At 55.5% G+C, this 57,671-nt stretch carries 46 protein-coding genes (1 of these 46 running past the window's edge); 23 read left to right on the top strand and 23 right to left on the bottom strand.

The window, feature by feature from the left end:
* Window positions 1-327: hypothetical protein (locus VFO10_RS26020; protein ID WP_325144932.1), on the top strand; the 327-nt coding region annotated here is incomplete at its 5' end.
* 69 nt (window positions 328-396) lie between these two features.
* Here VFO10_RS26020 and VFO10_RS26025 read toward each other — a convergent pair.
* A complete protein-coding gene (locus VFO10_RS26025) occupies window positions 397-525 on the bottom strand; it encodes a hypothetical protein (protein ID WP_325144933.1) in 129 nt (42 codons plus the stop codon).
* Window positions 526-666: 141 nt separating this feature from the next.
* On the opposite strand from VFO10_RS26025, the gene VFO10_RS26030 reads away from it, so the two are divergent.
* On the top strand, window positions 667-1,221 hold the full coding sequence (locus VFO10_RS26030; RefSeq protein WP_325144934.1) for a cytochrome c: 555 nt from the start codon (window positions 667-669) through the stop codon (window positions 1,219-1,221).
* A 30-nt stretch (window positions 1,222-1,251) separates the two neighbouring features.
* Here the strand turns inward: VFO10_RS26030 and VFO10_RS26035 are convergent, their stop codons facing one another.
* A complete protein-coding gene (locus tag VFO10_RS26035; RefSeq protein ID WP_325144935.1) occupies window positions 1,252-2,061 on the bottom strand; it encodes a sugar transferase in 810 nt (269 codons plus the stop codon).
* A 185-nt stretch (window positions 2,062-2,246) separates the two neighbouring features.
* On the bottom strand, window positions 2,247-7,244 hold the full coding sequence (locus tag VFO10_RS26040) for a diguanylate cyclase (protein WP_325144936.1): 4,998 nt from the start codon (window positions 7,242-7,244) through the stop codon (window positions 2,247-2,249).
* 213 nt (window positions 7,245-7,457) lie between these two features.
* On the opposite strand from VFO10_RS26040, the gene VFO10_RS26045 reads away from it, so the two are divergent.
* The 4 genes from VFO10_RS26045 to apaG all read left to right on the top strand — a co-directional run bounded on the left by VFO10_RS26045 (window position 7,458) and on the right by apaG (window position 11,406).
* Window positions 7,458-8,843 (top strand): 3-oxoacyl-ACP reductase, encoded by a 1,386-nt coding sequence (locus VFO10_RS26045; protein ID WP_325144937.1) that lies wholly within the window; start codon window positions 7,458-7,460, stop codon window positions 8,841-8,843.
* 133 nt (window positions 8,844-8,976) lie between these two features.
* On the top strand, window positions 8,977-9,813 hold the full coding sequence (locus VFO10_RS26050) for a hypothetical protein (RefSeq protein WP_325144938.1): 837 nt from the start codon (window positions 8,977-8,979) through the stop codon (window positions 9,811-9,813).
* Window positions 9,814-9,978: 165 nt separating this feature from the next.
* Window positions 9,979-10,875, top strand: coding sequence for a hypothetical protein (locus VFO10_RS26055; RefSeq protein ID WP_325144939.1), 897 nt, complete (start codon window positions 9,979-9,981; stop codon window positions 10,873-10,875).
* 120 nt (window positions 10,876-10,995) lie between these two features.
* Entirely contained in the window at window positions 10,996-11,406 is a 411-nt protein-coding gene (gene apaG / locus VFO10_RS26060) for a Co2+/Mg2+ efflux protein ApaG (protein ID WP_325144940.1), read from the top strand.
* A gap of 60 nt (window positions 11,407-11,466) precedes the next feature.
* On the opposite strand, the gene VFO10_RS26065 is transcribed toward apaG, so the two are convergent.
* Complete coding sequence (locus tag VFO10_RS26065) at window positions 11,467-12,123, bottom strand: hypothetical protein (protein WP_325144941.1); 657 nt, start codon at window positions 12,121-12,123, stop codon at window positions 11,467-11,469.
* Between the two features lie 141 nt (window positions 12,124-12,264).
* Between VFO10_RS26065 and VFO10_RS26070 the strand changes: the two genes are divergently transcribed.
* From VFO10_RS26070 to VFO10_RS26085, 4 genes are all read left to right on the top strand, one after another.
* Window positions 12,265-12,957: a DUF2760 domain-containing protein gene (locus VFO10_RS26070; protein ID WP_325144942.1), complete on the top strand. Its 693-nt coding sequence runs from the start codon at window positions 12,265-12,267 to the stop codon at window positions 12,955-12,957.
* Window positions 12,954-14,771: an Hsp70 family protein gene (locus tag VFO10_RS26075; protein WP_325144943.1), complete on the top strand. Its 1,818-nt coding sequence runs from the start codon at window positions 12,954-12,956 to the stop codon at window positions 14,769-14,771. The genes VFO10_RS26070 and VFO10_RS26075 overlap by 4 nt, the downstream gene beginning before the upstream one ends.
* Window positions 14,764-17,457 carry a hsp70 family protein gene (locus VFO10_RS26080; RefSeq protein WP_325144944.1) on the top strand — a complete coding sequence of 898 codons (2,694 nt, stop codon included), beginning with the start codon at window positions 14,764-14,766 and terminating at the stop codon, window positions 17,455-17,457. Before VFO10_RS26075 ends, VFO10_RS26080 begins: the two co-directional genes overlap by 8 nt.
* A 253-nt stretch (window positions 17,458-17,710) precedes the next feature.
* Complete coding sequence (locus VFO10_RS26085; RefSeq protein ID WP_325144945.1) at window positions 17,711-18,319, top strand: hypothetical protein; 609 nt, start codon at window positions 17,711-17,713, stop codon at window positions 18,317-18,319.
* A gap of 19 nt (window positions 18,320-18,338) precedes the next feature.
* Here VFO10_RS26085 and VFO10_RS26090 read toward each other — a convergent pair whose 3' ends face one another.
* The 4 genes from VFO10_RS26090 to VFO10_RS26105 all read right to left on the bottom strand — a co-directional run bounded on the left by VFO10_RS26090 (window position 18,339) and on the right by VFO10_RS26105 (window position 24,286).
* Window positions 18,339-18,830 (bottom strand): tetratricopeptide repeat protein, encoded by a 492-nt coding sequence (locus VFO10_RS26090; protein ID WP_325144946.1) that lies wholly within the window; start codon window positions 18,828-18,830, stop codon window positions 18,339-18,341.
* Window positions 18,831-18,844: 14 nt separating this feature from the next.
* Window positions 18,845-21,166 carry a penicillin-binding protein 1B gene (gene mrcB, locus VFO10_RS26095; RefSeq protein WP_325144947.1) on the bottom strand — a complete coding sequence of 774 codons (2,322 nt, stop codon included), beginning with the start codon at window positions 21,164-21,166 and terminating at the stop codon, window positions 18,845-18,847.
* Between the two features lie 166 nt (window positions 21,167-21,332).
* Window positions 21,333-22,166: a DUF4360 domain-containing protein gene (locus VFO10_RS26100; protein WP_325144948.1), complete on the bottom strand. Its 834-nt coding sequence runs from the start codon at window positions 22,164-22,166 to the stop codon at window positions 21,333-21,335.
* A gap of 200 nt (window positions 22,167-22,366) precedes the next feature.
* On the bottom strand, window positions 22,367-24,286 hold the full coding sequence (locus tag VFO10_RS26105) for a 7TM-DISM domain-containing protein (protein ID WP_325144949.1): 1,920 nt from the start codon (window positions 24,284-24,286) through the stop codon (window positions 22,367-22,369).
* Between the two features lie 130 nt (window positions 24,287-24,416).
* Between VFO10_RS26105 and VFO10_RS26110 the strand changes: the two genes are divergently transcribed.
* Together VFO10_RS26110 and VFO10_RS26115 are read left to right on the top strand one after the other, a co-directional pair.
* The gene (locus tag VFO10_RS26110; RefSeq protein WP_325144950.1) at window positions 24,417-26,375 is read left to right on the top strand and encodes a 7TM diverse intracellular signaling domain-containing protein; all 1,959 of its coding nucleotides are present in this window, start codon (window positions 24,417-24,419) and stop codon (window positions 26,373-26,375) included.
* 11 nt (window positions 26,376-26,386) lie between these two features.
* Window positions 26,387-27,715 (top strand): hypothetical protein, encoded by a 1,329-nt coding sequence (locus VFO10_RS26115; protein WP_325144951.1) that lies wholly within the window; start codon window positions 26,387-26,389, stop codon window positions 27,713-27,715.
* Window positions 27,716-27,749: 34 nt separating this feature from the next.
* On the opposite strand, the gene VFO10_RS26120 is transcribed toward VFO10_RS26115, so the two are convergent.
* The 7 genes from VFO10_RS26120 to VFO10_RS26150 form a co-directional block, all read right to left on the bottom strand.
* Window positions 27,750-29,387, bottom strand: coding sequence for a hypothetical protein (locus tag VFO10_RS26120; RefSeq protein ID WP_325144952.1), 1,638 nt, complete (start codon window positions 29,385-29,387; stop codon window positions 27,750-27,752).
* 468 nt (window positions 29,388-29,855) lie between these two features.
* Complete coding sequence (locus tag VFO10_RS26125) at window positions 29,856-30,575, bottom strand: ABC transporter ATP-binding protein (protein ID WP_325144953.1); 720 nt, start codon at window positions 30,573-30,575, stop codon at window positions 29,856-29,858.
* On the bottom strand, window positions 30,572-31,435 hold the full coding sequence (locus VFO10_RS26130; RefSeq protein ID WP_325144954.1) for an ABC transporter ATP-binding protein: 864 nt from the start codon (window positions 31,433-31,435) through the stop codon (window positions 30,572-30,574). The genes VFO10_RS26125 and VFO10_RS26130 overlap by 4 nt, the downstream gene beginning before the upstream one ends.
* Before the next feature lies 1 nt (window position 31,436).
* Window positions 31,437-32,675, bottom strand: a complete 1,239-nt coding sequence (gene livM, locus VFO10_RS26135) for a high-affinity branched-chain amino acid ABC transporter permease LivM (protein WP_325144955.1) — start codon at window positions 32,673-32,675, stop codon at window positions 31,437-31,439.
* A 2-nt stretch (window positions 32,676-32,677) separates the two neighbouring features.
* Window positions 32,678-33,595 (bottom strand): ABC transporter permease subunit, encoded by a 918-nt coding sequence (locus VFO10_RS26140; protein WP_325144956.1) that lies wholly within the window; start codon window positions 33,593-33,595, stop codon window positions 32,678-32,680.
* A gap of 117 nt (window positions 33,596-33,712) precedes the next feature.
* Window positions 33,713-34,924, bottom strand: coding sequence for a branched-chain amino acid ABC transporter substrate-binding protein (locus VFO10_RS26145; protein ID WP_325144957.1), 1,212 nt, complete (start codon window positions 34,922-34,924; stop codon window positions 33,713-33,715).
* Window positions 34,925-35,452: 528 nt separating this feature from the next.
* On the bottom strand, window positions 35,453-36,874 hold the full coding sequence (locus VFO10_RS26150) for an OmpA family protein (protein ID WP_325144958.1): 1,422 nt from the start codon (window positions 36,872-36,874) through the stop codon (window positions 35,453-35,455).
* 309 nt (window positions 36,875-37,183) lie between these two features.
* Between VFO10_RS26150 and VFO10_RS26155 the strand changes: the two genes are divergently transcribed.
* From VFO10_RS26155 to VFO10_RS26170, 4 genes are all read left to right on the top strand, one after another.
* The gene (locus tag VFO10_RS26155) at window positions 37,184-38,557 is read left to right on the top strand and encodes a hypothetical protein (protein WP_325144959.1); all 1,374 of its coding nucleotides are present in this window, start codon (window positions 37,184-37,186) and stop codon (window positions 38,555-38,557) included.
* Between the two features lie 129 nt (window positions 38,558-38,686).
* Window positions 38,687-39,565, top strand: a complete 879-nt coding sequence (locus VFO10_RS26160; protein ID WP_325144960.1) for a TIGR02147 family protein — start codon at window positions 38,687-38,689, stop codon at window positions 39,563-39,565.
* Window positions 39,562-40,572: a hypothetical protein gene (locus VFO10_RS26165; protein ID WP_325144961.1), complete on the top strand. Its 1,011-nt coding sequence runs from the start codon at window positions 39,562-39,564 to the stop codon at window positions 40,570-40,572. The genes VFO10_RS26160 and VFO10_RS26165 overlap by 4 nt, the downstream gene beginning before the upstream one ends.
* Window positions 40,573-40,951: 379 nt before the next feature.
* Window positions 40,952-41,737, top strand: coding sequence for a S1 family peptidase (locus VFO10_RS26170; RefSeq protein WP_325144962.1), 786 nt, complete (start codon window positions 40,952-40,954; stop codon window positions 41,735-41,737).
* 166 nt (window positions 41,738-41,903) lie between these two features.
* Here the strand turns inward: VFO10_RS26170 and VFO10_RS26175 are convergent, their stop codons facing one another.
* Window positions 41,904-42,674, bottom strand: coding sequence for a DUF2271 domain-containing protein (locus tag VFO10_RS26175; protein ID WP_325144963.1), 771 nt, complete (start codon window positions 42,672-42,674; stop codon window positions 41,904-41,906).
* A gap of 153 nt (window positions 42,675-42,827) precedes the next feature.
* Between VFO10_RS26175 and VFO10_RS26180 the strand changes: the two genes are divergently transcribed.
* A complete protein-coding gene (locus VFO10_RS26180; RefSeq protein WP_325144964.1) occupies window positions 42,828-43,373 on the top strand; it encodes a helix-turn-helix transcriptional regulator in 546 nt (181 codons plus the stop codon).
* Window positions 43,374-43,427: 54 nt separating this feature from the next.
* Here the strand turns inward: VFO10_RS26180 and VFO10_RS26185 are convergent, their stop codons facing one another.
* Together VFO10_RS26185 and VFO10_RS26190 are read right to left on the bottom strand one after the other, a co-directional pair.
* Window positions 43,428-44,399, bottom strand: a complete 972-nt coding sequence (locus VFO10_RS26185; RefSeq protein ID WP_325144965.1) for a hypothetical protein — start codon at window positions 44,397-44,399, stop codon at window positions 43,428-43,430.
* 340 nt (window positions 44,400-44,739) lie between these two features.
* On the bottom strand, window positions 44,740-45,585 hold the full coding sequence (locus VFO10_RS26190) for a hypothetical protein (RefSeq protein WP_325144966.1): 846 nt from the start codon (window positions 45,583-45,585) through the stop codon (window positions 44,740-44,742).
* Between the two features lie 148 nt (window positions 45,586-45,733).
* On the opposite strand from VFO10_RS26190, the gene VFO10_RS26195 reads away from it, so the two are divergent.
* The 4 genes from VFO10_RS26195 (at window position 45,734) to VFO10_RS26210 (ending at window position 52,284) form a co-directional block, all read left to right on the top strand.
* Window positions 45,734-47,566: a long-chain fatty acid--CoA ligase gene (locus VFO10_RS26195; protein ID WP_325144967.1), complete on the top strand. Its 1,833-nt coding sequence runs from the start codon at window positions 45,734-45,736 to the stop codon at window positions 47,564-47,566.
* Between the two features lie 8 nt (window positions 47,567-47,574).
* Complete coding sequence (locus tag VFO10_RS26200; RefSeq protein WP_325144968.1) at window positions 47,575-49,665, top strand: carbohydrate binding family 9 domain-containing protein; 2,091 nt, start codon at window positions 47,575-47,577, stop codon at window positions 49,663-49,665.
* A gap of 129 nt (window positions 49,666-49,794) precedes the next feature.
* Window positions 49,795-50,550: a hypothetical protein gene (locus tag VFO10_RS26205; protein WP_325144969.1), complete on the top strand. Its 756-nt coding sequence runs from the start codon at window positions 49,795-49,797 to the stop codon at window positions 50,548-50,550.
* 21 nt (window positions 50,551-50,571) lie between these two features.
* The gene (locus VFO10_RS26210; RefSeq protein ID WP_325144970.1) at window positions 50,572-52,284 is read left to right on the top strand and encodes a hypothetical protein; all 1,713 of its coding nucleotides are present in this window, start codon (window positions 50,572-50,574) and stop codon (window positions 52,282-52,284) included.
* On the opposite strand, the gene VFO10_RS26215 is transcribed toward VFO10_RS26210, so the two are convergent.
* On the bottom strand, window positions 52,285-52,839 hold the full coding sequence (locus VFO10_RS26215; protein WP_325144971.1) for a hypothetical protein: 555 nt from the start codon (window positions 52,837-52,839) through the stop codon (window positions 52,285-52,287).
* A gap of 271 nt (window positions 52,840-53,110) precedes the next feature.
* Window positions 53,111-54,124 (bottom strand): ferrochelatase, encoded by a 1,014-nt coding sequence (hemH, locus tag VFO10_RS26220; protein WP_325144972.1) that lies wholly within the window; start codon window positions 54,122-54,124, stop codon window positions 53,111-53,113.
* Window positions 54,125-54,315: 191 nt separating this feature from the next.
* Here hemH and VFO10_RS26225 point away from each other — a divergent pair, with 191 nt between their 5' ends.
* Window positions 54,316-55,260, top strand: a complete 945-nt coding sequence (locus tag VFO10_RS26225) for an AEC family transporter (RefSeq protein WP_325144973.1) — start codon at window positions 54,316-54,318, stop codon at window positions 55,258-55,260.
* Here the strand turns inward: VFO10_RS26225 and VFO10_RS26230 are convergent.
* On the bottom strand, window positions 55,223-56,014 hold the full coding sequence (locus tag VFO10_RS26230; RefSeq protein ID WP_325144974.1) for a YoaK family protein: 792 nt from the start codon (window positions 56,012-56,014) through the stop codon (window positions 55,223-55,225). The genes VFO10_RS26225 and VFO10_RS26230 overlap by 38 nt on opposite strands.
* A 2-nt stretch (window positions 56,015-56,016) precedes the next feature.
* Window positions 56,017-56,412 (bottom strand): response regulator, encoded by a 396-nt coding sequence (locus VFO10_RS26235; RefSeq protein WP_325144975.1) that lies wholly within the window; start codon window positions 56,410-56,412, stop codon window positions 56,017-56,019.
* 138 nt (window positions 56,413-56,550) lie between these two features.
* On the opposite strand from VFO10_RS26235, the gene VFO10_RS26240 reads away from it, so the two are divergent.
* Window positions 56,551-56,994, top strand: a complete 444-nt coding sequence (locus tag VFO10_RS26240) for a hypothetical protein (RefSeq protein WP_325144976.1) — start codon at window positions 56,551-56,553, stop codon at window positions 56,992-56,994.
* Between the two features lie 142 nt (window positions 56,995-57,136).
* Here the strand turns inward: VFO10_RS26240 and VFO10_RS26245 are convergent, their stop codons facing one another.
* Window positions 57,137-57,671 carry the 3' portion of a tetratricopeptide repeat protein gene (locus VFO10_RS26245; RefSeq protein WP_325144977.1) on the bottom strand. The gene runs 872 nt beyond the window's last position, so the window shows 535 of its 1,407 coding nt (coding positions 873-1,407); the start codon falls outside the window, past its right edge; its stop codon occupies window positions 57,137-57,139.

The following is a 57,671-nucleotide window of genomic DNA, read 5'->3' on the forward strand; positions in this document are numbered from 1 at the left end:
CCAGTCGATCACTATGTATCCATGACTCTTAGCGAAACCTATGGCCGGCGCGATATTCTGGCGAGCGAATGCATTGATATCTGGGACAGCACCCACGGTGGGTCGATAGACGTTGATAGTCCCTGGCTCAGCAGCGATCTGCGCGTGGACTGGCGAAACGCTGCCGGTCAGATTGATCTTGAAATCAGTGATGCCTGGGGTCCGCTGAGCAGTCATAGCTTTGATGAAGAGTATTTTCGCAAGGGAGGCAGTACGGAACTGGCGATCGTTACGGATGGACAGGATTATCTTCTTCAGCTCTCTGGACCTTATTGCACGTCCCGCTAAAAACGTGAGGCCCTGGGCCCGTCCTGGCAGGTGGGGGATACGTGGCCATGGCCCATCCCCCTCCACCGATCAGCTGTTGTAGAACCACTTGAAGTAATCGCGGGGTTCACGCGGCATGAAGACATTGGCCAGCAGCCGATCTTCCAGACTCTTCTCACTTTCCTTGAATCCAAACAGGCGACGCAATTTTTTAAACAATGGAAATCCCTCCGTGATGCAACTATCGTCCCCATCTTAAAAAAACAGCGCGCGAAGCTCAACTGATAAAAAGAACCTTTGAGCGCTTGCAGGAATTGACATCAAGGCCTTAAAATTTTTCTTACATAAGGAGAATTCAATATGCGTCTTGCCTGGATGATTCCTGTCTGTCTTTGCTTACAGCTCATGTCCTGCACGAAGAAGAAGCCAGCAGAGACGGCATCCGCTCCTGCCGAAGCCTCGCCAGCCGTGGCAGTGCCGCAGGATGCGACCCATGCCAACTTTCCTTTAACCGCGCAGCCGTCGGGCGAAATCCGCAACGAATGGATTCCCTCACCGCACGAAAAAGCCCAGTTGGAAGTCCTGGCCACGGAAGCGAAGCAGTTCGCTGAATTGAAGAACAAGCCCGAGAAAGCTCTCGCGCTCTTCAAACAGCACTGCGCGACCTGCCATGGGCCTGAAGGACGAGGCAACGGCCCGGGCGGCGACAGCTTGCCCGTGATTCCGACGAATTTTCATGAATGGCCGATCAAGTATGGTCGCGCCCCGCATGAAGTGGCGCTGACGATCACCAGCGGACGCAATGAGGGGGTGATGCCACCTTTTGGTGCTGTCTTGAAGAAAGAGGAACTCTGGTCGCTCGCATGGTTGGTGAGCTCCTGGATCGAAGCCCGGCCGGATAGCAAAAAGCCTTAAGGGTCACGAGGCCAAGGTCGCGGCATGGCCTCAGTAGGCGCCGCGGCCGGTCAGCATCACCCAGATGGTAAGGAAAATGAGTTTGATGTCGAGCCACAGTGACCAATTGTAAACGTATTCCATGTCCATGCGCATCCATTCCTTGAAGGACACGTTGCTGCGCCCGCTGACCTGCCAGATGCAGGTGCAGCCCTGCTCGACGACGAGGCGGCGGCATTGCCACTTTTCCCAATGAATCACTTCGGAGGGCAAGGCTGGGCGCGGACCGACCAGGCTCATATCACCAATCAGCACGTTCCAAAGCTGTGGCAATTCATCCAGACTGGTTTTGCGCAGAAAACGGCCCACCCGGGTCACGCGCGGATCGTTGCGGATTTTAAAGACCGGACCATCGCTTTCATTCTTTTCCAGCAGAGTCTGCTTCAGAGCCTCAGCATTCGTCACCATGGTGCGGAATTTATGCAGGCGGAATAAGCGGCCGCCGCGACCGACCCGGGTCTGGGAAAAGTAAATCGGTCCTTTGCTATCGAGTTTAATGGCGAAGATCACAAAGCCCACGATAGGCGCGAGCAAAATCAGGGCGGCACCAGCCAGAAGTATATCCATGAATCGCTTTAAAAAACGCTGCACAGGACGATTCACCGCCTCGCGCGTGAGCATGCGGCTCAATTCGGGGCTGAAACGCAAGGCCGTGCGACCGAGGTCCTCGTTTTGCCAAAAGACATGAGGTGTCGGCCGCAGCGTTTCAGGCTTGGGCGCTTGAATTCGAATTCCATCCAAGGTTTTGGACTGAGGCCTTATCTTTTTAATTTCCGGCAGCTGGTTCTGATCCGTTTCCATGACAACTTCCCTCTTGGCCAGAACGCGCAACGCGTCCTGAGCCTAAAAGAGCAAGTTCGGATCCAAGCTTACTTTGCGGAAATTATTGGATTATTACCGGTTGGAAAGAGCTTAGAATCAAGACTCCTGTCAAGGTTTTTGACAGGCAAGGACGGCATCGACCCGGGCGGGATCGATGCCTTCCTTCAGGCGACAGTCACGCGGTTGCGGCCTTCGCGCTTGGACGTGTAGAGGGCCTCGTCGGCTTTTTCGACGAGGATCGTCTTATCCTTCACATCCTCGGCGAGGTAGCTGACACCAAGGGATATCGTAACTTTGAGATGCGTATCCCCATGAGGGATCGCCATGGTTTCGACCGCCTTGCGAATACGTTCCGCAACCAGCGTCGCCATGTCGGGACTGGTTTCCGGGAGGATCACGGCCATCTCTTCCCCACCATATCGCGCGACCACATCGGACTTTCTGCAGGTGTCACGAATCGCCGCCGCCACCCGCTTCAGCACAAGGTCACCGATCTGGTGGCCCCACTTGTCGTTGAAGCCTTTGAAGTGATCTATATCGATCAGGATCAGGGAAAGATTCCTGAGGTTCCGCTGCGACTGCAGCATCTCCTGTTCGAGCATGCTCTGGAAATAATCGTGGTTATAAAGCCCCGTGAGCCCATCGGTGGCCGCCTTGACGGAAAGCTCCAGGCGACCGGCAGCAGCGAGGCAGATGATTTCCAGCGTTTCAATGCGTTCGGCCGTGAAGGTGCTGTTGGCCCTGTTGTTCTCCAGGTACAAAAGCCCGACGATGTCCGATTCCGCGCCGATGCCAACGGTGATCGGAATGCAGAGGATCGACCAGACCTTGTTCTTTTGAATGTAAGGCTCGCGGTGAAGGCCCGGCAGCACATCCTGGGCGATGCTGGCGTTATCGATCACGATGCCTTTCTTCGCCCGCCGCACATAGTTGATGACCATGCGGGACAGGTTATGGCTGTGATCGACGGCCACCGACTGCAGAATCTTCGGCGCTTCCTGATCGACCGAGCTTTCCGCTTCGATGAAGAACTCGCCTTCTTTTCTAAGGAGCAAGGCGCCTTTTTGAGCGCCGGCGAATTCAATGGCACTGGAGATGATTTTTTCGAGCATCCGGCTATGGACGTTCTCTTCCGCGATGGCAAGAAGCGCCCGCTTCAGGGTGGTAATGTCGATCGTGGACGAGGACATGGTCGCCAGTGAACCGGTCAGCGCGCGTTCACCCATGTGACCGCTGAGCATCTGCGGGTATTTCTCTTCCAAAAGCCGCGCCTTGGCCATGGCGCCCCAGCGTTCATAGTTATAGCGTGCGCGTTTCATATAGGCGTAAGCCGCCGTGTGGCGACCCTGGGTCAGATGGAACTTCGCGGCCAGTTCGTTGGCCAGCGCTTCATCCTGAAGATACTGATTGGCTTTTGCCAGCGAGATGGCTTCATCGAAAGCCAGCTGCGCATCGTAGGCCTTGCCGCGCAGCGCCAGCCACTCGGCACGCAGGAGCGCATGCTTATGCTGGAAATTCATAGGCGCCATGCGGCTCCATTTTTTATAGCGGGCGAAGGTCTGCTTAATGATGGCATTGGCTTCCTTGCGTTCAGCGGCCGCGAGCATGGGCCAGCGGCGGATCAGGGCGAGGCTGTAGTAGTAGAAGAACACGGCGCCGGTCACTGTTCCCATGACGACCTTGAACAAAGGAGCAGCCTTGCGGGCCGCAGCCACGGCTTCTTCCGAGTTGTCGAACGTATAGGCGAGGACGCACTTGAGGAAGTAGGTATTGAAAAGTCCGCTGGCGTCCTGATTGTGTTCGTAGATGGGAAGCATACGCTCCTCATCGAAGGTATCGCCCTTCAGGATATGCGGCGCGGGGCTCTTCGTCTCCATCAGATTCTGCACGGCCTCGTGATACATCCGCAGCTGCTCTTCATCGGCTCTTTGACCCAGCTGCTCGGTGACCACTGCGAATTTGGTCATTTCCTCGGCCAAAGGCCTGAGTTCGCTGCCGACCAAAAAGCTGCGGAGGCAGTAGCCCGCCACGCCGTGGGCTGCGAATTCGAAGTCACCGGCGTCCAAACCCGCCTGATGCGCATGCAAAAGGGGTTTGAGCGTGGCGCGGATATGATCCTTCCAGGGCCGGATGAACATGTTGAAGCAGACGAGCGTGGCCGATTCGATATCCTTGGCATTCAGCTTTTCATAGAGCTTGATGCCGAGTTCGCCGAACTTATAGCCCGTCTTCACGTCCCCCAGCATGGCCGCCATCAGCATACCATAGGTGGTATAGGCCAGGGCGGACGTCGAGGTATTCCCATAACGCAGGGACGTTCGGATCAGGGTGCCCGAGATCAAAGGCACCTGCCGCGGGAAGAAATAGAAGATGGCCTGGGCCATGGAATAAAGAAAGTGCATCTGCGCCAGGTGAAGGGGATCCTTCATCTCCGGCAGATTCAAAAATTCATCCTGAGTCTTCTTCCGCACCAGCCAATGGGTGTAAAGGAAGGATGTCACGATCCTGAACCAGCTGGGATTCTGCGGGATATGCACGCCCAATTCCGCCAGGATTTTCTTGCCCAGCGCTATGGCTTCCTGCATATCGTTGCGTGCGACCGCAGCATGCACCTTGGTCTCATACGCGGGAATCTTTTCAATCAGCGTCCGACCCCGGGCCAGGACCACATCAATGGCGTCATGCATCGTTTCATAGGCTTTCGCCAGGAATGCCAGCTCGGCCATTTCCTTATAGAGGTCGAGCATGAGGGCATGATAGTTCGTCCAGTCATCGACCTTTTCCTGGCTGGCCGCAGCCTGCAGATATTCCAGGGCGGTCTGGTACGCGGCGGAAACCTTGGCCTTCTTCGCGGCATAAAGGTTGAGCTGGATCAATTCGATCCGCTCGGCATCGTTTTTGATCAGCTCCAAACTGCCGTTCAGATGGTTGACGATCGCGAAGACATAATCATCGCGCCGCGCGCCTTTATGAAGATCCAAAAGGCTTCGTCCCACTTTATAGCGAACGAGCTTGCGGGAACCTTCGTCGATCAGGTCATAGGCGGCCTGCTGAATGCGATCGTGCGTGAATTTATATTCGATGCGCAGATCCTGATTTTCGATCGGGATTTCCAGCTCGACAAGGCGATAGCCGTCCCCGATCGGGACGATCAGGCCCTGCGACATGGTTTCGCGCAGAAGGCTCGCGGTATTCTGCATGCTCTGGGCCGCGACCTGGGCGAGCGTGACAAGGTCAAAGGTCTGACCAATGCAGGACGCCAGCTGCACCAGCTCACGCGTGGGCTGGCTGAGCTTTTGAATGCGGGTGCTCATCAGATCCACGACGTTATCGGTCATGTTCGCTGAGCGGATCTTTTCCAGATCCCATTCCCAGGTGCCTTTTTCCGGATTGAAATAGAGCAGCTGGTCGGTATAGAGCGAACGCAGGAATTCATCGGTGAAGAAGGGATTGCCGCCGGTTTTTTCCTGGACCAGCGACGCCAGCGGCTGAACGCGTTCCACGGTGGTATAAAGAGCGTCCGCAATCAGCTGGTTGACCTCGCGGCCGGCCAGCGAATGCAGCTGAAGATGGCCGAAGGGGAAGTCATTGGCCTCCAGCTCCTGCATATACATCGCAAGGGGATGGGTGCTGCTGACTTCATTGTCGCGATAGGAGCCGACGAAGTAGAAATGCTGCAGGCGACGATCCTGCATCATCAGGTCGATGAGTTTCAAAGAGCCGCTGTCGATCCACTGAAGGTCATCCAGATGCAGGACCATAGGATGCTCGTGCTCACAGAAGACCTTGACGAAATTTTTGAAGACGAGCTTGAAGCGGTTATCGGCCTCGTTGGGACCGAGCAGCTGCACGGGCGCCTGGGGACCGATGACGAGCTCCACTTCCGGCAGCACATCAATGATGATCTGACCGTTGGGGCCCAGAGCCTTCATGATCTTCTGCCGCCATTCAATCAGACTCGATTCGGGTTCGCCCAGGAGCTGGCGCACGAGTTCGCGGAAGGCATCGACGAAGGCCGAATAGGGCGTGCTGCGGCGGAACTGATCAAACTTGCCGGAAATGAAGTGACCGTTGTGCTGCGACACGGGTTTCTGCAGCTCGCGGATCAGCGAGGATTTTCCCACACCGGAATAACCGGCCACGAAGAAGACTTCACGGCCGCCTTCGGCAACCTTCTCAAAGCCCTGGATCAGCTGCTCCAGTTCCTTCTGCCGACCATAGAGGATCTCGGGAATATGGAAGCGATCCGGCACATCCTGAAGACCGAGCGGGAATTTATCGACGGTTTTCTGTTCGCGCAGGCTTTTGAAAATCTTCTGCAGATCGACCATCACGCCCCAGGCGCTCTGATAGCGATCCTCGCAGTTTTTGCTGAGGAGCTTCAGAATCAAATCCGCCAGCACTTCAGGAATCTGATGATTGAAATGCCGTGGGGGTATCGGTCTTTTCGCTATATGGAAATGGATGAGCTGGAGTGGATCTTCCGACTCAAAGGGCAGACGATTGGTGAAGAGTTGATAAAGAGTCACGCCGAGGCTGTAGAAATCGCTGCGGTAATCTATAAAGCGATTCATCCGTCCGGTCTGCTCGGGGGACATATAGGGCAGGCTGCCTTCGGTCACGCCGCTGCTGCTCAGCTCAGCCTGCTCGCGCAGAAGCTTGGTGGAAATGCCGAAATCAATGATTTTGACGTCACCCGTTTCGCGGTTATAGAGGATATTGGTCGGGTTCAGGTCTTTATGAATAATATTCTTACTGTGAATCTCAACCAGGCACTTGGCCGCTTTCTGCGCGATATCCAAGCCTTCGAGCAGCGAGACGCCACCAGCGCGTAGCACTTCTTCGAGCGACACTCCACCTGTGTCTTCGAAGACCAGCATGGGCGCGTTCTGATGCTTTTCGTAAGCCAAGGCCACCGGGGCACAGCTCAGGCCGGATTCAGTCACGATGCGATACTGGTTTTTATAGCGGGCGATTTCGTGACGTTCCAGAAATTCTTCCTGGAGTATCTTCAAAATCACACGCTTGTGATCGGACTCCCGAACGGCTTTGAACACCGAACTGCGTGGACTTTCGAAAATTTTCACAAGATGCGTATAACCCGGAACCCGTACGAGATCCGACTCTTCCGCAATGCTCTTGGGCTTGGCAGCTATCCCCATGGGCGTTTTCCTTGCATGACCTGGTTTCTCAGGAAGAGTATCGGTGCGCCTCGGGGGAAGCTTGATGAAAGCGAACACCCGAACACAAAAAACTTGAATTTCCCGGTTTGGTCGATCCGGCAAGACCGGGACGCTTCACCAATGATCATCGCTTGCTGGCGAAGGCATGCTTTGCTAGTCTAAGCAGCGCAACGGTCGCACAAGGAGTTTGCCATGCAGGATGCGCTGGTCGAGATGAGTCGTCATTCGGTGACCCGACAATTACTCAAGCGAATCGGCATCCGTCCCCCGCTCCCCCTTCTGCGATCCTATCGGCCCTGGTCCGACGCCCTGCTCGGCGGCAAACGGATACTGGTCAATAAAGGTGGTCAATATGCAGAGCAGCTGATTCCGGGTCTGCAGGCGCAAAAGGCGAGCGTGGATCATCTCGGCAGTCTGACGGAACTCTCGGGCGAGGCGCGCGTTCCCGTCGTGGCCACGGTGTATCAGGCCACTCTTTTTGATGCGACCGATTTTCGTGAGATGTCCCGACTGCGGGATCTTTATAATTTCTTTCGTCCCGCTCTGCATCACTTCGGTTCCCATCATCGCATCGTGATTCTGCTCGCGCAGCCCGATCCTCACGGTTCCCCTGAGCATCAGGCCGTCCTGTCCGCGATCGAAGGTTTCGCCAGGAGTCTGGCCAAAGAGAGCGGGCCCCGCGGCGTGAATGTGAACTGCATTCGCGTCGAGGCCGCACCGGATACCCTGGAACGCCTCGGGCCGATGGTGCACTTCTTCCTTTCCGATTATGCCGCCTTCATCACGGGCCAGATCCTCGATTGCACGAGCCTGGCCGCGCGCCGACCGATCCCTGCGCTGGCCGGATCATTGGCCGGTAAACGCATCCTCGTCACAGGAGCCGCCCAGGGCATTGGCTACGCGATCTGTCGCCGGCTGGGGGAGGAAGGGGCGCATGTCTATTGCCTCGATCGACCCGAGAATCAAAAGTCGCTGGAGGAACTCGCGCAGCATATCGATGGTGAAATCGTTCTGATGGACCTTGGTCTGCCGGATGCCACGCAGCAGATCGCCGATCGGCTGCAGACGGCGCCGCCACTCGATGGCATCGTGCATAACGCCGGCATCACGCGGGATCGCACGCTTTTCTCCATGGGCGATAAACAATGGGACCAGGTGCTGAACATCAACCTCGAAGTGGTCGTGCAGCTCACGCAGGAACTTTTACACCGCGGACGTATCGCGGATAATGGCCGCATCATCTGCATGTCCTCCATCAGCGGAATTTCGGGAAATTTCGGTCAGACCAACTACAGCGCATCGAAAGCCGGGCTCGTGGGATTCGTACGGGCCCTATCCCGGCATCTCGCGACCCAGGGCATGACGGCAAATGCCGTGGCGCCGGGCTTCATTGAAACGTCGATGACCGCACGCGTGCCGTTCATGGTCAAGCAGTTCGCGCGCCGCATGTCGAGTCTCGGCCAGGGCGGATTGCCGGATGATGTCGCGGATCTTATCTGTTTTCTGGCGAGCCCGGCATCCCAGGGGATTACGGGAAGCGTCATACGCGTGTGCGGCGGAAATTTCCTGGGAGCTTAAACTGAGAACCGTGATCATTTCACGGCGAATATTGTGGGTGGGCATATACTTGAAATAACCGGCGTAATCGAAAACACTCAAGCTGGGTTGAATATGCCTCCGAAAGCAGGATTAGCTTTTGGAGGAACTCCCTGTGAATCGTACACTCTTACCATTGGTCACTCTTTCGGCGAGCATAGTCCTGGGCACGGCCTGTGGGACTGCGGTGGAAGAGCAGAACCTGCGCAAAGTCGCGCAAGGGGCTCTGGATGCCTTACCCGCTCAGCCGGTGGAATTCTCCTTCTCCCTGCCCTCGCGCAGCAGTCTGGGATTGGATTCAACCCTTCTGAAAGAGAAGATGACAGGTTATGCCTGGCGAATCGAAGGCCAGGGTGAACGCTGTCTGGATACCAAAGTCCATGAATCTTACGGACCTTATGAAGATGCCCGCACCTATGCGATGCAGCTGTCCGCGACCTGCAACTACCTCGTGAAAATCATGGTCGGTGAACTGGCTCCGAAACCCGCATTGAACCTGACGGCCACCATCAACTACGAAGCGCACATCAAACCCGTCATTCAAAAGGAATGCGTCAGCTGCCATCCGGATTATTCGGATTTCGCCGCGGTGCAGAAGAATGCGAGCAGCATCGTCGCGCATGTCGAGAATGAGACCATGCCCCCCAATGCCCCTTTGGATGGCGGCACCATCGCGCTGTTCCTGGCCTGGAGCGATGATGGTTTCCAGAAGGAAGATCCCAATCCTCCCGTTGTGATGCCATCGGATCAGGCTTTGAGCGCCGTTTACTATCGCAACAACAATAACGACTTCATCAAGTCCTATGAACTCATGGGGCGCACGACTTTTGAACTACTCCGCTCGCTCTGGATTCAACCGGCTGGCGAGGCCCTGGGTCTGAACAATCAGCAAATCTATACGTTCCGCGTGTCGACGCCGGCATCGAGCGGAACGGCAGGACTGAAAGATTAGAGAAAGCTTGGAATCTGCGAAGTGATATGGGCTTTCGGAAATTCCGGAAGCCTTTTCTTTTCGCATAGTTAGAGAACTTTTCCTCATTTTTTTGGGGCGTCGTCCGAAAAAACTCCATGAAGATGGGGGTACTCTGTGGCACGCGTAGGACTCAGAAAAGAACAGATGAAAAGCATCCTTCTTTGTAAGGATCGCGACTTCAAACGCAAGGCCGTGGGCCATTTGAATAACTCGGCGTTCGCGGCCGAGAAGTTCGTCGTCGAAAAGATGAGCGATGCCGTGGAAATCCTCGATCGTGACCTGGATGTCGAGAACTTCGTGATCGACGCCTCGCCCTTCAGTTCCGATGAAATCAAAGGCATGCTTGATCTTTATCAGCGCCGCTCGAAGAACCCCGAGGTGCGCTTTCTCATCTATCTGGACGAAGCCTATCAAAGCAAGGAAAAGGACGTGATTCTGCAGGTCCTGCCGAAGGCCAATGTCTTCTTTCTGCCGCCGGCTCAGAATCACTTCAATAAAGCCTTCCACGGCGGCCGGGCCATCCCGGATCCCCCTGCGCCCAGCGCCTCCGAGCAGGCCGCGAAAGAAGGCCCGGCTTTGACCCTGATCGAAACCTCTGCGCATATCAAGGAAACCGTCGAGCTTTTGAACTCGGTGTCCAAGGATCGCTCGCGCCTCGATATCCTGAAGCAGATCGGTCAGCGCTTCAATGGAATCATAGGAACCTTCTCCTTCTTCCTTGCGAAGCCTGGCTATGCGAAGGTCAAGGATCTGGCGACCATTATCGACGATATTTCCCGGACCTATGAAGATTCGGATGATCACAATGCCTTGACCGAAAAGCACTGGCAGCTTCTGATGGAAAGTGCCAAGACGCTTTACCTGATCCTGAAGGATTTGCGGGAAAACCGCCCCCTGACCCCGACCTATGTGGAAAAGGCCAATGCCTTGATTGCGCTCTATTCGAAAGATACCGATATCCGCAAACGCTCCAGCCAGACCCAGGATGAAGTCGATCGCATCGTCGATGTGGCCGCTGAGATCCTCAAGCTCACAAGCTAGTACATTTCGACGCTAATTCCCTCATCGAAAAAACCAATGCTGAAGCAAATGCCACCCTATGTTATAAGTTTAACGTGGAGAGTGGCGTTCCGAATCTGTTGTTCATGAGGGAGGAACTCTATGTACCTGGCGGAAACTGAAGGTATCTCTGTCAACGTTGAGCCGCATTTCATTGCCAAGGAAAGCAATAGCGGTGTCGACTATTTTATTTACTCGTACACGATCACGATTCGCAACAACAGCCAGTCCAGCTGTCAGCTGCTGAGCCGACATTGGGTGATCCGTGACGGTCTCGGCCGTGAAGAGCACGTGGTCGGTGAAGGCGTGGTTGGCAAACAGCCGATTATTCGGCCGGGTGAGTCCTACACCTATCGCAGCGGCTGTCCCCTGGCGACCGCCACCGGTAGCATGCGGGGAACCTATCAGATGACGGGTTCCAATCATCGACGTTTTGACATCAAAATACCCCTGTTTTTCCTCAGACCGGATTGCCCACGCTATGGCGCATCCAATATGACAATGCAACGCTGAAATAGAAAAGGCTTCCCGAAACGGAAGCCTTTTTCAAGAACGCAGGATGGTTCTGCAGTTTCAGATCGAAACGTTATAGCTCACCGAGAGTTCGCGCTCAAAGGGCTCGATCTCTGTGGGATAGTTGTAGTGCAGGAAGTTATATTCCGCCATGAAGTACATGCGGGGCGAGAAACGGATGCCCGCTCCGAAACCTGAATGCGGGTTGTACTTCGGTCCCACCGTGATACTGGTCGGTTCCCGGCCCATCTCATCTTTCTCAATGATCCGCTGCATGGCCGTTATGCCCAGCTTGAAGCGCAGAATGAAGATCGAAAAGCTGGGATCCACCAGCAGCGAGAACTTTCCGACGCGCTGGGTTTCCTTGATTTTGACCTCATTGTCCGGCTGATCGGTATCCATATTGAGGTCCTGGGCAAAGTCGATTTTGCCGTATTCGTCCTTGGCCGCGGAGACCTTGGAGGTCGTGGTCAGAACGCTCTGGCCCACGGACAGCTGGGTTTTGAAGAGTTTCCAGAAGCTCACCGAGGCCTGAATGCCGTATTCCTGGCGCTGTTTCAGGGTTTCATTCTCGGTTCCGCTGCTTTTCTTTCCGGGGGTTACACTTTTCGTTGATTTTATACTGACATAGGGCGAGATCGTCACACCGGCCCAAGCCTTTGAACTTCCTAAAATAATCATTGTAGCGAGGGCGGATTGCCAAATTATACGTTTCATCGCAGACCTCCTGGCGTTCTGACCATGCGATCGGCAAAATTTACCGTAACTTGAGCCCTTCAGGGTGATTCTCCAGGCTTGTGGCAATGGGTGGAGTTGTTTAAAACAGAGCGTCTGTGTATCCAAACGCTGAGGGAGACCATGCAAAAACAGATACTCGGGTTCTTCGCCCTTCTTTCCGCCATTACGACAAGCATCATGCTTTACAATAAAAGCCTCGACACGGGCCTGATTGCCAGTGTCGCGACTCTGATCTTCATCACCCTGCATCTGCGCTTCCAAGGCCAAAAACCCGCTGTGGTCAAGGAAGAGAAGCCAGCCATCAAATTGATCGACGAACTCAACGATCGCTTGAATGCCAGCAAACACCAGGCGCAAAGCCTTCAGGCCCGCCTGAAAGAATTGGAAGCCGACACCAAAGCCGCGGATAGCGAGGATGCAGCCGTGCTGATGTTCCTGCGCGTTCTTCAGGAAAAGAGTCGCCTGCTGGATTTCGCGCTCACCGATATCGCGCGTTTGCCCGATCCCCAGGTCGGAGCCGCCGCCCGCGTCGTGCATCAGGGCCTGCGCACGGTCCTTCAGGATTCCTTCGACATCAAACCCATCGCCGATGCCAGCGAAGGGCAGAATCTGGAGCTGCCCGATAATTTCGATAGCTCGCGTTATCGTATTCTGCAGCAGGCGGCCGGTGATCAGAAAGCGCAGGGCATCGTCCTGCACCGCGGCTGGGAAGTGAAAAAAATGAATCTGCCGCGCACGCTGCGGCGTCCCGGTGATCCTTTGCCATCGGTCCTGGCTCCGGTTGAAATTGAAGCGCGCGAGGTCCTGCAATGAGTGACACGAATAAACTCGTTCGCGGCATTGATCTGGGAACTTCGAACAGTGCGATGGCGGAAGCTGACGCAAGCGGAACTGCGCGCCGCCTCGTTCCCATGGCCCAGCTCGATGGACCGGGACGCATCGTTGAGCACGAGCTTTTGCCTTCCGTGGCTTATCTTGCCGATCATCGGGATATGAGTCCGGCCGACCTTGCGCTGCCCTGGGATGTCAGCGGACATGCGCCTTTGGTCGGACGCTGGGCACGGGATCTGGCGCTTTTAAGCCCGGAAAAAGCCATACTTTCAGCCAAGTCCTGGCTTTGCTATGGCGGTCAGAAACTTGCGCGTCTGCCGCAGGGCGCACCGGAAGAAAAATCCTGGACAGCCGTTCAGGCTTCGGCGGCTTATCTGAAGCACATGCAGGCGGCCTGGGATGTGAGGCACGATGATGTGCAGCCGGAGCTGACTGTTTTAACCGTACCAGCATCCTTTGATTTGGTCGCCCGACAGCTGACCGAAGAAGCGGCAAAGCAGGCTGGCCTTGCGTCGGTGACGCTTTTGGAAGAACCTCTGGCCGCTTTTTATGCCTGGCTCGGCGCGCATGAAAAACACTGGCAGGATGTTTTGAAACCAGGGGATCTGGTGCTCATCTGTGATATCGGCGGCGGCACCAGTGATTTCAGTTTGATCGCCGTCTCCCAGGATCAGGGGCTTTTGCGCCTCGATCGCATCGCGGTCGGTCGTCATCTGCTTTTGGGCGGGGATAACATGGACCTTGCGCTCGCGCATCATGTGCAGGCGCAGATGGGGACGACTCTCGACACCTGGCAATTCCAGGCCTTGCAGCAGCAGGTGCGGGTCGCGAAGGAATCGCTTTTGTCCTTGGACGCGCCCAGCCATTGGCCGCTCGCGATTGCGAGCCGCGGCAGCAATCTCTTCGCCCAGACGCTGCGGCATGAACTTTATCAAAATACCGTGCAGGAGCTTTTGGTGGAAGGTTTCTTCCCGCTCGTGAATGCGGACGAGGAAATCACCCGCAGCCGCAGCACGGGTCTGGCCCGCATGGGTCTGCCTTATGAAAATGATCCGGGCATCACACGGCACCTTCTGCAGTTTCTGCGTCAGGCGCAGAATACCATTCGGCAATCGCCTGAGCTTCAGGAACGTCTAGGCAGCGCCTTTCATCCCGATCGCACGATGGTGGCGCCGACGGCGATGCTGTTCAACGGCGGTGTCTTTCATAGCGTGGCTCTGCGCGAACGCGTGTTCAGCGTGGTTCAGAACTGGGCGGGACAGCCTGTGAAAGAACTGCAGAGTCCTGGATATGATCATGCCGTGGCCCTGGGCGCGGCTTATTTTGCAAGGCTTCAGGTGCAGGGCGCGGGCGTTCGTGTGCGTGCCGCTGCAGCACGGTCCTATTACATCGGACTCGAAAGCAATGAGCCTGCCGTTCCCGGGCTGATGCGGCCTTTGCGTGGCCTTTGCATCCTGCCTCAGGGCACCGAGGAAGGTTCGCATCTGGCCTTGCCCGAACAGGAATTCGGACTGTGGACGGGTGATGATATCAGCTTCCGTCTTTTCAGTTCAGCAGCCCGCAGCGGCGATCGCCTGGGCACGATCGTGCCTGATGCCGAACGCGATCTGGAAGAGGTCACGGAACTTCACTGCCAGATTCAAAGCGATGAAGAGCCTGGCCTTCTTCCCGTGCATCTGCGTGCGGACCTGACTGATGTCGGCAGTCTGCACCTTGCGATGCAGCACAGCCTTTCCGAACGTCAATGGAATCTTGAATTTCATCTCCGCGAGGAGGGAGAGCCCGGGCATGCTTGATAAGGACCAAGGCTCTTACGTGATCGGCATCGACCTTGGAACCACCAATTCATCTTTGGCCTTCGCGCGACGCGATGCCGGAGATGAGCAGCCGGTGGAGCTTTTGGATATTCCTCAATGGGACGGTGAAGGCCGTCTCTTTCGTGACGTGAAACTCCCCTCGTTCACCTGGATCCGGCCCAAGCCCTTGCAAAAAAACGGCAGCCGTCGCCTTCCCTGGCATGCGCCGGAGGCCCAGGTGAAATGGGTGGTCGGGCGGGAAGCCAAGGCCGAGGTTTTAAAGGATCAAGGTCGGGTCATTCATTCCGCCAAGTCCTGGCTGAGCGTCGGGGCCGGCAGTACCCGGCAAAGCGCTTTTTTACCCTGGGCGTCTGCGGCCGTGGGCGCGGATGAAAAAATCAGTCCCGTGGCTGTGCAGAGCGCTTATCTGGAGCATCTGAAAGAATCCTGGGATTTAGCGCAAAGCGAGCCCTTCATCGAACAGAAGATCGTGATCACGGTTCCGGCTTCCTTTGATGAGCTGGCGCAGAGGCTCACGCTGGAAGCTGCGCGTCAGGCTGGTTTTCCGGAAGGCGTGCAGCTTTTGGAAGAACCTCTGGCGGCGTTCTATGATTACTGGCAAAAGGCTGCGCAGAAGACCCGGACGGGCGTGATCCTGATCTGCGATGTCGGCGGCGGCACCAGTGATTTTTCACTGCTGCGTGTGGAAAGTTCAAGCACCGAACCGCGCATGGAGCGGATCAAGGTCAGCGAGCATATTCTTTTGGGCGGCGATAACATCGACCTGCACCTTGCGCATCTTCTGGCGCAGAAAATGGGGCCGGATGAATTGCCGCGCAGCAGCTGGGCGCTTCTTCTGTCCCAGGTGCGTAAACTGAAAGAGGATGTGCTGAGCGTCACCGGTCCGGCTGATGAAGAATTTTTCGTGAGCGTACCTTTGAAGCCGCAGCTTCTTTTAGGCGGCTATGCCTCGACTTCGATCACGCGCCAGGAACTCTTGAACAGTATTATGGAAGGTTTCTTTCCGCCCGTTCCGCGTGAAGCCAGACCGGAGAAGACCGCGGCCACAGGTCTGCGCAGCTGGGGTCTCCCCTTTGCGGAAGACACGGCGATTACCCGGCATCTGGCGGCGTTTTTGGGTGAGCAGGCGATTGATGCCGTGCTCTTTGCAGGAGGAACCCTTCTGCCCCTTCCGCTGCAAAAACATATCCTGATGGTTCTGCAGAGCTGGCAGCCGCATCATCCGATCGAACATCTGCAGCAGAGCGATCCGGATCTGGCGATTGCCCGCGGCGCGGCGCGTTATGCCGGTCTCAAAGCCCGTGCGGCTGCGGTTGTTCATAGTCCCTATCCGCAGTCGCTTTATGTCGCTCTGCAAAACAAGGAAGGCCTGGAGCAGCTGATCTGTTTGATTCCGCGCGGCTGGCCTCGGGAAACTCCCGCGGTCCTGCAGATGCCCGGCTTGAAACTGCGCCTCGGTTCGGAAGTGGCCTTTCGCCTTTATGCAACAGCGGATGGCATCGGTGACACCATAGGCGGCGATGCGCCCTTGGATGCGCGACTTCGGGCCCTGCCTCTGGTTTCCACGCTCTTGGATAAGGGCGCTGCGGAAATACCCATCAGCCTTCAGGCCATCGTCCGGGAAACCGGCCTCCTTCAGCTGCATTGTCGGGCTGAGGATGGCAGTGATCGCACCTGGCTGCTGGATTTTGCAGTCGAAGGCCATGGTGAGGGCACGGGGGATTCCACGCCTGCCCAGGATGTCAAACTACCACCGCGTTTTGCAGAGGCGGAAAAGGTTCTCAAGGCTCACTTTTCCAAGCAGGGCGTCCCGGCCGGGATTTCCTCCCTTCCGAAGCTCCTGGAGGAAATTTTGGGGCCCAGAAGCGAATGGAATATGCCGACCCTCAGAGCCATCTGGCCTTACCTGGCTGACGCCATGTTCCGGCGGCAGAAGGATACGGATGGCGAGGCTGTATGGCTTTACCTCGCGGGTTTCTGTCTCCGTCCCGGCTTCGGTGCCAGCCGCGACAGCGAACGCATGCAAAGCCTGTGGCGCATCTTTGATCAAGGTTACAGCAAAGGCGCAGCCGAGAAAAAATTGGAGGAGCAATGGTACCTCCTGTGGCGCCGGGTAGCCGGCGGTTTGAATCGCACGCAACAGAATCGCATCATGGATCGCATCCTCCCTTCGATTCGTAAAATCGGTGAGGCCGGTCCCGAAATGATTCGTCTGGCCGCGAGTCTGGAACGTGCTGATGCATCACGCCGTATTCAATTGGGTCGGACTCTTTTGCAGCAAATCGCCTCGGGTAATAAGGACCAGCTCGATGCCCGGATCTGGGCCTTGGCTCGCGTCAGCAGTCGCTATCCGCTTTATGCGGGCCCTGAAGCTGTCCTGCCGATCGCCTTGATCGAGGAATGGGCCGAGCAGCTCAGGCCGCTTTCCCTTCGCAGTCGTGCCTGGCAAAAGCTCAGTCTGTTCTATAGCTGGGCTGGCCGTCGCCGTGGGGATGTCCTCATGGATTTGGATGAACACTGGCGGGCGCATTTCATCGAGCGTCTTCAGGAAGCCGGGGCTGATCCCGCGGAGATGGAAGCGGTGGCGTCGCCCCAGGGTCGCGATCAGGGTTTTCTGCAGGAGATGTTTGGCGAAAGCCTGCCGCTCGGCCTTGTCATTCGCTGAATTCCGCTCAAAAAAAAGAACCAGAAGCTCGGAGAGCCCTGGTTCGAAACACACTAAGGGACGGAAACATTCTCGCCCAAAATCAGATCTGCTTGAACAGCCGCAAAGCCTGAAAACACAGCCTCTCCAGACAACTCAAACCGGAAACAAATTATTTCCAGCCTGCCGGTCCATTGAGGACTTGTTGGTTTTCATTTTGCTGACCTTGGAATATAAATAGACGGTTTTCCGAATCAGATAAAGGATTTTCTTTATGCGCTGTGTAAAGCACATGTCGGTGCTGTTTTTGCTCGTTTTTGCCAGCCCTGGATTCGCCAAAGAAGTGAGTCTGATGAGCGGATTTTATCGAGGACAGGATGGTGATGGTCAGCCCACGAAACGTGAAATTTCCATCGGCAGCCGCTTCGGATTCGACATCGTCGAACGCAGCATGTGGTATGTGCAGGCGCGTATTACATCGACATCATACAGCGGCGACAACGCCCCCGATGGCTCGACCGGCCTGCTTCTGGGCGGCGGGCAGTACTACTTTCTGAAGTCCTTCGATAAGGGCATTCATAGCTACCTCGCCTGGCTCGGCTATTTTTCGAACGAGAAGGATTCACCCAATGTTGGTACGGAGATCGAAACCAACGGACTTTTTTATGCGGGCTCTGCGGGTTTCCGCTTTGACTTCACGAAATCCATCATCATGGATGTCGAGGTGCAGTTCTTCAACAGCGGACTCACATCGAAAACCACAACGACCACAACAGCCGGAGGCGTGAGCACGGAAACGTCCACGAAAAAAACCGAGCTCTATGCCCAGTCCTTCGCCGGCGGCACGAACTCCCTGCTCTTCAATCTTGGTTATCAGTTCTAAGGGTCGGATGGGATGGCCCTTAGCGAATGCTGCGGGCTTCCTGAAGGGCCGCGTCGCGACCGGCGTCATCGCCGTGCAAGGCGCGAGCCCTGGCAATGAATTCCCAGGTCTGGCGGCGGTGTTCTTTATATTTCATGGGCAATGAACCCAAGGCCCTTTGCGCCCACTGCTCCGCATCTTCCGTGTTGCCGCTGGCGAGGCTCACGCGGGCCCGCATGAAGAGCACGCGATAGTCGCGACCTTCCATGCGATAGGCGCGCTCGGCATGGGCTTCCGCGTCCTCAAGATTCTTCTGCTCCAGGGCCGCCTGGCTTTTGCGCAAAAGCGAGTGCACAGCCGGAGCCAAAGGCTCCTTGATCAGCTCCACGTTGGGCGCTGTCACGGTTTCTTCAGGTACTTCTTCAGTCGGCACGGGAATGGGCTCGGGAGCATGTACACAGGTGTTTGCGAGTCCGGCTAGAATCAGCAGAAGCGCAGCGCCCAGGGCGGAGTTTAAAAATTTAGCAGTCATGACGTCTGGTTTTTCTATTGCATGAGTTTAAAGAGCCAGTCCAGCATTGCCGGCTCCTGAGTTGTTGTCGCCGGGGGTTGATCCGGGCTGACAGGCTCAGGCAGAACAGGACAAGGGACAGATTGTTTGGGAGCGGAATCACCGACGAAGGGCAGATAACGAACGCCCTGGCAGTCGGAGGAACTCAGAAGGCCCGTGGCGTTATCCACCCATTGATACGAAATGCCGGGAGGGGCATTCAGCGCCAATGATTTGTGGCTGACCTTGGCCATGATCTGGGCCCACACATGCAAACCACCGCTGCTGCCTGTGAGTTTGGTCGGGTCGTTGGCATCGTTGCCGACCCAGGAAACCACCAGCTTGTCGCCGGTGAATCCAGCGAACCAACTGTCGCGCTGATCGTTCGAAGTGCCGGTTTTGCCAGCGGCTGTTAAATCACCGGGCATGAAGCTGAATGCGGAGCGACCCGTGCCTTCGAAAATCACCGCCCGCATCGCATACTGCATCAGGTGGATCACCGAAGGTTCGTAGATTTTGATCGACTTGCTGGGATAGGCCTTGATGCGTTTTCCATCATGATCCTGAACGCCGCGCACGGCTTTCAGATCCGTGCGATAGCCACCCGAGAAGAAGGGATAATACATGCCGGCGACTTCATAGGGACTCATGCTCAAAGCCCCGAGCATGATCGAAGGATTATCCGGGATCTCACTGGAGCCGGTCAGTTTCCGGAACGTATCCTTAACTCTCTTCATGCCCAGTTCCTTGCCCAGACGAACCGTAGCGCGGTTATAGGACTGCGTGAGCATGGTAAGGAGGCTGACGTAGCCGTGATCACCGTAGTCGATGTTTTGCGGTTCCCACACCTGACCGGAGCTTAAGGGAATGCTGACCGGACCATCGGAAATGTGAGTCGCCAGCGTGTATTTGTTCGGATCGCTGAGGCCAGCGAGCAGAACCACGGGCTTCGCCAGGGAACCGATGGAACGCTTGGCATCCAGGGCGCGATTGAAACCCTGGAAACCGGCGACCTTGTCACCGACCACGGCCTGCACCTCCCCGCTATCGGAAACCACCACCGAGGCGACCTGCAGTTTGCCTGCGGATTTTCCCTGACGGCGCATGAAATCGGAAATCGCTTTTTCGGTTTGAACCTGGGCGATCGGATCGAGCGTCGAGAAGATGCGCAGGCCCTCTTCCGCCAAATCCTTGTTCTGATAATCGCGATCCAGGTGGCGCCGCACGAGGTCCAGGAACGACGGGAAACGATTCGGCGTCCAGCGGAGCGAGGGGCGCACTTTGATAGGCTGCTTGCGCGCCTGCTCATAGTCGGCCTTGGTGATTTTCTTATCTTCGAGCAGAAGCGCGAGCACTTTATTCCGGCGCTTTTTCACGCGATCGGGATAGCGTGCGGGATTATAAAACGAGGGACCATTGGCGATCGCCGCCAGCACCGCGGCCTGATCGAGGCTCAGGGCTTCCAAAGGGCGGCCGAAGTAGAATTCACTGGCCAGGCCGAAGCCGTGCACCGCGTTGTCGCCGCTATGGCCCAGATAGATTTCGTTGATATAGGTTTCGAGGATTTCCTCTTTGCTGTAATGCAGCTCAAGGAGGACCGAGTAGACCATCTCCGTGAATTTTCTTTTGATGGAACGCTCGGGCGTCAAATAGAAGTTCTTCACGAGCTGCTGGGTCAAGGTACTGCCGCCCTGCACCCAACGCTTGGCTTTCAGGTTGGTCCACATCGCCCGGCTTATGCCTTTGACCGACACCCCGAAGTGATCGTAGAAATCCCGATCCTCGATCGCGATCAAGGCGTCGATCACATACTTCGGCACCTGCTTCAGCTGAACGAGTTTTCGATCCTCCTTCTGCGTCGCGTAGATGCCGCCGATCTTCATCGGATCGAGGCGACTGAGTTCGCTCGCTTCACCGTTCTGCATAAGGTCAGCGACGCGGGATTTTACGATGCGGAATTGAATGCGGGTCGTGCCTTCGGCTCCTTCCCAAAAAGGAAAGCCACGGCGCTGAATATCGAACTTGTCACCGTTTCGCCCGTACTCGCCGGGCTGCAGAGGATCCTTGACTTTGAAATAGCCAAGCTCCTGAAGCTCCATCTCAAGATCTTCATCGCGCAGCGGCGCGCCGTTGAAGAGTTCGAGCGGACGTGCGTAAACCACCGAGGGCAAACGCCAGCGCTTGCCTTCGAATTTTTCCCGGACGATACCATCCATCTGGTAAAGCATGATCGCACAGAATGCAGAAAGAACGACCACAGGCACGGGCCATAAGCGGAGCAGGAAACGTAGTTTGTCGCGTGAAACCGACAGTCGCATAGCTTGTAAAATCCGAGTGATCAAGGGAGCTTGGCGGTCTTTCTCCCGGTTGAGATCCGCAATTTAGTCTTTCAGATTTGAATCCGCCACAAGAAAAGGGGTAGGAAGGACAGGGGTTTCACGAAGGCCCGAATTCATACATAAATTCGGGCACTTGAAGGTCACGTCACAGGTTGACAATACTGCACTGCGCTTTACTGACATCACAGTTCGGCGCACGCCCCTGAGCTTCTCCGCACTTCTGGGATAGCTTGGACTTCGCCTTCGCCAGCGCCTGGTCAGGCTTTTTGGCCGGATGCTTGCTGATCAGCTGGAACGGTCCGTCCTTCCCTGGCACTGTGAGGCGACAGATTGCGAAGGCTTTTTTCGGGCCGTTTTTACATTCGCGCCAGATCACTTCGTACTCCTGGCGAACTTCGCCATCAACGGTATCGACAGTGAAAAGGCCTTGAGTGTTCGTGTCCGGCGCTTGCAGCGTCAGCGCCGCGTCTATAGTGAAATCTTTTTGCTTGTTGCCGTTATTGCAGCCGCTCCACTTCAAGGTGCTGATGGGCACTTCCTGGGAGTTGATGTAGTTGTCGTCATAGGGACCAACAAGATTCATGGTGGTGCGCGATTTCTTGCCGATCGTTCCGAAGCTCAGATCCTGAGCCCCGCGAACGCCTGCATCCAAAGCGGCGAAACCGCGATAGGTCACAGCAAAGATCGTGTATTCCCAACCCGGTTCCTGCTCGGTGTCGAAGACCACACGGCAGTCTTTGCGTTGGGTCTGGACGCCGAGGACAGGACTCACTTCGGCGAAGAATTCGCTGAAGGTCAGAGTAAAGGCCTGCTGATCAGGCGAGATATTCACAGCCACAGTTCCGAGCGGACAGCCTGTGCCATTGCTACGGATATTATTGATGCGAAAGGTGCTGGGCGCGTCGTCCTGGGCGAAAGCCGGCGTCATCATTCCGGCCAGGATAAGCCCAAGTCCAAAAGTCTTCAGTTTGTGTTGCATGGGAGCCCTCACGTGAAATTTCTGTTCTGGTCAGGGCTCATTGCACGGATCCTGCCAGAATCCAGGATTTCTCATGTCCCTGAAATTGCTTGACCCCCGCGTTCTGCGAAAGCCTTGAGGGTACTAAGATTTGCCAAGATGGGGTGCGAGCAGCAAAGTTCTGACGAGACTGGTCAGCCAATTCGATAAGGAGCCTGGATTCAACCAGCCTTGCGCAGCGGAAGGGTTTCCGCGTCCGATCGGTAGATTCGGTAACCGAGCGTTTTACCATCGAGGTCCGATCCGAGGATCGCGGAGGCCAACGGCAACTCCAGGATGGCAAAGCCTTTGCGCATGGAGCGTGACAAAGATTCAAAGACCGCATCATGCAGGATCACGATGTTATCCGGCTCGGTGCCGAGCTGTTGGAAAAGCTGCCGGCTCGCGGCGCCATAGGCCGACGCCTGGACGATGGCGCGCCCCCACAGATCATCGCGGATGCGGCCGGAGCGGGAAAAGAAGGACTTCACCGTTCCCCGGACGATGCCGATCGAGCAGTGGATTTTCTGCGGCGCATCGAGCGCCTCCCGCATCGCTTCGAATTCCCGAATCAGTTTTTCCGCGAGTTCCACCGCCGCATCGGACTTCAAGGGCCCGATTTGCCGGAAGGGATAGCCCACCGAGCAAAGGAAGGTATCGCCCATTTCCCGGATGATATAGGCATCCGAGCAAAACGCGACGGGATCATAGCGCTCCATCATCAGCTGGCGGCAGCGATCCATGAAATTTTCAACGCAGGCTTCATAGTTTTCGCTCATGAGCGACGAGCCGCCGACAATCTGGAAGTAAAGGATGCAGGCGTTCTTTTCACCGACCGGCATGGTTTCCTCGACGGTTTTGCCCGTGCGCATCTGCAGGATCTGATGCGGATAGAAAACCTTCGAGAGCTGTTCGAAGCTGTGGACCAGAAGATTATCGTTGTGTTTGCGGGTCGCTTCGGTGACCAGTATCCTATGGCCGATGGCGAGCACCATCAGGATGTTTTCCGCGGCCACCCCATAAAACATGATCAGGTTTTCCGCCGAGTCGATGATCCCCATCCAGATCAGGAGTTGAATGAATCCAGAGAAGAAGAACGAACCAAAAGCGGTGTTGAAGATCAAGACATGCGGATGCCGGTAGCGAATGAACAAAAGCGTCCCGAAGCAGACTGTGCTGGCCTGGATGATGATCGAGAGCACAGACCCGGTAAAGGCACGCGCAATCGGATTGATGGGTTCGAGGGCCATGGCCGCAAACGAGAGCCCGGCATAGATCAGGAAAAGTCTATGCATGAGTCGCGAGTGCTTTTTGATCTCAAGGAACTCATTCACAAAGAGCGCAGTGAAGGCCACGCAGAAGAGCGAGACCACGCCCCCATAGCGCGAGTATACGGGCATGGCATAGACCGACCAGACCCAGGTCGCGAACATCACAAAGGACAAAAGGTAACCCAAATAAAAAACATACATTTTTTTGCGGTAGGCGAAGAGCAAGGCCAGAGTCAGGAATACCGACATCATGAGGCTCGTCACCACGGTCTGAAAGCGCAGCTCGCTCGTATGGATGGAGCGCCTGAGAGCCTCGTAGTCCCGCCAGAAGGTGAAGGTGGTCTGCTGAACAACGGCATTGGTCTTTTTACGAATGTAGATCGTGCTCGTGGCCTCGGGCGGAAGGTCGATCGACACGATTCTGCGGTGCAGGGGATCGCGATTATGGAGGCTTCCGATCAACTGAGAGCCCTGGTAAACCTCGAATTCATCATAGACGTTGTGGGGGTCATGAAGATGAATTCGTTCAGGCCCCGGATTGGGATTATGGATCTGAAGGCGATACCAGAAATTATCCGAAGTATAGCCATTGTTGATGACGTCGCTCGTGCCGCGGATGAAACGCTCTTGAAAGTCGGCGGCGGACACCCGGTCAATGGATTCCTCGCCTCGATACCAGAACATGATGCGTCCCAGGTATTGCCCGTCGATGGCATCGTGCGTGAGTTCGAGAAAAGGCGCAGCGTCCCCCTGATCCCCGGCTTTTCCCGGCGACGGCCAGGTGAGGATGACGAGCATAAGGTGAAAAGCAATGCCCCAAAGGCTCCGCATGTTTCGATCTCCTGGCCCCTGCTATCGGCAGGACCATGGGTTTCGTTGAGCATTCAGACCCCTAAATTCCCAAGGGAAACAGCCGATGAGCCATTGGGACTTTATGCGGCTTTAAACCCCTGGCGGGCTTATGGTGTCACAACTCATCACGATGTTCGCGCTCCTCTTCGCTTTTTACGGAAACGCCAAGGCGATTGAAAGCGTCGTCATCCCGGATGATTTTGAAGAGGCTGCGCTGGCACCGTTCGCAGTCCTCGCCGATCCCCAGGGTCAGATTAATTTTGAAACGCTTCCCCGCGAGGACAAGGCCTGGCAGATCGCACCTGCTCCGTCGATGAACCTTGGCTATACCGCGACATCGTATTGGCTGAGATTCCGCATGGAACGGCAAAACACCGAGCTGGAACGCATATTCCTGGAAATTTCCTACCCGCTCCATGACCGGCTTGAGATCCATATTCCAGATAGGGAAGGACATTACACAACATCTTTGGTCGGTGACAATTTTCCTTTTTCGCACCGCCCCATCAGGGTCACGCGCTTCGTTTTCGAACTCAATCTGGACGACATACGGGATCAGGACATCTACGTTAATATTCGCAGCAGCAGTTCCATGCGGATTGGTATGCGGCTTTATACGACGGCCCGGCTTTTGGAAAAGAATCAGTTTGAAACGGGCGCCTTCTTTCTTTTCTACGGGACCATGGCCGCCATGATCCTTTATAATATCCTTCTCTACGCGTCCATTCGCGAGCAGACCTACATCTACTACGTCTTCTATATCCTGAGCCATACCCTCTTTCAAATGAGCCTGAACGGGCATCTTCTGCAGTTCATCTTTCCGAGCTGGCCCGGGCTGGCGTCAAACATGATTCCGACGCTGGTGGGGACGACGACGATCGGCGTCAGTCTTTTCACGCAATCCTTCCTGGAGAGCCGAACGCACATACGGATCTGCCACAGAGCCCTTGATCTTGCGCTGGCTGGCGGTTGCCTACTGATCCTCTTGAATTTCATACTTCCCTACTCCAAAACCATAGCGTTGGCCAATATACTTCCCATGTATTTCTCGGTCGTCTGCTTTGCGAGCGGCATCATTCGCTGGCGGCAGGGCTATAAACCAGCCAGTATTTATGTGCTGGCCTTCGCCGCTTTCTTCCTCGGCGTCCTCATGGGCTCTTCGCTCACTCTGGGGCTCCTGCCGAGCAATATGCTGACAGAATACGGCGCTCAAATCGGCTCCATGATCGAAGTCATCATGCTTTCCATCGCCTTGGCCAGCAAGATCAACGGCGAACGCAAGACCCGTTATGAAGCGCAGAAAAAAGCCCTGGAACTCGCTTTGGAAAAGCAGCATTCCTATCAGCAGATGGAAAAGCTGCTTTATCCCCATCAGCTGATCATGGTGCAAAAGGGGCAATCCATCGAGACGACGATGCCGACCGGAACGGATATCGCCTGCGTCCTCTCCTTTGATGTGATCAATAGCTCCAAGGTGAAGAGCGAGGGTTTCAATGAGCTCATGGAGGAATTCCTGTCCGACTGCCGCGACCTCATGATGCGCGGTTATGATGGACAGTCTTTGACCAGTGCAGGCTATATGATCAAAGAGATGGGGGACGGTTTTCTGTGCTCGGTCGGCTTTCCATTGAAGCAGCTGGGACAATCGAAAGCGGAATGCGCCGTGGACCTTGCGCGGCAGATCATATCACGCTTTGTCCAGGTCAATGAGCAGCTCGACGCCCCCACCCCGCTCCACTGCTGCATTGGTGTGGCCATGGGCCAGGTCCGATCCTATTTCTCCCAGTCCGGTTCGGTGAAGTACGATATGTGGGGACGCGGCATCATCCTTGCCACGCGCTATGAGTCCTTACGCAAGGAAATCATGCTCAAGTTGGAGCTTGAATCGGCAAACATGCTGATCCTGCAGGAGGACGTTTATTACTCCCTGCCCTCGGACCTGCGCAAGGAGTTTCAGGTTCATACGCTGGCCGATCTGGGTCTTCAGGTGCGGGATCATCCAGAAGCCAGGACCCTTGTTTTCATGCAGATTCCTGCGTCTTTGCAGACCAATTCAAAAGCGAGTTAAAGGAATTCAGAGTGCTGTGGCGAGAGATTAAAAAAAGATTCAAAGAGCTGGACAAGCGCAATAAGTCCGGCCTCATCCTTTCGCTCTTCGGCGTGGTGGGCTGGAGTTCAGCCATCGGCATCATCTATTTCTTCGGACTGATCTTCAATCAGCCGCCCCAGTTCAATGTTTCCCACTTCATCATCGTGCCGTCCGCCCTGATCATCATCAGCATCGTTCTCAATTCTTTCGAATTGAACAAAAGATGGGGTATCAACCCGAATAACGTGACCGTCTTTCTCACCAACCTTCATGGCATCTGGGGGCTCTATGTCAGCCTTCAGATCAACAGCGATTATAACGGCTATGTGGTTCTCTTCCTCTTTTCTTTCGGCCTCCTCTTCATAAAGGGCAGCTTCGGGTTCTGGGCAACACTGACGTTTGCCATGACTCATCTGATATTGGCCGGGGCCATGCTGCTGGCCATGAACATCAAAATAGGGACGGACGAATACATTTTCGTTATCTTCTTCGCTCTCTATGGAACCAGCTCCGCCTTCGTGAATGAATTCAACCGCCGGCGCAACTTCCACTTGAAAAGCGTGATCGCCCAAAGACGGCACGGCTATGAGCAGTTGGAAAAGATCCTGTTCCCCCACCAGATTACCCAGATCGCATCCGGCTCTGGCGTGGAAGACACCTTGCCTATCCAGCAGGGATACGGCTGCTGCGTGATGTTCGAGGTGGTGGACAGCGCGGATATCAAACATGAGATGGCTCAGGAATACATCCGCGAGATCTTCCGCCTCTTCAGTGTGGAGCTGCGCAAATCCTATGATGGCAACAGCCAGACCTGCAGCGGCTTTCGCGTCATCGAGCTGAACAACCGCTTCGTCTGCTCGGTTGGTTTTCCTTTCCATTGCCCGGGCCATGAACGGCCCTCGCGGGTCTCCCTGGAAATGGCGAAGATCTTCATCCAAATTTTTCAAGAGCGCATCCTGCAGATGGATTACCATAGGCCCATCCACTGCGCGGTGGTGATCGCGGCCGGCGAATTGGAAGGCTTCTTTACCAGGGGTTTTCCGATCGAATATCACCTGCACGGTGAACCGCTCATCAAAGCGGACCATATCAACGAGTTGAGCAAGCAGGCGCGGAAGAGCGGGGTTCTGAAAGGCTCGGCAGTCGTCATTGAAGACCGGGTGTATAATAGTCTGCGGTCCCAGGAGCGGCTTGACTTCAAACCGCTCGATATTCAGGACCATGAAACCGACGAGGGGGACAGAGAGAGCATGCAGAAGTTTTACTCTCTTCAGGTCCTTCAGGACGAAGCGCAGTCACAGGGCAGAAAATCAGCCTGATAGGCCTCCCCCAAAGCTTTCGCCTCGCCTGCGCTTAGCTTTCCGAAACGGTCAGAATCATCACGCACATTTCCTCATTGGTGCCTTCTCCCCACGCTACATCCTGGGGCTTTTTGGGGGCGCCATGGAGAGTGGGCTGATTCCCGGCCGAGTTATCCCAGAGGCACTCAAGCCCAAGCTTTTCTCCCGGAGCGATGACAATCGGTTTTTCGTACTCGAAGCTCCATTGGAAATGAAATCTGTAATTGCCCCAGTTATCAAAAAGCATTTCCTTTTTCCCTTTCGCATCCTCTTTCCAAAAGCGCAGTCCCTTTCCCAAAAGATGCTGATGAGGGTAGACACCATAAAGATGGATGCCTTTCTCGAAAGACATCTCCCCCTTGCTCCAAATAAAAGGGGTATTTTCCAGCGGATCCTGACTGAAACTATGGATCACCTTTTTCTGCCCTGCCGGGATTTTCATCTCTCCGTCGGTAATCCATTCTATTTTCGAGAAAAATGGTGTCAGAAGGGGTTTGTCCACCTTCTTCTCGATTTGCAGATCAATTTGCGTCTGGTCCTCACGGCTGACGGCTTCTTCAGACCCGTGGACGCTGTAATGCATCTGCAGAACGATCCGGGTCCCCGGCTTGATGAAAATACCTGTGCCCTGTGGGAAGGTGAAATTCGCTGAGGGAAACGTACTGACACCCAGAAGTCGTGAGGGAAGATTTTGATTATCTTCGGTGCTGGGCGCTCCAAAACAGGGGTAGCCTATATCGCTGTCTTTCGCGTCCATTTCGCTGACAATGTCTGAATATTCCGGGTCGAAAGCGAAGAGAGCCACATGGTGCACAAGCGCCTTGTTGCTGGATCTTACGCGATAACCCGTCACGTAGAACTCATCGCTCGTGGGTTCACCCATAATAAAGCAGCGATATTCATCCTTACTCCCGGCTTTGACCGTATAGGGCGTCGCCATACCCATGGTCTTGTCGACTCGAGTGATGCTGGGACGTTGAATAGGAAGCGGGGTTCCCGCTATCGCCGCATCCCCCATTGGACTTCCTGCCTTCACCCAAGCCCGTAACGTCTCCAGTTTGTCAGGGCTTATGGAAAAGTCGTACTTCAGGGGGTGCTCTGCAATCTGATGCGGCGCGGAAGGCGGCATCCTTCCTGAGGCCACGGCATCGATAATAGCCGTTCCGTAGCGTTTCACCTGCTCATAGCTATTCAACGCAAACGGAGCGATCCCCCCCGACTGATGGCAACCCACGCAATAACCGTCGATTATAGGTTTGACCTGTCCATCGTATGTAATGGCTTCGGCGGTTCTTGGCAAAACTGCGGTCTCGAGGAGTTTAAAGCGTGAATCGATGCGCTCGTGGAAAGCCTTGCTTAAAATCTTTGAGACCGCCCCGGACAGGATTTTTCCACTGAAACTGGCTTTGATCTCGGCATGAGTTTGCACCAAACCATCCTGTCCCGCCCTTTCTTCAAGGATCCAGGTTTGCGTTTCGCTATCAAGGCTGGTCTTATGCGGCAGACCATGCGTTTTGGTCAAGTCTTCGACTTTGGAATCGTCGGGATAATTCATGGTAATGATCACCTGGCCCGGCCTATCACGCTCGATATGAACGAGCTTATAGGTTTGAACGGGAACAAACTCCGTATAATGAGTCCAGACCACCATATCCGCATCGGAACGCTCCAGAATTCTGGAATCCTTCAGCTTCGCCTCAGGATAAAGACAACCCTTCTCGCAGGTTTGATCGAAGGCCAGCAGTATCGTTTCGATGTCTCACAGGGGGCGTTTGATCTCTGCTTCGCGTTTCAAGTCAACGGTTTCCGCCCAGGCTGGATTCATATAAGAGGCAGCGCAAAGTAGAGTAATGGCATAAATCCGACGATTCATTACGGTTCCTCCTTTGATGACTGATTGGTTTTCTTATACGCAGTCCTTGAAAGCAGGTCGATAGGTGCGATTCCCGTGATGGATGACGGTTACACCCGTCTGCAGGCAACCTGGAGAGGCTTCATGAAAAATCGCGCGGGCTTCCACGCATGGGATTTGATATCGGAAAAATGCGGTGAGAAAAAATCAGGGCCATGGACCTACAGTCTATGACCCCTCTGGAATGTGCTACAGATTTAGGTCCACTCAATGTCCCCCAAGATAAGCCTTCTGCACATCCTTATTCGCCAAAAGTTCAAGACCCTGTCCGGTCAGCGTAATGCGGCCGTTGGTCAGGACATAGGCGCGGTCGGCGAGGCGCAAAGCCTGGTTGGCATTTTGCTCGACAAGGAAGATGGTCATGCCCTGCGAGGCGACCTGCTTCAGAGTTTCAAAGATGGCTTTGACCACCAAGGGAGCAAGGCCGAGACTGGGCTCATCGAGCAGCAGGAGTTCGGGTTTGGCCATCAAAGAGCGGCCGATGGCGAGCATCTGCTGTTCACCGCCCGATAATGTTCCGGCGCGCTGGGTGCTGCGTTCTTCAAGTCGCGGGAACAGTTTGAAGATGGTCTGGAGATCCTCTTCGACTCCTGTGGGATTCGGCCGCGAGGTGAGTCCCATCTTGAGGTTTTCCACAACGGACATGGCCGGGAAGATGTGCCGGCCTTCAGGGACGAGCGAAAGACCACGCCGTGCCACGCGATGAGTGGGAACGGCTGTGATGTCTTCACCGCGAAAAACGATGCGGCCTTCACGCGCGCGCGGGGCACCAAAGAGGCTTTTCAAAAGCGTGGTCTTGCCCGCCCCATTGCTGCCGATCAGAGTCACGATTTCCCCGGGTTTGACATCCAGGGTCACGCCGTGCAGGACTTCCGTCGGACCATAGGCGACTTTAAGATTTTCGATGGAAAGCAAAGGCTGATTCATGCTTGCGCCTCCGTGCCCAGATAGGCGGCCAGAACTTTCGGGTGTTCCTGGATGGCTTTGGGCTTATCCGCCGCAATCACCTGACCGTAATTCAAAACCACGATGTGATCGGAGATGCTCATGACAAGAGACATATCGTGCTCGATCACCAGAACGGTCGCCTTGTGCTCTTCACGCAGCAGGCGGATCAGGTCGGCCAGCTCGCGGGTTTCCTTGGGATTCAGGCCAGCGGCCGGTTCATCAAGACAGATGAGACGTGGATTTGTGCACATGGCCCGCGCGATTTCCAGGCGGCGTTGGTTACCGTAGGATAGACTTCCCGCCAGGTGATTCGCGTAGTATTCGAGCTTTACCGTTTTGAGCCAGCGATAGGCGCGATCCACCGCGGCCTCCTCCGCGTGGCGGAAAGAGGGCAGCTGAAAAAGCCCCGAGATAATATTCCGATTCACCAGAAGATGCTGGGCGACCAGGAGGTTTTCCAGAACACTCATTTCGCTGAAGAGCCGGATATTCTGAAAGGTGCGGGCGATGCCGGCCCGCGTGACGAGGTGAGTGCCACCAAAAAATCCGTAATAGAGTTTCTGGAAAAACTGAGCGGGTTGCGCAAGATCATCGAAGCGGAATTTCGCCCCCAGAAGAGTGCTCAGATTCACGTCCCCATGGGGGCCGTTCAACAGTATGGCTCCCGCCTGCGAGCGGTAAAAACCCGTGAGGCAGTTGAAAACCGTGGTTTTCCCCGCACCGTTGGGGCCGATCAATCCAGTGATGGAACCTTCAGCCACTTCAAAGTTGACTTTATTGAGGGCCATGATGCCCCCGAATCGCACGCTTAAATCCTCGACGCGAAGCAGTGGTTTCATCTTACGACTCCTTCACGGCAAAGTAGGGACGTCGCAGCTGCACAAGGCCGCGCGGCTTGACGATCATGATCAGCACCATGGCTATGCCAAAGACCAGTATCCTATAGTCCGAGAACTCACGCAGAAGCTCGGGCATGATGGTCAAAAACAAGGCCGAAAGCACAACGCCGGTCAGCGATCCCATGCCGCCAAGGACAACGATGGCCAGCACCAGCGCCGATTCAAAGAAGCTGAAGGAAACAGGGGAAACAAAGCCCTGATAGGCCGCGAAGAAAACGCCGGCGACGCCACCGATGGAGGCGCCCATCATAAAGGCGGAAAGTTTAATGTTCACATGATTCAAACCAAGCGAACGGCAGGCGATTTCATCCTCGCGCAGGGCCTCCCAGGCACGACCGATGGGCATGCGGCGGAGGCGATGCACTCCATAAAGCGTCAAGGCCACAGCGACGAGCAGCGTCAGATAAATGAATCCATCCAAAAGCCCCTTCGAGTATTCAAACCCGAAAGCCTCATGAAAAGGCACCCCTCCTTGGGTGGCAAATTCCTTGAATTCCCAGCCGAAAAAGGTCGGTGGTGGAGCATCCAGCCCGTTGGGGCCGCCGGTGAAATCCAGCCAGTTATTCAAAATGAGTCGAATGATTTCCCCAAAACCAAGGGTCACGATCGCAAGGTAATCCCCATGCATGCGAAGAACGGGGAAGCCGAGCACCGCACCGAAGAGTCCGGCGGTGAGCGCCGCTGTCGGCAGAGCGCCCCAGAAACCCAGGTCGAGGTATTTGAAACCAAGGGCGTAGCCATAAGCCCCGACCGCATAGAAGCCGACAAAGCCAAGGTCAAGGAGGCCCGCAAGCCCGACCACGATATTGAGGCCAAGACCCAAGAGTACATAGATCAGCGCCATGATCAAAACCGAGATCCAGTACTTCGATCCCCAAAAGGGAATGGATGCGCAGATCATGAAGACCAGCAAAAATCCAAGCGCCATCTGCCAGGCTTGGAAACGGGCCGGTCTGGGCGGCAGTTCGTTATGAGCGGGGCGCAGGCGTTCGGCGGGAAAGATGAAGAAGAGCAAACGCGCGAGCACGGCAAAGCCTGCCAGGATCAGCGGTACTTTGAAATTGGTTTGGAAATCGTAGCCATCGAGCACGATGCCGGAAATAGGTCCGGTCATGACCAAAGCCGCGAGGCCCGCAATCGCAAGGCCCGCGAGGATGCGGAGAGGGTTTTTCTTCTGCATGTTTAGACTTTCTCCACAACGGGTTTGCCCAGGAGTCCGCTGGGACGAAAGATCAGTATCGCCACCAAAAGGCCGAAGGCAAAAACGTCCTTATAATCGGAATTCACGAAGCCCGAGAACAGGGATTCGGCGAGGCCGAGGAGTATGCCGCCGAGCATGGCGCCAGGCAAGGATCCGATGCCTCCGAGCACTGCGGCCGTGAACGCTTTGATTCCCGTCACGAAGCCGACGAAGAAATCGAAGCTGCCGTAATTCAAAGTAATCAAAACCCCGGCGACCGCGGCCATGGCCGCACCGATCGCAAAAACGGAGCCGATGATTTTATCGGTATTGATGCCGAGGATCTCGGCCATCTCCCGATCCTGCTGCGTGGCGCGCATCGCTCGACCCAGGGCCGTGAAGCGGACGACGGCGTTCAGCACGCCCATGCTGAAGAGCGCCACGAGTATGATCATGATCTGGGTATAGGTGATCTGAAAGAAATGATCCGTGCTGCCGAAGCGCACCGCGCCATCGATCAGCGTGGGCACGCCCTGGTTTTTGGCCCCCTGACTCAGCTGCACGTAGTTTTGCAGAATAAGGGACACACCGATCGCCGAGATCAGCGGCGCGAGGCGATTGGCCTTGCGCAAAGGCCGATAGGCAAGGCGTTCGATCACCACACCATAGGTGCTGGTGACGATGATGGCGAAGACGAGGCTGAGGGCGATCAGAACAAAAGGCGATGAGATCCCGAACCAGGCCAACACAGCAAGACCAATGGCTGCGAGATAAGCGGAGATCATGTAGATATCACCATGGGCAAAATTTATCATACCGATGATTCCATAGACCATCGTATAGCCCACTGCGATCAGGCCGTAAGTCGCACCCAGGACGAGGCCATTGACGAGCTGTTGACCCAGTACGTAAAGATCCATCTTGTGCACCAATAGGTTAATGAAAAACAAAGGGCCCGCATTCCCACGCGGGGTCTTAACCCCATGGGCTTGGGCCCCACCAGAAGGCACCCCAGGGATTGGGGTGCTCGCTTCTTATCACATCTTGCCGACTTCTGCGTACTTGCCTTTGGTGTCCCAAACGTACATTACGTAGCCGGATTTTTGCAGGTCACCCTTTTTGGTCCAGTTCTGGGGTCCCATCACGGTGGTGGCGCCGTTATCGAAGAGCCATTTGGAAAGTTTGCGACCGTCGCGGGTTTCGCCCGTGCCTTTGATGGCAGCAGCGATGGCCTGGACTGAGGCATAGGAATAGAGAGTGTAGCCTTCGGGCTCGTAGCCGGTTTTGCGGAAGGAATCGACAACCTTTTTGCCATCGGGAAGTTTACGGGGATCGGCGCCGAAGGTCATGTACGCGCCGCTGACGAATTTCTCGCCGCCGGCCGATGACACGAATTCCTCGGACACAATTCCATCACCCGAAATGAAGGCGGCTTTCAGACCTTGCTCGCGCATCTGGCGGAGCAGCGGACCGGCTTCGGCATGCAGACCACCGAAGTAGACGGCATCAGCCTGCGCGGCTTTGATTTTGGTCACGAGGGCGTTGAAGTCTTTTTCACCGCGGGTCAGGCCTTCATAGATCACAGGTTCCTGGCCCAGGGATTTCAGGTGAGCTTTCATGGCATCGGCAAGGCCCTGACCATAGGTGTCCTTGTCGTGGATGACAGCCACTTTCTTGGCTTTCAGAACTTTGGTGACGAACTCAGCGGCTTCCACGCCCTGCTGATCATCACGACCGCACATCCGCATGATGACGCTGTAATTCTGCAGTTCGCAGTTGGCCTTCTTGCCCGCATCGGTGACGCCCGAACAGTCTTTTTCCTTATAGGCGGCGTCTTCGGTCACGCGGGGATTGGTCGAAGCTGGCGTGATCATCAGCACATTGTTTTCCCGATAGACGCTGGCGGCGGGGATCGTCGAGGAGGAGCAGAAGTGTCCGACCACGGCGGTCACGCCTTCGGTGTTGACGAGTTTGTTGGCCACGGATTTGGCCTGGGCTGGTATACAGGCGTCGTCCGCCTTCACCGCGCGCAGTTTTTTTCCGTTGATGCCACCGGCATCGTTGATGTCCTTAATAGCGGCCTCAGCGCCTTTCCAAAGCTGAAGTCCGAACGGAGCGTTGGCTCCGGTGTGTGGACCGGCGACGCCGATCACGATTTCGTTGCCAGCGGCCCGCAGCACGTGACTCTGGAGGCCCAAGGCTGCCACGAGTGTCATCCCGAGAGTAAAGCGATTCTTGACTGAAAACATAAAAGGACTCCCTCTGTCGTAAACCAACTCCGCTTTCCCTTCGGGCGGCTCACGGAGCGGCCCGAGATCCTTATCTGCACCTTGGTGCTCAGACTGGAGCGGAATTGAGGTACCCAAATTCTCAAAAAAGAATTCATTTTTCCATAAAAATTAAAAAAGCCTCTTTGGCCCAGGGCCGGTCCGGCGATTTTTTCACCATGAGATGACGGGAGACCGGGCCGCGGGCCCAGACGGTGAGCGATTTTCTCACCATGAGATGACGGCAGACCGGGCCGTTGGCCCACGCGACCTGCGATTTTTTCAATTTGAGATGACGGCAGACCGGGCCGCGGGCCCAGGCGACGAGCGATCTTTGATAGGGGATCGGGATGCGGGGCCAGGGAGTTTATCGACACGAGGTGACGTCAGTCGGGGACGTCGCGCGACGTAAGCCGCGGTTTGCGGCTTTGGTTGGATGCGGGTCGACCTATGATCGTTAGGGGTGAGAAGCGGCAGCAGCCGCTTCCCGGCGTTACCAGGTGGACAAGGTCAGTGAGCTTCCTTAGCCTGAATCGTCGGGGTTACGTCAGGGCCGGGAATGCGCGGCATTTCGTAGTAGATCTTAAACGTTACCCGGCGATTTAACATACGACTCGACTCCACAGCGTTGCTGTGTTTGGGACGTTTTTCTCCCCAGCCGACAGTCAAAAGTTTATCAGGCGACACACCGTAGTTCCGCATGAGCCAGCGTTCGATCGTATCCGCACGCCGATCGCTGAGTTCGAAGTTATACGCATCCGACCCCAAAGCACAGGCATGCCCTTCGATCACCACACGGTCGATCGTCCGGTTATTCTGCAGCATGCCCTTCAGCCTCTGCATCACCTCATACCCTTTGGGATCACGTATTTCCGTGGAATCGAAATGAAAGTAGATATCATCCAGTTCAATGATGGCATCCGGAGCCCTTTCGGTAATCGTAGGACCCATCACCGGCACGATCGGAGCCACAGGCGCTGGAGCCACCTCAACCGGCTTCACTGGAGTCAGATCCGTCATCCACCTCACACCCGCATAGATTCGATAATCCGCGGAACTCAAGGCATGACGCATCTCCGATCCATAACCCGCATAAAGCGTCCAGGCATCATCCAAGGGATATTTCAAACCGACAAGGCCTTCCATAATGGAAGTATTCCGCGGCGAAAAAGTCGAAAAATCCTGTCTCGCGTACGAACCGTAGATTTCACCCTGCACCGTGAGTTTGGTGGCCGGCAGCTTCACATCGACTCCGGTCGACGCCACCAGCTGATCACCGAAACGCTGCACGGGAAGTACCTCTTTCAGCTCCGCAGTCGGCTCACCATGATGCCAGCGATAGCCGACGTTGGTGGACCACTCCAGAAAACCAAAATCCAGAGTCCCGAGCAGCTCCAGCGCAAAAGCCGGCCACTGCATATTCCCGGAATAAGGATTATTCTGAATGCGGTTATGATTCGCCGTTCCCAGGATACCCAGGGCAAAGAAGCCGGTATCCACAAGGTTGAATTTCGTGGCGAGGCGAAGTTCCGTCACACCGAGGCGCGCGAAATATCCATGCAGAAGATCATCATTCTCCACGGTCTGCGCGATATAGGATGGCAAGGCCAGACTGAAATCCCAGAAGCTGGTAATGCCATAGCTCACGGCCACTTCCATGCCCGTGACCGAGTTATTGAAGGTCTTTTTCTGATCTATGTTGTCGCGTCCCTCTTCATTGAAGTAAGGGAGCGTGTTCACGGCGTTGTTGAAAAAAAGCCCAAGGCCAAGGCGCCCTGAACCCATGGTCCGGGCGCTATGAACGGTGACGCTATCCATGGGTGTATAGGACGCGTTGAAATTTTGCAGATCCGATCCTGTGATATTGGCTCGAACTTCAGATGACATCACGCAGGCCGCAGCCAGCGCCCCAACTCCAATGATCGTACGCATAAACTCACTCCCCTCTCCATTTCCACATAAAAGAACAGCACAGCGCAGGGATCCACGGTCCCACGAACCCTTTCTTGCAAGACTGATTCCGCCTGCCACCCTTCCCAGGAACCCTGAATAGACCAGTCTTCCAGGCCACTTGGAGGCGTACCCTCCCGGGCCCAGGCGTCTTTTGAAAAAGTAAAAATGCAGACGGCAGACAGCTGCTGAAAGATTTGACAGCCGCTGCCCAAATTCTTTCCGGGCGAAAGAATGTTGCGAGGCCTCACTCCTGTGTTAGGATAAGGAAAAATATCGAAGCAGGATGCCATGACCGTTCATCTGCAACAGCAGCGCTACTCAGCCGTGATCGGCTCGGAAGGACAGATCTTTCTTCGTGGCGTTCTGGACGAATCGTCCGACCTGAAACAAACCGTCGAGCTTATCAAAGAACGGCATGCGATCGCACCTGCGGATCCTATCCAGCTCGACTTCAGCCACCTCGTTTCCGGTAGCTGGAATGGCTTTTTAGCTTTGGATAAACTCCTGGCCGAACTGAAGCTCACCTACGTCCTGCGACACGTGACCTTTGACCTCTTCCGCTATGTCGCTCTTCTGCCGACGCTCCGTAAAGCCCAACTCGGCGAGATCGAACTCGTCGTGGTCGCTGAGGATCGGAAAGTCCACATCAAAGGCACCGAGTCCGTGTCCGTCACACCATCGGGCCGCTTCGCAAGCGTCGGTGGTCAACAGATCGTCGGTCGTCACAGTTTTATTTTCGGCGATCGACTCGCCTGCCCTCGCTCCGCCCACGAGCGCACCGAATTCGACATGTGGTACGATTACATTTCTTTCGCGGCGATCACCCTCGCCTTATCGGAAGATCTGGCCCGCAGCATCGCGATGTCGGTCATTCGCCTCGCCAGTGAATTGGCCGCTGAATACAAGGCGCAGTCGCTGGCCATGGGCATACTGCAGAATGTGGAACAATCGGTCTGGGCCCGCGAAGCCGAAGATGAAGCCAAAATCCTGGCCGGTCGCGCCCGCGACAGCGAGTCCGTTTATGGTCAGATCATCCTCGGCATTAAAAAGAACGTTCTCCTCGCGGAGTCCATTCAAAAGGCCCTGCACGCGGCGGAAGGTCAGCCACGCGCCGTCCTTCTGAACGCCGTTCAAAACGTCCGCACGATCAGGCAGGAGCTTCAGAACATCGTGCAGCAGATTGAAAACGGCGGAACCGAAACCTTTGCCCTGCTCATCTCGGTCCCCGGCAAAAAGCGTTTTGATGAGGCCTATCATAAAATCAACGCAGTTTCGCCCGACATGCTGACCGCACTGCGCGAGACCATGGATATCCTGGATCCTTTGACGGAAGATGATTGGAACGCGACCCGGGACGCGATCTTCGAACGGACCAAGGATGTCGAGCAGCTGGTGTCCAATCTCATCGTCCTGACCCAGGGCTTTGACCTTCTGCGGCAGATCATCGAACATCTCATCAACGAGATCGAAGTGATCGAAGCCTACCTGGACAAGGGCGCGCCGGACAGCGAGTGGACCAGCTTCCGCAAAGACCTTCACGAGCGCATTCGCCGCAAACTCGTCACGGACCAGGAAAAACTTTCGGTCGATGCCTCCATCCCGGACGTTATGAATGATCATGGCGAGGAGGCGCGCAAGCCGGGGGAAGTGCTGCTCTTCTAAGTTTGCAAAAAGACCTTTCCTTTCTTCAAGAAAAACAACATTTCAAAGTGATTTCAGGCAAATATAATTTCGGCTTGTTTGCAGAATTATCCTGCCGATAAGATGTTTGTGATCGGAAAGGATGCTGCCATGAAAAAGGCCCGGATACTCAAAAATGTCAGCAGCAAGATCCCGGTGACCCGGTTTCTTGATTACAAAGCCTATCTTGAGGCCGTGTACCAGGCCATGAAAACGGAAATGGACAGCTACTCCTATATGCAGTTCGCCGAGGACCTCGGGTTCGCGCGCAGCAACGTCATGTACCTTATCATCAAAGGCCAAAGGCCCCTGACCACCAAGACTGGACGCAAAATCGCCGAGGCCCTGGAACTCAAAGCCGGGGAACGCAAATACTTCGACGACCTCGTCGCTTACTTCGACAGCGATCTGGCGCCGGAGCGCGAAGTTCACCTGCAGAATATGGTGAAGCAAAAAACCCGCACCATTTCCGATTCTGATGAACTGATGGCCCAGCTCGAATACTTCACAGAGTGGTATCACGTCGCGATCTATGAATTCAGTTTCACCCCGCATTTCACCGATGATCCCCAGGAACTCGCCGCCGCCCTGATTCCGCGCATCCGTCTCGATCAGGCGAAAAAATCCCTGGCGCTCCTGCAAAAACTTGGACTTTTGGCCCTGGATCCTGGAACCAGGAAACTAAAACCGACCCAGGCGCGCGTCGCGACCGGCCATGAGATCATGTCGATGGCCCTGGTGCGCTACCATCAGAAGATATTGGAATTGGCCAAGCAGGCCCTGATGACGATCAGTGTCGAGGAGCGGGAAATCAGCGCGACCTCGATGGCCATTGCTCCCGAACGGATGCCGAAGATCAAAAAAGAGATCCGTAATTTTCGAAAGAAGATCATGGATCTTGCCGCTCAGGATCCTGAACCCGAGCGCGTCTATCAGCTTAGCCTTCAGCTCTTTCCGATGACCCGTAAACAAAGGACGGAACCAACATGAAAAGGTCGGCCTACGCTAGTCTTGCGATTCTATCCCTGGGTCTCATGCTCTTCAGTCCTGCATGCGGCACGGACGTGGGCAATTCGGGCAGGCCGATCGCTCAGGAATCAACGGAACTTGCGGCTGTCGCGGGCATGCAGCACGATGAGGTGATCAGTTCCGTCAACGATGGCAGCGACAGCGACGCCACGGCCATGGCTTTGCTGGGCCCTTCGCATGAACCGCGTCTGGCGGAAGTCACGAGCGATTGCACTCCCAATGCCAACGGCAGCATTGCGGTGAAAACCACAAAAGTCCTGGCCCAGGAAACGGATTTCGGCCGCCCCAGTCAACGCAAGGTGCAGAAGGATTCGCTGAACACGAGTCTCGATACGACCTATTCCGTCCCAGGCACCTTGGGCGTTCTGAGCTGTATAAACAATCGTCCTTCCATCAGCTGGGCTCAGCTGGCTGAATTGAAGACGGTCGCCAAACTCGATAAGGAGCGCAAGCGTACGGTGAGCCTGAAGGCGGATGGCAGCATCCTGAGTGAGTCCCAGCTGACCGTCGACAGCACCCGAACGGTTCAGTATGCGAAGGTCGCGGCCCCGCTGGATGTCCTTACTGTTCGACGTACTTCGACTCTCGACAGCACGGTCAGCCTTCTTCGTCAGAATAAGGACGAGCCTTTGACGCGCAGCGTGAAGACTCTGGATGCTGAACCCCTTATCGTGGAAAAGGCCCGGTCCCGCGGCGCAGGCGTAACCCGCGTGGAAATCGTGTCGGGCGCGGTGGCCTCCACTCATAATGAAGCGAAGATGGTGGTTCTGCGTTACAAGAACCTGGTGCTCTCATTGGGAAGCAGCTGCCACCCCAGCTCCGGCAGTATCCAAGGCGAAGTCTTCGCCAGCAGCACCGATACGAAGGCGGAAAGCAGCTTCACGGTGGTCTTCGATAGCGACGGCGCCACCCTCATCCGTGACGATGGAACGGAGGAAGATATGGAGCTTGAGAGCTGTCAACTCTAAAGCCAAACCTGGGGCCCTTTCCGGCCTCAGGCTCTTCCCGGCCACAGGCCCTTTCCGGCCTCAGGCGCTTCCCGGCCACAGGCCCTTCCCTATCTCTTCCGATAATGTCATTCCTTCCCCTGGGGTATTTGAGCATTTTTAAACCCTGCAAAAGTGGGCTCCTCACGTTTTTTCTTAGCCCTTCTTCATTAATTTGCCCAACTGCACAACCACGAACGATTTGAACCCCGTCGCCAGGGTCATTTTTCAGGGCAAAAAAGCCTCAAAATGTCGTCCATTCATTTTTTTTGACTCCCTATTCTTTGGTGGCCTGGCTAGTCAGTCAACAGAGATGCTTTGGTCTTTGATACATTTCCAAACTCAAAAAAGGTAGGCGTGCATGAAAAGAATGGCAGGATTCAACAAGGCTTTCGCTCTGGTTCCCTGTTCCGTCGTACTCTCGATGGCTGTCGGTTGCGGCTCCGCAGGTCAAAGCACCAGCGAGCAGAAGGTTTACGGCGGCACTCGCGCGCCTACAGGCAGCTGGAAGAACGTGGTCGCTATCACCCAAAAAAGTGGCGGCATGTACTGCAGCGGTACCGCGATTGCACCCACTGTTGTCATCACAGCCGCTCACTGCGCGAAAGGCTTCAAGGCAGCCAACGTCTCCGTTTACGTCGGTGACGGCAAGGAAGGCGGCCGCGTCGCAGGCCAATACCAGGCCAAGACCATCAAGTATTCCCCCAAGTACGCAACGACCAATGACATCGCCTACATCGTGCTGACCCAGCCTATGGATCTGGCCGATGACGATTTTATTCCAGTCCTTACAGCTGAAGAAGAAAAAGACGAACTTCTTCAGGTCGGTGGCATCGGCCACATCGTGGGCTTCGGCAACCGTGATGATGGCGGCTTCGGCGTGAAGTTCGAAGTGGATGGCAAGATCACCAAGCTGACCAGCAATGAGATCAGCATCGGCGGCAGCGGTAAAGACTCATGCCAAGGCGATAGCGGCGGTCCCGTTTTCGGCAAGCTGAAAAGCGGTGAGTGGCGCGTTTACGGCGTGACCTCCCGCGGCGGCGCCTGCGGCACAGGCGGCATCTACGGCCTGATGCATGCGAACATCTGCTGGGTTCAGGAAGACTCCGGTGTGGACCTTGGTCTGGTAGCCGGTACCTGCGATTAATTCTTAGACTTGCACAATGGAAATTAACCCGTCGGGGCCTTAGGCCCTGGCGGGTTTGTTATTTGACGAGTTTGTTATTTGACGGGTTTGTTGTTTGCGAAGCAAATGGCCTCTGAATCGTTTGATCCAGAGGCCTCTTGCTTGGGACGGATACTAATTCCGAGGTTTAAGGGACGTGCTTCACAGCAACATCTTTGAAGACGACGTTACTGCTATCCGTTTTCATGGTGCCCGTAGGCGCGACTGAGAAAGGAACCACAAAAAATTCATAGCCCGCCGCGTTATCAATCGCCTGATTGGGATCAGCCGGCGTTTTTCCCGCATCCAAAGCCGGGGTGTTGGCTTCGGTGAATTCCATCCAGAGTTTATAGTTGCCGGTCAACATTTGAGCACCGGCCTTGTCTTTCAGATCCCAGGTCGCGGTGATCGGAATCCCCGCGGCCGGTGTCGTCTGGGTCGCACCTGTTGTGGCGTCCAGGGTCTGAGCCGTGAACACCTGCCAACGCTTTAAATGCACAGCCCTCTGTCCAGCGAAGGCGTGGATGGTCTTGATGTATTTATTATTGGCATCGGTTATCCAAACGCTACGAATGTGACCACGGGTCCGATAGGGGCCTGCCGGTGTCGGGGGAATAATGTTCAATGTTACCGCCACACTCCCGGTCGCCGGCACGGGATTGGCCGGTGGTGGGGTATTCGCGGTCGGCATCGGTGTTGTAGAATTATTAGGAGTGGTTCCTGGCGAATCAGCGGTCTTGTCCCCATTCTCCGTGTTATCCGAACTGCCCTCCGGTGTTCCCGTTCCCGTCGCGTCCGCATTGGGACCGGATTCGTTGCGGGTCGATTCAGGTTTGTTGACCTGATAAGGACGGAGCACAGTTTGCGAGCAGCCTAAAACGAGGACGGTCAGGCTGAAAACTGGAAGCCAGGCTTTCATGGTATTTCCTTCCCCAGGTCGTGGACACGGCAACCGATATGGGATGTTCTATCGGCTCGAGGCGTTCATTTCTAAATAGGACTTAGGTCGTAAAAAGCGGAATTTAAAGGCTTTTTATCGACCTAGGACTAAAGTCCTAGGAGGCCAGTTTTCATGTTCGACGAAAATCATACGGGGCGGCAGAATTGGATTTTGACCGAACTGCTGATGATCATTATCGTCCTTTTGATTTTCGACAGCTGGTACGACTTCAAAGCCGGAGTGGACACGGCTCATCTCGTTATGGAATTCACCTGCGGGATTCTGGGCCTTTTGGCGATTTTCATAATCTGGCATCGACGCATCGTGCCCCTGGAGGGCGCGCTGCGGTCTACCGAGAAGGATCGCCGGGCTCTGGAAAAAGAGTTGGAGGGTTTTCGAAAGTCGATCGCCCCCTATGCGGCCAACATTCGCCAGGAAGTGGAGCGGCAGTTCTCGACTTGGAATCTGACGGCAGCCGAAAAAGAGACCGCGTTTTTACTTTTGAAGGGTTTGAGCCTTAAGGATATTGCGCAGGTTCGTGGGGTCAGCGAGAAAACTGTGAAGCAGCATAATCTTACGATCTATCAGAAGTCAGGACTGGCGGGACGCGCAGAGCTTTCCGCCTTCTTTTTGCAGGACCTTCTGACCATGCCCGATCCAGAGGCGAAGTCAGGTTGAATGGAAAAAGGCCCCTTCTCGCGAAGGGGCTTTTTCATTTCAGGGAAAAGATTTTCAGCTCGCAGTCTTCGGTGCAGCCGCAGCCGCCGCAGCCGCCGCCTGTTGTTTCGCAGCCGCAGCCGCAGCGTTGGCAGCCGCTGCATCGGCCTTGGCCTTGTCAGCTTCAGCGCGTGCTCTCGCAGCTTCGGCTTTGGCTTTCTCCACTTCAGCTTCCAGCGACTTGTTTTTGGTTTCAAGCTGCTGATACTTCAATTTCAGAGCGTTAAGCTCCGCCTGAAGAGCCGCGGCGCTGGCCTGAGCCGCACCCAGGTCCACTTTGGTCTTGCCCAGATCATCCTGAGTCTTCGTATAAATATCCTTCAATTCATCGTAGCGGCCCTGAAGCGTCGCGAGGCTATTCTCGAGTTCCTTGATACGCGCGTTGGCGGCATCAAGACTCTTTTGCAGTTCCGCGTTCTTCGTCTGAAGAACGGTGGCCTGCTCCTGCAGTTTGCGGTTGGCTTCCTGCTGCGCGGTCAGATCCTGAGTCATCTTCGCGTTGGCAGCCTCCATCGCGGTCAGCTTCGCCACCTGATTATCATAGTTCGCACGCGCGGTTTTGATTTCCTCGGCCATGCGGCGCGCAGCGGCGGTTTCACTGTTCTTCGCAGCGGCAAGGTCCTGCCGCAGCCTGGCGATTTGAGCATCCTGGTTTTTCGATTTGCCTTCCAGATCCGTGATCTTCTGCTGGGTCATGCGCTGCTGCTCGGCCGTGGGCGCATTGGCGAGCTGCACCTGAAGTTTTGCAAGTTCGGCCTTATAATCCGCCAGAGTCTGACTCTGCGCATCCAGCTGGGTTTTATAGGCGGTTTCCACCTGCGTTCCCGACTTGTTCAGATCGTCGATACGCTGCTGCAGCTGACTCACTCTTTCATTGTTGGTCTTGAGTTCGGTTGAAATCTCCGAGCGCTCATCACCCAAACGCTCGACTTCCTGGGCCAACTTCTCATTGTTGGCAACGGCTTTCTCAAACTCTGCTGTGGACATTTGACCATCCTGACCCGAACCACACGCCGTGAACAGGAGGAACGCGACAAGGGAAATCCCACGATAATTCATAACAACCCCATTGCTGATACCGGAACATTAAGAAAGTTTGAGCTGCCTTTTGCAAAAGCCAGGCCCAATTCCTTTTCATGAGTGATTCAAAGATCCTGTGCATGCGGAGTGACCATCAATGACGCTCCGAGCGCACGAGACTCAGGCGATACACGCGCGCCGATTCTTACCGTGATACCGCATTTGCGAATACTTCTCTCGCGTTTATGCAGGCAGTGTAAAGTTTTTGTTTACGTCTAATTCTTGATCGGCCGGCTGAAGAGAGGGATCAGAATTGAAGGCTTAGCTGAAAACCCTGCACCGAGAGCAGAGGATTCAGAAGTTCCAACTGAAGATGCTTGTCATGAAAGCTGGTGGACACGAGAGGATAAGTGGAGAGTGGCTGCAGCGCCACAGAAGAACGCGAAGGCGCGCGATATCCCGCTTCCAGGACGCTCGTTCCATAAGCCAGGGCTGTCACACCGAGCGAGAGCTGCGCGACCTGCTTGGATCTTCTGATAAAAGCCTGATTCCCGGCAACGAGTTCCAAAAACACAGGATTGATGTCATCCCCAGTTTGAATGGCCCTGCGCCGCAGCGAGGCTGTCTCCTGCTCGGCTTTTTTCGCGTCCTGGTTTTTGGAATAGGCAAAGTAAAGCCCAAGACCCTGGGCGCTTCCCAGCGTGAGACCCAGGAAAATTTTGCCCTGAAGCAGTTGATTCAGGCCAAAAGGCAGATAGGTTTCCGGTCGATCGAACGCTGCCCGCGCGACCACGATCCGCGATCCGCGCCCCTCCCGCACGTCCGCAAAAAACCTTTGGGCCCGCCGACTCCGCACGACATCGGGCAGGTCCAGGTCCGGGTCTTCATCCAGCGCTCTTTTGAAGAGCGCCCGGGCTTTTTGCTCACGATCCATCTCCAAAACCGCCGCCGCGGCCAGCATCAAGGCCTTGCCGCGACGGGTGCCGCGTTTCTCTCGGGCAAGACTCATGGCTTTTTTGTAAGAGCGGGAAAACTTCTGTTCGCTATAATCGTCCAGGGCGTCCTGGTAACTGGCCGCGCGCGCTGTCATGGGGCCGAGCAGGGCGGCCCCGAGCACGATAAGTAAAATCACTCGCTTGCAGACCGAATCCACCGTATTGATACTCCCATGGCTTTCTTCAGCCTTCATGTTGCAAAGGTGATGCCGCGGCCAAGTGTGGGAAATTTATGACCCCGGGGATGCCAAGGGCAGGCCTATGGCCTATAATGGACCTACGCGGAACCAGCAAATAGGATGACTCATGCAGAACTTTTCCTCCCTCGTCGAGATGCAAAAGCAGTCCTGTAAAAAGTTTGCAGATCGCCCCATGTATGGGACGCGGATGAAGGGCCAGTGGCGTTGGATCACCTACAAGGAATTCGGCGAGTACGTCGATCACATTCGCGGCGGCTTGAATCACCTGGGCCTTCGTGAAGGGGAAACGGTTGCCATCATCGCCCGCAACTGCGTGGAGTGGGCGGTTGCAGCCTATGCGACCTATGGCCTGCGCGGCCGCGTCGTGGCCATGTACGAGAGTCAGAATAGTTCGGAATGGGAATATATCCTGGCGGATTCCAAAGCCACCATCGTCTTCGCCCACAACTCGGTGATCCATGATGTCATCGAACGCATCAGCCAAAAGCTGCCGCATATCAAGCATGTGATCAATATACACGATGATGAAACCGAGCATATGTGCTTCAACAAACTCCTGACTCTGGGAAAGAAGCATCCCGCGCCCGTGATTCCCGCCAAACCCGACGAGGTCATGGGCATCATCTATACCTCGGGCACCACGGATAAACCCAAAGGCGTGCTGCTGAGCCACGCGAATATCCTGAGCCAGATCGAGGCCATCAAGCAGCGCTACACCTTCACCACCGAAGATCAAACCCTCTCCTTCCTTCCCTGGGCCCATGTGTTTGGCCAGACGGGTGAGGTGCATCTTCTCATCGGCCTCGGTTTTTCCAGCGCCTTTTCCGAAAGCGTCGGCAAGATCCTGGACAATCTCGCGGAAATCAAGCCTACCATGCTGATGTCGGTTCCGCGGATCTTCAACCGCATCTATGAAAGCGTGAACAATAAAATCCAGCGCGGTCCTGGCATCATCCGCTGGATTTTCCAGCATGGAATGGCCGGCGCCGAGAACAGGCGCCTGGGTCGCCCCAGCACGTTTCTGCAGAACCTCTGCTTTGCGCTCGCGGATAAACTCGTCTTTAAAAAAATTCGCGGGGCCTTCGGGGGTCGCCTGAAGTATGCGATCAGCGGCGGCGCAGCGCTGCAAATCGAAGTCGCATCCTTCATCGCGAATCTCGGCATCACCGTCTACGAAGGCTATGGACTCAGTGAAACGAGCCCACTCGTCGCCGCCAACTTCCCCGGTCATATCAAAATCGGCACCATCGGCAAGGTCCTCCCCAACGTTGAAGTCAGGATTGATACCAAGGTCGGTGACTCGGACATTCCCGGTGCGGGCGAGATCGTCGTATACGGCCCCAATGTGATGAAGGGCTACCATAATCTGCCCGAGGAAACCGCCAAGGTCATGACCTCGGACGGCGGCTTCCGCACAGGTGATGTGGGCTACTTCGATGCGGATGGCTTCATGACGCTCTGCGGTCGGGTCAAGGAGCAGTTCAAGCTGCAAAACGGCAAGTATGTGGTGCCGACCCTCATTGAAGACAGCCTGAATCTGAGCACCTACATTTCCTACTCGCTCGTCTACGGTGATAATCGCGAATACACCGTGGTCGTCATCAATGTGAATCTGGACGAGGTCGTTCATTATGCGAAATCCCGCGGCCTTTATCAGCAGACGCATGATGTGATCCCGAAAGAGGACGTCGAGAAAATCCTGAACATGGATCAGATCCAATCGCTCTTCGAACGCATCATCAAAGATCAGTGCGCAGGCATCAAAGGCTATGAAGTCCCCCGCAAGTTCATGCTGACAGCGGATGAGTGGAGCGCCAATACCGGGTTTCTGACGCAAACCTTCAAACTGCGGCGCATGCCGATCATCAGTCACTATGCGGATCAGATCGACCTTCTCTATCATGAAGCCCGCAGCTTTCTGGAAGCCGCCAACGGCTGAGACCCAAGATGCAGACAGCTCTCCTGACCCTGGCTTTGCAGCTTAGCCGCTGGCCCGCCACCACGCCTTTGACTGTGGATGGCAGGCTGGACGAAGCTTTCTGGCAAAGCGCACCTGCCATCACCGACTTCCATCAGGTGCTGCCCGAAGCCGGGACGCCCACGGCGGCCACGCGCGTGGTCATCGCCGTGGATGAGCGTTACTTTTATGTGGGCGCTGCGATGCTGGATCCGCCGGGATCCGCGAGGCTGTCGAACGTCAGTCGCCGCGATCATATCCCGGCCTCGGATGATACGCTGAGCCTGACTTTGGATCCCCTCGGCACACGGGCCCTGGGGCAGGTGTTCCAGGTGAATCCCGACTGTTCCACGAATGATGGCTTTTATAAGGAAGCCACGCTCGTGACCGACTACTCGGCTGATTTTGATTTTGAAGCCGCCTGCCATAAGACAGACGAAGGCTGGAGCGTGGAGCTGAAAATCCCTCTGGAGGAACTCCGCTTTGACCAAAACAGTCGAAAGCCATGGAATATCCTGGTGCAAAGACATTTCGTCCGGGACATGAGATACTCACTGGCCAATGCTCCCCTGCCCCGCGATCCACTTTGCCTTTTGTGCCTCGCACCTTCATTGGATAGACAGGAGGCCTTGCCCCCGCAAACATTCCTGCGCGTCACGCCTTATGCTCTTTGGCGGCATACAGACCAGGATACGGCGAGCCGTGGCGTCGACATCAAATACCGCCTGGATTCATCATCCTATGTGGACGCCACCATCAATCCCGATTTTTCCCAGGTGAATCTGGATGAGCCGCAGCTTTCCGCCAATACGCGCTTTGCGCTTTCCTCACCGGAAAACCGTCCCTTCTTCTTGGAAGGCGCCGATATTCTGGAAACGCCGCTGAAAACCATGAGCACGCGCTCGATCGTACAGCCGAGCTGGGGCATGAAATATACGCGGCGCCTGGACGGTCAGGACACCATGCTCCTGACCGGGGATGATCGCAGCGCGAATCGGATTCTGATTCCTGGGCCCTATCGTTCACGCTATCAAACGATCAACGCAAGACAGAAGTATTGGATCGGGAGCACGCAGTGGAAGAACGAGGACACTCAGTTTGGACTCAGTTACACGCATCGTTCTTATGACGAGCAGGGTTCCAATCAAACCCTGGGATTAACGGCCCTTCATCTTTTCAGCCGTGAAGATTCCCTGCGTTGGCAGGCCATCCTCAGTCGTTCCGATGACACCTGGAATCCTGAGCCCCACCATGAGTCGATAGGCAGCGCCGGCTTTCTCCTCTTCCAACATAAAGGCGAAGTCTGGCACAGCAGTCTGGAACTGAAATCCCTGGGCGCCGACTTCCGTTCGGACCTCGGCTTCAATCCGCGCAATGATTATCGGCTCGGCATACTCACGCAGAAGCTGCATCAGGATCTGGGGAGCACCCACATCGTTTATTATCTGCGCATGACGCAGAAAACCGAACTCTCCCAGCGGCCCATGCAGATTCAAAATGCCCCGGGCCTTACGCTGAGCGGCTGGCTCGGGGCCGAGCTGACTCTGGAAACAAGGCCGGAAACCCAAGAGCGAATTCGTGAGGACGGGGCCCTTCACCGCTACCAGCAGCATATGGCGAGTCTTGGTCTTTATCCTGGTTCGGTCGTGACCTGGGTCCAGTGTGATCTGACCTTTGGGGAACGCCTGGATGTGACCGATGATCGCGTGCGGCCTGGGCGCGCGGAATCCTGTGCAGTGCGACTGGCCTTAGGGCCCCGGATCGAATGGAATGCGAGCTTCAGCCAGGAAAAGCTTCTGACGGAAGATGCCTGGAATGACAAGGATCCCATCCTGGTCAATCGCGTCGCGCGGCATCTTCTTGTGTTTCCGCTCACCACGCGCTTTTCCCTGCGCTACATCCGGCAGGAGGAGCGCACGAAAAGGATGGAGGCAGCACGGGAGCATACGGAGATTGATTCTTTGAATCTTTCCTATGAAAATACCGAGACTTTGACGCTGCATGCCGGCGCGACCCATTCCAAGGGCGATGCTGCCACGCAGCGCGATTATTATCTGAAAGTGTCCGCCCGCCTTCCTTGACCTGCACGGCTTCCCGACACTGGGCGTCCCTTCGACAAAGAGTTTCGAATTCTTACCGCTTCTTACCGCTGGTCCTGAATTTGCACCTGAAGGGGCGTTGCAAGAAACTCTGCGAAATGTGGGACTGCCATGAAACAGCGTCGTTTTCCTTTGTCGATCCTCGTGCTGCTGCTTCTTTCGATCGCCATTATCCTATGGAAATCACCGCGTTCAGCCCGTATGGCCGCGATTGATAAAAGTCCCGAGGCCCCGGCGGCCCCAGCTGAAACACGGGATGGGGCGCCTGCGCCGGTTCCTCCCGTTGCCTATAGGAAAGCTGCGAAGATCGCGGACGAGGTCACCGACCTTCCTGATATTCAAGAGATCGCGGCCCTTGTGGAAAGCGTGAATCCCATGAAGGCTTCGGACCTTCAAGAGGCGGTCGCATCCCTGCGAAGCTATCCGCCGCCCGAGGTTACAGCTTATTTCATCAAGAGCTTGAAAGAGATCGGCAGCCAAAGACCTCATGAACGGGATCGCCTGATCATGGTCGCCAATAGCCTTCAATCGAAGACGGATCTTCCGTTTTGGGTTGACCTTGTGAAGCGGGAAACGCCCCGCTATGCAGACGAGGAAAAGCTTCGCAATCCTCAGCATCCGACTTTGGAATCGCGCTTTGTGGATATGGAGCAGCTCCAGGCCATTCGCAATATCGGTCTTCTGGCCCGTGACAATCGCGAGGCCCGTCGGGTTTTGATGGAAGTCATCCTGACTCCAAATCCCAGCATGCATAGGACTTTGCATCGGGAAGAGGCTTACCTCACCCTGAAGGAAGCCGACCTTGCGGCTTCGCTACGGGTGCTGAAGCAGCTGGCCGCGGAAGATGACCTTTTGAAACGCCTTTAAATAAAGCTTCGGAGCAGATCCATGAAGACTATCAGGATAGCAAGCATCCTTTGCGTTTACGTGATCGCAGCCGCCTGTCAGCAGTCGGAAGTCATAAGTCGACGTCAGGCCAGCAGCGGGTCGGCCCAGGCGGCCATACTCAATCAGGGACTTTCCCTTCAGATTCAGGATAATCAGCTTGATGCTTATGATTACACGTTTGGTTCACAGGCTCTTCAGATTCAAAAGCTCGAAGACAAAGGCTCCTCGAATCTTGAGATCACGCGAAAGGCTTTTGTGGCTTCGGGCCAGAGCCTGGGCGAAGGCAGCCAGGCGGCGCTGACCTCCCTTTGTCAAAACGTGGGTCTGAGTTCCGCTGCGGATAGTTATACAGAAGCCAGCAGTCTTCCTGCCGATGGTCGTCTGTATCTCCACTGGCGTTCGCATTATTCTTTGCAGCAAAAGCAGCAGCTGGGTGCTGTTCTTGAAGCGATCAAGGCGCCTGTGCGCTGCCTTATGAAAATCCAGTTAGGTGCCGAGAGCGACAATCAGTTTGCCTTTGTGAGTCTGGATCCGATTCCTGTGGAGCAGCAGAAACTCGCGGGCACGGCCAAGGTCCCTGATGCCGTCGAGGAAGGCCTGATGCTGATCGACGTGAATCCTGCGATCAATCTCAATCAGGGGCAGCTGATCCCGATCGAAGGCTCTGCAGAGATTAAACCCAAAATCGCCGCGATTCATAGTGGAGACATCCAGGCCCAGCTCAGTAAATATTCCGGCGCTGCCTGCCGGTATCATACTCTGAAAGGCCAGACCAAAGTCGGCAACCCGACCGCGCTTCGCTCCTATGAATATAGCGTGAGCAGCGCCAAACCCTATACTTTGGGCAGCGTTCGCCCGCAAAGCATCAGCGGCCGTAATCTTCCCGCCTGCAGCAAGGTCAAGACCGAGGTCATCGACCGCACCATTCAGGCGAACGTGGCCTGCGGTGATTATCGCAGCATTCAGGATGAAGGTTTGGAAGCCGGCTGTCAGTGGTCGGTGGAAGTCGTGAATGCGAACGATCCAGGAAACGTGCTGGGTTATAACATCAGCATGGAAAAAATCACCTTTGAATCTGTCGACGTCAGCACAACCGCAGGCGCCGCTAGCGTCATCCCCGAAGCGCCCAATAACCCTGTCCGCACGCGCAGCACGGTCTTCAATGGTTTCAGCGCAGGCCAGCTGACATCCATGGAACAGGCCTTCGATTTTTGGATCGGCGTCAGCCCTAAATCCTATGCGACCCACTTCGATAAATTCGTGACCCGCGTCAACTACCTTGGCCGCACCGGCCCTGACTGCAGCGTGCAGGGCGTGCTCGCCTATGTCGAGACCCTCACCTCCACCGAGATCTTCTGGTGTGAAGCCGCCGGCATGAGCGCCGCCGCCATCACCAATCAAAATTCACCGCTGCAGATCATGCTGATCGGCGTCACCGCCTTTCATGAAAACCTTCACACCCGCGGCCGCGAACATGACTTCGACGCGCCCCAGTATCAACCCTGTCTCGGCACCGCGGAATCCGCCCTGCTTTCCTTCGATGCACTGAAAACCTGTACCGATGATTACTGCCTCGCCTTCAAAGACTTCGCTTTGCAGGAATACAAGGCCGAACTCGATTACAGCCTGCAAGGCGACGCCCGCCGTTTCCAAGGCCAATGCCAGATCTGGAACAATGGGCTCGGCCTGAAAGCCACGGACTTCAGAACGTGATCAACTCCGAATAAAACTCGGAAACAGGACCATCACCAGCGCGAGCAGCACAAAAACCAAAGCCGGATAGAAGAGCATTTCCCCGACTCTCAGGATACGGTGGGCGGGGGTGCTGGCAAAGGCTGTGAACTGGTAGCGGGTGGTGGTGGGATCGCGGCTGACGCTGGCAAGTGTGAAGCTGCGAACGGATGAGCCGGGTATGGGGATCATCAGGCTTTGCTGCCAGGTTTTGCCGGAGTTTTTGGCTTTGACCTTTATTTTCTTTTGAAGCTGATCCTGGCCCTCGGGATCGCTGATCTGAATATCCAGTCGCATGGGACTGGGAGGACGACGGTCCCACTCCAAAGTCAGTGTGATGGGAATATCCCCGTCGGGTGCGGCGGGAATGATGAGCTGACCTGCGCCCATCTTTTGCGAAGACAGCTCGCCACTGGCCAGAATTTGAGGCGGCCTGCGCGGTATAAAGGACGCAGCCACAACACTCAGAAGAAGCAGAGGCAGTCCGAATCCCAGCAGTCTAAACCCACGATATCTCAGCTTTTTCTGCCAGTTCATCCCGACCCCTTGATCTACGTCATTAAGGCAAGTTCCTTCTTTTGAAGGCTCATTCCCTTTTTTTGCAATAAAGACCAAGGTCCTTCGTCTAACAAGGGAGCGGGCCAATTGGCTCCCAAGCGAGATAAAGAGGGCGACCTACCGGTGGCTTTGAGATTCAAAACCACCTGTTCCCCATACAACCAGATCACGATCTGGTCCCAGTCTTGAGAAAACTTTCCTTACTATCCTTTCCCCAATTTCTGCTTTCGCCCTAACTCTGCCCGCGCGCTTAGCGCACCATGTCGGCCACGGTCCGACACCATAGGTCCTCGGCATTCAAAGAAGGAATCAATTCCAGTTTTTCACCGCCGAGTTTCTGCCAATCTTCCACACCGCGCATACCAATTTCTTCCAGCGTTTCCAAACAGTCGGCAACAAAAGCCGGACACATCACAGCCAGACGCTTCACGCCCTGGGTCCGCAGCTCTTCAAAGACCTGATCGGTATAAGGCTTGATCCAGGGATCACGACCCAGGCGCGATTGGAAGGACGTGCTGTACGAACCTTCCTTCAGCCCCATGGCCTTCACCAAAGCCCGCGTCGTCGCATAGCACTGCGCCCGATAACAAAGACGATTATCCGCGCGCACCGAGGCGCAGCATTCACTATTGAACTGGCAGGTCCCGGGCTTGCGCACGGATTTGGTCATCTGTTTTTCCGGCAGACCATGATAGCTGAAGAGCACATGATCCGGCTTCAGGGCCTGAAGACGGGGCTGGGCCACGGCTGCAAACGAGGCGATAAAACCAGGATGATCATAAAAATCCGGCAGCACCTTCAAAGGCGGAAAGGCAAAATCCTTGCAGAGCGTTTCCATCACGACTTCAACCGACGATGCGACCGACGCGGCAGCATACTGCGGATAAAGCGGCAGCACGCGGAACTCCGCGACATCCGCATCACGCAGAACTTTGATCTGACTCGGAATGCTCGGCTCGCCATAACGCATCGCAGTCCGCACGACATAATTCGCACCGAGCAGAGCCTGCACCTTATTCTGCAGCTCCAGCCCATAATTCACCAAAGGCGAACCCGCCTGGGTCCAGATCTTTTGATAGGCATGGGCGGACTTGGGCGACCGAAAGGGAGCAATCACCCCGTTGACCAGAAGATAACGCGCAGGGGCCGCGATATCTATGACGCGGCGATCAATGAGAAACTCCCGCAGATATGTGGCGACAGCCGAGGATGTGGGTGCCGCGGGGCTGCCGAGATTGATAAGAAGAACTCCGATCCTGCTCATGAATACCTCGTATGGGAAAGGCGCATCAATACTTTGATATGCCAGGGTCGTCGCAGGCGACCAAGGCCTTTTTTAGGGTCGGTGTACATAAAGCCAGGCTTGCATGGTGAATTCGAATCCTGCTTGCGCCACGGACAGCCTTTCCGCACAATGAGCCTTTTTGAAACCGGCCCTATGGATGGAAACGGATCATGCCCCTGCCTACGGTCTTTGCCCTTTCGGCTCTTGGTCTCGGCTTCGTCCTGGAGTCCCGTGGACGCCTCGCGCCGCGCGTGAAAGCCTTAATTGCCAAGGCTTTAATTAATATTTTCTATCCAAGCCTCATCCTCGCCGCACTGCTTTTAAAGCTGAACGCAGCGGCCCTGGCCTCGCTCTGGGTTCTGCCCTTTCTGATGGCACTCACGCTGCTCCTGGGCCTTGCGCTTGGAATCAGCCTGGAACATCACGTTGGGCTGGAAGACGACAGCCAAAGACGAAGCTTTCGTTTTCTTTCTTTGCTCCCCAATTATTCTTACTTGCCTTTGATGGTGGCGCAAGCCCTTTGGGGTGATGATGGCATAACGATGGTGGCTATTGCGGGAGTTGGCGCGGATCTGATCCTTTGGACTCTCGGCGTGCCGCAAATCATGAAGCAAAGACGCATGGACCTTGCGCGCCTTGTATGGAATCCGCCCCTGCTGGCGCTGCTTTTGGCCTTGATACTTTTGCAGGCACCCTTCGATTCCTGGCGTCCGTCGCTGGAACCCGGACTCCGGTTTTTACGACAGATCGGAAGCGTCACGATTCCCGCCTCGATGCTGCTTCTGGGCGCTCATCTGGCCCGTCGGACTTCAGATCGGCAGCCGCGCAAGGCCCACATCGCCCTGCTCGGCCTGAGGCTGATTCTGATCCCTGCCTGCTTCACGCTTCTGCTCGCTCTATGGCCAGAGCTACTGCCGTCCCTGCCCGCTCGCGTCCTGATCCTGATCACGTCGATGCCCGGCGCTATCATTGCAGTGGTGCTGAGTGAGGTGCATGACGCCAGCCCGGATTTCGCCGCGCGGCATATTCTTTTGGGACATCTCCTCTGGATCGTGACCGGCCCCTTCTGGCTTTGGATCAACGGGCTGCTGGCAGCGCACGCCGGTGTTCCCTAAGGGCAAGCCCCAATAAAAGCAGCACGGGAAGGATCAGTATTCGGGTCAGAGCATGGATATAGCCAAGGGTTCCAACGACCGAGCCCAGGAAAAAGGCAAAAACAAGCAGGATATGAAAGGTGAAACGCCCGACGCCGAGTCTTTCCCAGAAGGCGTCGATGCCGGCTGTGATCGCCCTCTCCCTCAGCAAGGCCTGCTTCGCGCTGTGACAGGCCGCCCCCAATTCAATGCCGATGTCGGTCACCACCCCGGTTATATGCGTCGTCCGAATGATGGTGCCCGAGGTATGCCGCAGCATGGCATTCTGGAGCCCCATGGCATAAGCGAGGATCAGGGTGGTAAGGCTGATCTGATCCAGATTCAACCAGAAGAGCCCACGAAATTCGGTGAGCAAAAGAAAACTCAGGATGCAAAGGGCTTCCAGGACAACGGGTCCGGTGAACTTCACGCGCCTTTCCGTAACGGTATGCCCCTGCAAAAGAAAGGCCGTGGTGAAAGCCCCGGCGACGAAGAACACGAGTTCCAGCAGGAAAACCAGGGCCGCGCTCGAATTTCCTTCGGCATATTCCACTGCCGAACGGCTGGCGTGACCCGACATGTGGGACACGAAGGCCCCGAACTGCAGAAAACCCACGGTGTTCACAATGCCCGCGATGAACGCGAGCAGGACGCCCAGCTCCAGGTTTTCGTGAAATCTTTTTATGAAAAGACGGGCATGGCGCAGGACTTTATAATGCAGCGGACGGTTGGGCATGATCAGGCCAGAGCCTTTTGTTGCAGTTGCTTTCGAATGCGTTCCAAAAGCAGCTGCAGCTGCTCAAGCTTCACCGGCTTGCGCAGCATGACTTCAGCGCCGGCGGCCAGCGCCTCCTTTTCCGTGATGTCGGTGAAACCCGTCATCAGGATAAAGACAGGATCGTGGGCTTTCTGCTTCCGCACGCGACGAATCATTTCAACGCCGTTTTCCCCAGGCATGCGCACATCGGATAGGACGATATCAATCGAATTGTTCATGATCTGATGGTAGGCCTGAGCGGTGGTGTTGGCTGTGCTGGTCACAAAGCCGAGGTCTTCCAAAACGTAAGCCAAGGACTCACAGAGATCCTGCTCGTCATCCACGATCAGTATGGAAAATCTTTGCGGGTCAGCCATGGGTGTCGTCTCCCCAAAGTGCAGGCATTTTCTCCATTGTACTTGAGGCCGGTGAAAGCTGCCAGCGGACCTTAGGCTTTCCCTTACAAAAGCCTGCGAGTCCAGTTAGAATAGCCGCTGATAACTGGGAGCGGCAAGATGTTTAAGAAGTTTTATCCCCTCGTCTGCGTTCTGATCCTTTGGTCCTGTGGTGCAGCCTCGAATGACTCCACCGTCATCACCCCCAGCGATAGCATCAGCAGTACGGTTAAGGTCCGATTCAACAGCGCCAATGACACCATCACGGTCCTGGAGAAAGGCCGCGATGCGCAGAGCCAGGTCTTCGAGATCTGCAGCCTCGATATGAGTCCGATCACGGGGGATCTGCCTTACAATCTGGTCGATCAAAACACTCTGGAGCTGGGCAGCAGCAGCTTCGCGTTCAAACGCGCGCTGACCGCACCCAAAACCGAGCCCGGAGTCGCCAGCCGTATTTTTTCCGTATGGGGTAATCCCGATATCATTCGCGAGGGCGTGACGCTGTCCCTGGAGGTCGCGATCGAGGCCGATCAGCTCACCTTCCGCATGAACTGCTCGGGCTGATTCAGCGCCCCAGCGAATGAAAGATGGAATAGAGGCTCAGCAGCAGAAAGGCTGCGAGCAAGAATTTCTTGGCGTATTTGCGTATGTAATAGCTCTGCATAAATTCCTGAGGGCCCTGGGTCCCGCTTTGAGACGCCGGCTATTATGAACCGGATACCAGACTTTGGAAATAGCTATCATCAATCTCATCGGTCTCTGACTCTTCACCCTGCTTCGCTTCGGCAGGTGCTGGGTTGACGCCAAAGTCCATGGCCCCAAACTCTTCGTCCTCCTGGTCCAGAGATTCCAGTTCCTGGATGCGTTTGGGTTCAGTCAGCGCACCGCCCTTGGCTTTTTGAGCCTTCAGGATTTCCACGTTATGGCTGGCCTTGGTAAAGTTGGCATCGAGTGTGGCGGCCTGCTCAAAGGCTGAAAGTGCCTGAGCTGCCTTGCCCCACTTCACGAGACCCACACCCATATTGAAGAACACGCGGGCCAGAACCTGAGTGTCGCTCGATACATAAGTGACAGCCGACTTATAAAGGCTGAGCCCCTGCTTGTATTGACCCTGGCGAATGGCCATGATCGCAGCGCTGTTGAAAATGGACGCGAGTTCCTGCGGCGTTTCAATCTGCGTGAGGAACTTCATGGCTTCATTCACATGACCTTCGAGCAACTCGCACTGGGCCTTGCCGACT

The sequence above is a fragment of the Oligoflexus sp. genome, assembly GCF_035712445.1.
Lineage (GTDB): Bacteria > Bdellovibrionota_B > Oligoflexia > Oligoflexales > Oligoflexaceae > Oligoflexus.

Coding starts and splice junctions, on each gene's coding strand:
- VFO10_RS26120 (WP_325144952.1), bottom strand. CDS start 29,387: ATGGTGGTCTGGACTCATTATACGGAGTTTGTTCCCGTTCAAACCTAT.
- VFO10_RS26230 (WP_325144974.1), bottom strand. CDS start 56,014: ATGCCCAACCGTCCGCTGCATTATAAAGTCCTGCGCCATGCCCGTCTT.
- VFO10_RS26040 (WP_325144936.1), bottom strand. CDS start 7,244: ATGGGGATAGCTGCCAAGCCCAAGAGCATTGCGGAAGAGTCGGATCTC.
- VFO10_RS26240 (WP_325144976.1), top strand. CDS start 56,551: ATGTTTAAGAAGTTTTATCCCCTCGTCTGCGTTCTGATCCTTTGGTCC.
- VFO10_RS26195 (WP_325144967.1), top strand. CDS start 45,734: ATGCAGAACTTTTCCTCCCTCGTCGAGATGCAAAAGCAGTCCTGTAAA.
- VFO10_RS26070 (WP_325144942.1), top strand. CDS start 12,265: ATGCAAAAACAGATACTCGGGTTCTTCGCCCTTCTTTCCGCCATTACG.
- VFO10_RS26100 (WP_325144948.1), bottom strand. CDS start 22,166: ATGCAACACAAACTGAAGACTTTTGGACTTGGGCTTATCCTGGCCGGA.
- VFO10_RS26140 (WP_325144956.1), bottom strand. CDS start 33,595: ATGGATCTTTACGTACTGGGTCAACAGCTCGTCAATGGCCTCGTCCTG.
- VFO10_RS26235 (WP_325144975.1), bottom strand. CDS start 56,412: ATGGCTGACCCGCAAAGATTTTCCATACTGATCGTGGATGACGAGCAG.
- VFO10_RS26165 (WP_325144961.1), top strand. CDS start 39,562: ATGAAAAGGTCGGCCTACGCTAGTCTTGCGATTCTATCCCTGGGTCTC.
- VFO10_RS26175 (WP_325144963.1), bottom strand. CDS start 42,674: ATGAAAGCCTGGCTTCCAGTTTTCAGCCTGACCGTCCTCGTTTTAGGC.
- VFO10_RS26145 (WP_325144957.1), bottom strand. CDS start 34,924: ATGTTTTCAGTCAAGAATCGCTTTACTCTCGGGATGACACTCGTGGCA.
- VFO10_RS26185 (WP_325144965.1), bottom strand. CDS start 44,399: ATGTCCACAGCAGAGTTTGAGAAAGCCGTTGCCAACAATGAGAAGTTG.
- VFO10_RS26125 (WP_325144953.1), bottom strand. CDS start 30,575: ATGAATCAGCCTTTGCTTTCCATCGAAAATCTTAAAGTCGCCTATGGT.
- VFO10_RS26180 (WP_325144964.1), top strand. CDS start 42,828: ATGTTCGACGAAAATCATACGGGGCGGCAGAATTGGATTTTGACCGAA.
- VFO10_RS26080 (WP_325144944.1), top strand. CDS start 14,764: ATGCTTGATAAGGACCAAGGCTCTTACGTGATCGGCATCGACCTTGGA.
- apaG (WP_325144940.1), top strand. CDS start 10,996: ATGTACCTGGCGGAAACTGAAGGTATCTCTGTCAACGTTGAGCCGCAT.
- VFO10_RS26030 (WP_325144934.1), top strand. CDS start 667: ATGCGTCTTGCCTGGATGATTCCTGTCTGTCTTTGCTTACAGCTCATG.
- VFO10_RS26090 (WP_325144946.1), bottom strand. CDS start 18,830: ATGACTGCTAAATTTTTAAACTCCGCCCTGGGCGCTGCGCTTCTGCTG.
- VFO10_RS26075 (WP_325144943.1), top strand. CDS start 12,954: ATGAGTGACACGAATAAACTCGTTCGCGGCATTGATCTGGGAACTTCG.
- VFO10_RS26130 (WP_325144954.1), bottom strand. CDS start 31,435: ATGAAACCACTGCTTCGCGTCGAGGATTTAAGCGTGCGATTCGGGGGC.
- VFO10_RS26105 (WP_325144949.1), bottom strand. CDS start 24,286: ATGCGGAGCCTTTGGGGCATTGCTTTTCACCTTATGCTCGTCATCCTC.
- VFO10_RS26150 (WP_325144958.1), bottom strand. CDS start 36,874: ATGCGTACGATCATTGGAGTTGGGGCGCTGGCTGCGGCCTGCGTGATG.
- VFO10_RS26155 (WP_325144959.1), top strand. CDS start 37,184: ATGACCGTTCATCTGCAACAGCAGCGCTACTCAGCCGTGATCGGCTCG.
- mrcB (WP_325144947.1), bottom strand. CDS start 21,166: ATGCGACTGTCGGTTTCACGCGACAAACTACGTTTCCTGCTCCGCTTA.
- VFO10_RS26065 (WP_325144941.1), bottom strand. CDS start 12,123: ATGAAACGTATAATTTGGCAATCCGCCCTCGCTACAATGATTATTTTA.
- VFO10_RS26210 (WP_325144970.1), top strand. CDS start 50,572: ATGAAGACTATCAGGATAGCAAGCATCCTTTGCGTTTACGTGATCGCA.
- VFO10_RS26055 (WP_325144939.1), top strand. CDS start 9,979: ATGAAAAGCATCCTTCTTTGTAAGGATCGCGACTTCAAACGCAAGGCC.
- VFO10_RS26035 (WP_325144935.1), bottom strand. CDS start 2,061: ATGGAAACGGATCAGAACCAGCTGCCGGAAATTAAAAAGATAAGGCCT.
- hemH (WP_325144972.1), bottom strand. CDS start 54,124: ATGAGCAGGATCGGAGTTCTTCTTATCAATCTCGGCAGCCCCGCGGCA.
- VFO10_RS26215 (WP_325144971.1), bottom strand. CDS start 52,839: ATGAACTGGCAGAAAAAGCTGAGATATCGTGGGTTTAGACTGCTGGGA.
- VFO10_RS26200 (WP_325144968.1), top strand. CDS start 47,575: ATGCAGACAGCTCTCCTGACCCTGGCTTTGCAGCTTAGCCGCTGGCCC.
- livM (WP_325144955.1), bottom strand. CDS start 32,675: ATGCAGAAGAAAAACCCTCTCCGCATCCTCGCGGGCCTTGCGATTGCG.
- VFO10_RS26225 (WP_325144973.1), top strand. CDS start 54,316: ATGCCCCTGCCTACGGTCTTTGCCCTTTCGGCTCTTGGTCTCGGCTTC.
- VFO10_RS26205 (WP_325144969.1), top strand. CDS start 49,795: ATGAAACAGCGTCGTTTTCCTTTGTCGATCCTCGTGCTGCTGCTTCTT.
- VFO10_RS26170 (WP_325144962.1), top strand. CDS start 40,952: ATGAAAAGAATGGCAGGATTCAACAAGGCTTTCGCTCTGGTTCCCTGT.
- VFO10_RS26045 (WP_325144937.1), top strand. CDS start 7,458: ATGCAGGATGCGCTGGTCGAGATGAGTCGTCATTCGGTGACCCGACAA.
- VFO10_RS26160 (WP_325144960.1), top strand. CDS start 38,687: ATGAAAAAGGCCCGGATACTCAAAAATGTCAGCAGCAAGATCCCGGTG.
- VFO10_RS26085 (WP_325144945.1), top strand. CDS start 17,711: ATGCGCTGTGTAAAGCACATGTCGGTGCTGTTTTTGCTCGTTTTTGCC.
- VFO10_RS26110 (WP_325144950.1), top strand. CDS start 24,417: ATGGTGTCACAACTCATCACGATGTTCGCGCTCCTCTTCGCTTTTTAC.